Annotated in this window: 47 protein-coding genes (1 of these 47 cut by a window edge); 25 read left to right on the top strand and 22 right to left on the bottom strand. The window is 71.8% G+C overall.

Annotation, left to right across the window (positions count from 1 at the left end; translation table 11 throughout):
• Positions 1–1,743 carry the 5' portion of an ABC transporter permease gene (locus AB0I88_RS11780; RefSeq protein ID WP_361021497.1) on the bottom strand. The gene continues 792 nt to the left of window position 1, outside the view, so the window shows 1,743 of its 2,535 coding nt (coding positions 1–1,743); its start codon is at positions 1,741–1,743; its stop codon lies beyond the left edge, outside the window.
• Entirely contained in the window at positions 1,743–2,510 is a 768-nt protein-coding gene (locus tag AB0I88_RS11785) for an ABC transporter ATP-binding protein (protein WP_361021499.1), read from the bottom strand. The genes AB0I88_RS11780 and AB0I88_RS11785 overlap by 1 nt, the downstream gene beginning before the upstream one ends.
• A gap of 199 nt (positions 2,511–2,709) precedes the next feature.
• On the opposite strand from AB0I88_RS11785, the gene AB0I88_RS11790 reads away from it, so the two are divergent.
• Both AB0I88_RS11790 and AB0I88_RS11795 read left to right on the top strand, forming a co-directional pair.
• The gene (locus AB0I88_RS11790; protein ID WP_361021502.1) at positions 2,710–3,429 is read left to right on the top strand and encodes a neutral zinc metallopeptidase; all 720 of its coding nucleotides are present in this window, start codon (positions 2,710–2,712) and stop codon (positions 3,427–3,429) included.
• A gap of 73 nt (positions 3,430–3,502) precedes the next feature.
• Complete coding sequence (locus AB0I88_RS11795) at positions 3,503–4,138, top strand: HAD family phosphatase (protein WP_361021631.1); 636 nt, start codon at positions 3,503–3,505, stop codon at positions 4,136–4,138.
• Positions 4,139–4,577: 439 nt separating this feature from the next.
• Here the strand turns inward: AB0I88_RS11795 and AB0I88_RS11800 are convergent, their stop codons facing one another.
• Both AB0I88_RS11800 and AB0I88_RS11805 read right to left on the bottom strand, forming a co-directional pair.
• Positions 4,578–5,294: a response regulator transcription factor gene (locus AB0I88_RS11800; RefSeq protein WP_361021505.1), complete on the bottom strand. Its 717-nt coding sequence runs from the start codon at positions 5,292–5,294 to the stop codon at positions 4,578–4,580.
• Positions 5,295–5,870: 576 nt separating this feature from the next.
• A complete protein-coding gene (locus tag AB0I88_RS11805; RefSeq protein WP_361021634.1) occupies positions 5,871–6,956 on the bottom strand; it encodes a PD-(D/E)XK nuclease family protein in 1,086 nt (361 codons plus the stop codon).
• A 381-nt stretch (positions 6,957–7,337) separates the two neighbouring features.
• Here AB0I88_RS11805 and AB0I88_RS11810 point away from each other — a divergent pair, with 381 nt between their 5' ends.
• The 3 genes from AB0I88_RS11810 to AB0I88_RS11820 all read left to right on the top strand — a co-directional run bounded on the left by AB0I88_RS11810 (position 7,338) and on the right by AB0I88_RS11820 (position 10,009).
• Positions 7,338–8,396 carry a site-2 protease family protein gene (locus tag AB0I88_RS11810; protein WP_361021637.1) on the top strand — a complete coding sequence of 353 codons (1,059 nt, stop codon included), beginning with the start codon at positions 7,338–7,340 and terminating at the stop codon, positions 8,394–8,396.
• Between the two features lie 22 nt (positions 8,397–8,418).
• Complete coding sequence (locus AB0I88_RS11815) at positions 8,419–9,357, top strand: tRNA (adenine-N1)-methyltransferase (RefSeq protein WP_361021508.1); 939 nt, start codon at positions 8,419–8,421, stop codon at positions 9,355–9,357.
• A gap of 61 nt (positions 9,358–9,418) precedes the next feature.
• The gene (locus AB0I88_RS11820; RefSeq protein ID WP_361021511.1) at positions 9,419–10,009 is read left to right on the top strand and encodes a hypothetical protein; all 591 of its coding nucleotides are present in this window, start codon (positions 9,419–9,421) and stop codon (positions 10,007–10,009) included.
• A 17-nt stretch (positions 10,010–10,026) separates the two neighbouring features.
• Here AB0I88_RS11820 and AB0I88_RS11825 read toward each other — a convergent pair whose 3' ends face one another.
• Entirely contained in the window at positions 10,027–10,317 is a 291-nt protein-coding gene (locus AB0I88_RS11825; protein WP_361021640.1) for a ferredoxin, read from the bottom strand.
• A 171-nt stretch (positions 10,318–10,488) separates the two neighbouring features.
• On the opposite strand from AB0I88_RS11825, the gene arc reads away from it, so the two are divergent.
• The 8 genes from arc (at position 10,489) to AB0I88_RS11865 (ending at position 19,034) form a co-directional block, all read left to right on the top strand.
• Entirely contained in the window at positions 10,489–12,270 is a 1,782-nt protein-coding gene (arc, locus tag AB0I88_RS11830) for a proteasome ATPase (protein ID WP_361021514.1), read from the top strand.
• A gap of 159 nt (positions 12,271–12,429) precedes the next feature.
• The gene (locus AB0I88_RS11835) at positions 12,430–13,626 is read left to right on the top strand and encodes an acyltransferase (protein WP_361021517.1); all 1,197 of its coding nucleotides are present in this window, start codon (positions 12,430–12,432) and stop codon (positions 13,624–13,626) included.
• 65 nt (positions 13,627–13,691) lie between these two features.
• The gene (gene dop, locus AB0I88_RS11840) at positions 13,692–15,209 is read left to right on the top strand and encodes a depupylase/deamidase Dop (protein ID WP_361021520.1); all 1,518 of its coding nucleotides are present in this window, start codon (positions 13,692–13,694) and stop codon (positions 15,207–15,209) included.
• Positions 15,210–15,311: 102 nt separating this feature from the next.
• On the top strand, positions 15,312–15,527 hold the full coding sequence (locus AB0I88_RS11845) for a ubiquitin-like protein Pup (protein ID WP_106320381.1): 216 nt from the start codon (positions 15,312–15,314) through the stop codon (positions 15,525–15,527).
• A gap of 142 nt (positions 15,528–15,669) precedes the next feature.
• A complete protein-coding gene (gene prcB / locus AB0I88_RS11850) occupies positions 15,670–16,509 on the top strand; it encodes a proteasome subunit beta (protein WP_361021523.1) in 840 nt (279 codons plus the stop codon).
• Positions 16,510–16,543: 34 nt separating this feature from the next.
• Positions 16,544–17,341 carry a proteasome subunit alpha gene (gene prcA, locus AB0I88_RS11855; RefSeq protein ID WP_361021526.1) on the top strand — a complete coding sequence of 266 codons (798 nt, stop codon included), beginning with the start codon at positions 16,544–16,546 and terminating at the stop codon, positions 17,339–17,341.
• 107 nt (positions 17,342–17,448) lie between these two features.
• Entirely contained in the window at positions 17,449–18,807 is a 1,359-nt protein-coding gene (pafA, locus tag AB0I88_RS11860; RefSeq protein WP_361021529.1) for a Pup--protein ligase, read from the top strand.
• Positions 18,808–18,833: 26 nt separating this feature from the next.
• Positions 18,834–19,034, top strand: coding sequence for a hypothetical protein (locus AB0I88_RS11865; RefSeq protein ID WP_361021532.1), 201 nt, complete (start codon positions 18,834–18,836; stop codon positions 19,032–19,034).
• A gap of 160 nt (positions 19,035–19,194) precedes the next feature.
• On the opposite strand, the gene AB0I88_RS11870 is transcribed toward AB0I88_RS11865, so the two are convergent.
• Entirely contained in the window at positions 19,195–20,199 is a 1,005-nt protein-coding gene (locus AB0I88_RS11870) for a tetratricopeptide repeat protein (RefSeq protein WP_361021535.1), read from the bottom strand.
• Positions 20,200–20,471: 272 nt separating this feature from the next.
• Positions 20,472–21,554 carry a DUF3866 family protein gene (locus tag AB0I88_RS11875; RefSeq protein ID WP_361021538.1) on the bottom strand — a complete coding sequence of 361 codons (1,083 nt, stop codon included), beginning with the start codon at positions 21,552–21,554 and terminating at the stop codon, positions 20,472–20,474.
• 77 nt (positions 21,555–21,631) lie between these two features.
• Between AB0I88_RS11875 and AB0I88_RS11880 the strand changes: the two genes are divergently transcribed.
• The 7 genes from AB0I88_RS11880 to AB0I88_RS11910 all read left to right on the top strand — a co-directional run bounded on the left by AB0I88_RS11880 (position 21,632) and on the right by AB0I88_RS11910 (position 26,696).
• The gene (locus AB0I88_RS11880; protein ID WP_361021541.1) at positions 21,632–22,621 is read left to right on the top strand and encodes a WYL domain-containing protein; all 990 of its coding nucleotides are present in this window, start codon (positions 21,632–21,634) and stop codon (positions 22,619–22,621) included.
• A 227-nt stretch (positions 22,622–22,848) separates the two neighbouring features.
• Entirely contained in the window at positions 22,849–23,835 is a 987-nt protein-coding gene (locus AB0I88_RS11885; RefSeq protein WP_361021544.1) for a YafY family protein, read from the top strand.
• A gap of 15 nt (positions 23,836–23,850) precedes the next feature.
• Positions 23,851–24,096, top strand: a complete 246-nt coding sequence (locus AB0I88_RS11890) for a hypothetical protein (RefSeq protein ID WP_361021643.1) — start codon at positions 23,851–23,853, stop codon at positions 24,094–24,096.
• A gap of 130 nt (positions 24,097–24,226) precedes the next feature.
• Positions 24,227–24,547 carry a Sec-independent protein translocase subunit TatA gene (gene tatA, locus AB0I88_RS11895; RefSeq protein WP_361021547.1) on the top strand — a complete coding sequence of 107 codons (321 nt, stop codon included), beginning with the start codon at positions 24,227–24,229 and terminating at the stop codon, positions 24,545–24,547.
• Between the two features lie 9 nt (positions 24,548–24,556).
• Positions 24,557–25,522, top strand: a complete 966-nt coding sequence (gene tatC, locus AB0I88_RS11900) for a twin-arginine translocase subunit TatC (protein WP_361021550.1) — start codon at positions 24,557–24,559, stop codon at positions 25,520–25,522.
• Positions 25,523–25,562: 40 nt separating this feature from the next.
• The gene (locus AB0I88_RS11905) at positions 25,563–26,462 is read left to right on the top strand and encodes a diacylglycerol kinase family protein (RefSeq protein WP_361021553.1); all 900 of its coding nucleotides are present in this window, start codon (positions 25,563–25,565) and stop codon (positions 26,460–26,462) included.
• Between the two features lie 42 nt (positions 26,463–26,504).
• Entirely contained in the window at positions 26,505–26,696 is a 192-nt protein-coding gene (locus AB0I88_RS11910; RefSeq protein ID WP_361021556.1) for a hypothetical protein, read from the top strand.
• Here AB0I88_RS11910 and AB0I88_RS11915 read toward each other — a convergent pair.
• Positions 26,687–27,433, bottom strand: a complete 747-nt coding sequence (locus tag AB0I88_RS11915) for an HAD-IA family hydrolase (RefSeq protein ID WP_361021559.1) — start codon at positions 27,431–27,433, stop codon at positions 26,687–26,689. The genes AB0I88_RS11910 and AB0I88_RS11915 overlap by 10 nt on opposite strands.
• 108 nt (positions 27,434–27,541) lie before the next feature.
• On the opposite strand from AB0I88_RS11915, the gene AB0I88_RS11920 reads away from it, so the two are divergent.
• The 3 genes from AB0I88_RS11920 (at position 27,542) to AB0I88_RS11930 (ending at position 31,554) form a co-directional block, all read left to right on the top strand.
• On the top strand, positions 27,542–30,292 hold the full coding sequence (locus AB0I88_RS11920; RefSeq protein ID WP_361021562.1) for a DEAD/DEAH box helicase: 2,751 nt from the start codon (positions 27,542–27,544) through the stop codon (positions 30,290–30,292).
• A 102-nt stretch (positions 30,293–30,394) separates the two neighbouring features.
• A complete protein-coding gene (locus tag AB0I88_RS11925; protein ID WP_361021565.1) occupies positions 30,395–31,225 on the top strand; it encodes an ATP-binding protein in 831 nt (276 codons plus the stop codon).
• Positions 31,222–31,554 (top strand): STAS domain-containing protein, encoded by a 333-nt coding sequence (locus tag AB0I88_RS11930; RefSeq protein WP_361021568.1) that lies wholly within the window; start codon positions 31,222–31,224, stop codon positions 31,552–31,554. The genes AB0I88_RS11925 and AB0I88_RS11930 overlap by 4 nt, the downstream gene beginning before the upstream one ends.
• Before the next feature lie 6 nt (positions 31,555–31,560).
• Here the strand turns inward: AB0I88_RS11930 and AB0I88_RS11935 are convergent, their stop codons facing one another.
• The gene (locus tag AB0I88_RS11935; protein ID WP_361021571.1) at positions 31,561–32,346 is read right to left on the bottom strand and encodes a hypothetical protein; all 786 of its coding nucleotides are present in this window, start codon (positions 32,344–32,346) and stop codon (positions 31,561–31,563) included.
• Between the two features lie 87 nt (positions 32,347–32,433).
• Entirely contained in the window at positions 32,434–32,814 is a 381-nt protein-coding gene (locus tag AB0I88_RS11940) for a VOC family protein (protein ID WP_361021574.1), read from the bottom strand.
• 222 nt (positions 32,815–33,036) lie between these two features.
• On the opposite strand from AB0I88_RS11940, the gene AB0I88_RS11945 reads away from it, so the two are divergent.
• Entirely contained in the window at positions 33,037–33,816 is a 780-nt protein-coding gene (locus AB0I88_RS11945) for an inositol monophosphatase family protein (protein WP_361021577.1), read from the top strand.
• Between the two features lie 199 nt (positions 33,817–34,015).
• Here AB0I88_RS11945 and AB0I88_RS11950 read toward each other — a convergent pair whose 3' ends face one another.
• The 8 genes from AB0I88_RS11950 to AB0I88_RS11985 form a co-directional block, all read right to left on the bottom strand.
• Entirely contained in the window at positions 34,016–34,663 is a 648-nt protein-coding gene (locus AB0I88_RS11950; RefSeq protein ID WP_361021580.1) for an FHA domain-containing protein, read from the bottom strand.
• Positions 34,660–35,922, bottom strand: coding sequence for a VWA domain-containing protein (locus AB0I88_RS11955; RefSeq protein WP_361021583.1), 1,263 nt, complete (start codon positions 35,920–35,922; stop codon positions 34,660–34,662). Before AB0I88_RS11955 ends, AB0I88_RS11950 begins: the two co-directional genes overlap by 4 nt.
• Before the next feature lie 10 nt (positions 35,923–35,932).
• The gene (locus tag AB0I88_RS11960) at positions 35,933–37,036 is read right to left on the bottom strand and encodes a PP2C family serine/threonine-protein phosphatase (RefSeq protein WP_361021586.1); all 1,104 of its coding nucleotides are present in this window, start codon (positions 37,034–37,036) and stop codon (positions 35,933–35,935) included.
• A 10-nt stretch (positions 37,037–37,046) separates the two neighbouring features.
• Entirely contained in the window at positions 37,047–39,344 is a 2,298-nt protein-coding gene (locus AB0I88_RS11965) for a tetratricopeptide repeat protein (protein ID WP_361021589.1), read from the bottom strand.
• Positions 39,341–40,567 carry a hypothetical protein gene (locus AB0I88_RS11970; RefSeq protein WP_361021592.1) on the bottom strand — a complete coding sequence of 409 codons (1,227 nt, stop codon included), beginning with the start codon at positions 40,565–40,567 and terminating at the stop codon, positions 39,341–39,343. Before AB0I88_RS11970 ends, AB0I88_RS11965 begins: the two co-directional genes overlap by 4 nt.
• Complete coding sequence (locus AB0I88_RS11975; protein WP_361021595.1) at positions 40,564–41,490, bottom strand: glutamate ABC transporter substrate-binding protein; 927 nt, start codon at positions 41,488–41,490, stop codon at positions 40,564–40,566. Before AB0I88_RS11975 ends, AB0I88_RS11970 begins: the two co-directional genes overlap by 4 nt.
• Positions 41,490–42,761, bottom strand: coding sequence for a hypothetical protein (locus AB0I88_RS11980; protein WP_361021646.1), 1,272 nt, complete (start codon positions 42,759–42,761; stop codon positions 41,490–41,492). Before AB0I88_RS11980 ends, AB0I88_RS11975 begins: the two co-directional genes overlap by 1 nt.
• Before the next feature lie 142 nt (positions 42,762–42,903).
• Positions 42,904–44,457 carry a long-chain fatty acid--CoA ligase gene (locus AB0I88_RS11985; protein ID WP_361021598.1) on the bottom strand — a complete coding sequence of 518 codons (1,554 nt, stop codon included), beginning with the start codon at positions 44,455–44,457 and terminating at the stop codon, positions 42,904–42,906.
• A gap of 153 nt (positions 44,458–44,610) precedes the next feature.
• Here AB0I88_RS11985 and AB0I88_RS11990 point away from each other — a divergent pair, with 153 nt between their 5' ends.
• Positions 44,611–45,831 (top strand): HDOD domain-containing protein, encoded by a 1,221-nt coding sequence (locus tag AB0I88_RS11990; RefSeq protein ID WP_361021601.1) that lies wholly within the window; start codon positions 44,611–44,613, stop codon positions 45,829–45,831.
• An 18-nt stretch (positions 45,832–45,849) separates the two neighbouring features.
• On the opposite strand, the gene AB0I88_RS11995 is transcribed toward AB0I88_RS11990, so the two are convergent.
• The 4 genes from AB0I88_RS11995 to AB0I88_RS12010 all read right to left on the bottom strand — a co-directional run bounded on the left by AB0I88_RS11995 (position 45,850) and on the right by AB0I88_RS12010 (position 49,017).
• Positions 45,850–46,281 (bottom strand): hypothetical protein, encoded by a 432-nt coding sequence (locus tag AB0I88_RS11995; protein WP_361021604.1) that lies wholly within the window; start codon positions 46,279–46,281, stop codon positions 45,850–45,852.
• A gap of 140 nt (positions 46,282–46,421) precedes the next feature.
• Positions 46,422–47,084 carry a hypothetical protein gene (locus tag AB0I88_RS12000; RefSeq protein ID WP_361021607.1) on the bottom strand — a complete coding sequence of 221 codons (663 nt, stop codon included), beginning with the start codon at positions 47,082–47,084 and terminating at the stop codon, positions 46,422–46,424.
• A 128-nt stretch (positions 47,085–47,212) separates the two neighbouring features.
• Positions 47,213–48,061 (bottom strand): ABC transporter permease, encoded by an 849-nt coding sequence (locus tag AB0I88_RS12005; RefSeq protein WP_361021610.1) that lies wholly within the window; start codon positions 48,059–48,061, stop codon positions 47,213–47,215.
• A complete protein-coding gene (locus AB0I88_RS12010; RefSeq protein ID WP_361021613.1) occupies positions 48,058–49,017 on the bottom strand; it encodes an ATP-binding cassette domain-containing protein in 960 nt (319 codons plus the stop codon). The genes AB0I88_RS12005 and AB0I88_RS12010 overlap by 4 nt, the downstream gene beginning before the upstream one ends.
• Positions 49,018–49,489 lie beyond the last annotated feature (472 nt).

Raw genomic sequence — 49,489 nt, forward strand, 5'->3', positions numbered from 1 at the left:
GGCCACATAAGTCCGGTCGTCGCCGATCGCCACCAGGTCGTTGTAGAGGCCCGCGGCCGCGCGCACCCCGGGGATCTGCGCGGCCCGGTCCAGGACGGCCGGATCGTACGTCGGTGGCCGCGGCCCGCCCTGATCGCCGCTGATCATGATCTGAGCCTTGAGGATCCGGGCCGCCTCCGACTTGAGGCTGCTCTTCGCCGAGTCCATCACCACGGTCACGCCGGTGACCAGGGCGATGCCGACCATGAGGGCGGCCGCGGTGATCGCGGTGCGGCGCGGGTTGCGGCCCGAGTTGAGCCGGCCCAGCCGTCCCGGCACCGACCAGGAGAACAACCGGCCCAGCACGGACACCACCGGGCGGGCGATCAGCGGGGTGAGCAGGGCGACACCGATGAAGGTGACCAGCACACCGCCGAGGATCAGATACAGCGTGGCGTCGCCGGCGTCGGCGAACAGCCCGATGCCGAGGGCTGCCGCCCCGGCCGCGGTCACCACGGTGCCGGCCACGGTGAGCTTGGTGAGCGGCCGGTCCGGGGTGGCGACGTCCTGCATCGCCGCGACCGGTGAGATCCGGGAGGCACGCAGTGCGGGCAGCACCGCGGCCACCACGGTGACCAGGATGCCGACCGTGAACGAGCTGATCACCGCGGACAGCGGCACCCCGATCGGCGCCAGATCCATGCCACCGCTCATGCCGCTGAACAGCGCGCCCAGCCCGGCGCCCGCACCGACCCCGGCAGCCAGACCGAGGACCGAGGCGATCACACCGACCACCACTGCCTCCACCAGCACCGAGTTGATCACCTGGCGGCGGCTGGCGCCGATCGCCCGCAGCAGGGCCAGCTCGCGGGTGCGCTGGGCGACCACGATCGAGAACGTGTTCAAGATCAGGAAGATGCCGACGAACAGCGCGATCCCGGCGAAACCAAGCAGGATCTGGTTGAAGAAGCCCATGCCCTCCTTGAGACTCGACGAGTTCTCCTCGGCGAGCTGGTCACCGGTCTTCACCTGGTAGTCGGCGCCGAGCACCGGGGCGATCCGGTCCCGCAGCTGCTCCGGGGTGACACCGTCGGCGGCCTGCACGGTCACCGAGGTGAACACGCCCTTCTCACCGAGCATCAGCTCCTGTGCCACCGGCGTGGTGAACGCGACCTCCTGCACACCACTGATGCTGTCCCGGCCGCCGGTGTAACCCCAGACACCGACCAGGGTGAACTCCCGTTTCGGCTGCTGGGTGAGCACCGAGACGCGGTCGCCGACGGTGAAGCCGGAGAGCTCGGCGGTGGTCGCGTTCATGGCGATCTCACCAGGGGCCTCCGGGCCACGGCCGGCGCGCATCTCCATGCTCTCGTCGGTGCCGGTCCAGTTCGAGCCGATCCGCGGTGGGCCGAACGAGGTGAGCACCTTGCCGTCCGAGGCGATCACCCGGGCGCCGTCCGCGTCGACGCGGCCGGTCGCCGATCGTACCCCCGCCTGGGTTTTGATGGTCTCCACGACGGAGGCCGGAAGCGGCGCGGCGACCTCCTCGCCCTCCATCTCGGAGACCTCGACCTTGGGTTTGGCGGCGACCGAGACGTCGGTCGAGGCGTAGGCGTCCGCGAAGATCGAGTCGAAGGTGCGGTTGAGGGTGTCGGTGAGCACCAGGGCGCCCGACACGAACATCACACCGAGCAGCACGGCCAGGCCGGACAGGACCAGCCGCAGCTTGCGGGCGAGCAGGCTCTTCAGCGTGGCGCGCAGCATCAGAGCATCACCGGGTCGTTCTTGCCGTCCAGCTTCTTCATGGTGTCCAGCACCGACTCGGCGGTCGGGCCGTGCAACTCGTCGACGATCGAGCCGTCGGCGAGGAACACCACCCGGTCGGCGTAACTCGCCGCCACCGGGTCGTGGGTGACCATCACGATGGTCTGGCCGTGCTCGCGCACGCTGGAGCGCAGGAACGACAGCACCTCGGCGCCGGACCGGGAGTCCAGGTTTCCGGTCGGCTCGTCCGCGAAGATCACGTCGGGGCGGCCCATCAGGGCCCGCGCGCACGCCACCCGCTGCTGCTGGCCGCCGGAGAGCTGGCTGGGCCGGTGCCCGAGCCGGTCGCTCAGGCCGACCGTGTTGATCACCGTGTCCCACCACTGCGGATCGGCCTTGCGGCCGGCGATGTCGAGCGGCAACCGGATGTTCTCCGCGGCGCTCAGCGTCGGCAGCAGGTTGAACTGCTGGAAGATGAAACCGATCCGGTCCCGGCGCAGCCGGGTCAGGGACTTGTCGTTGAGGCTGCTGATCTCGGTGCCGCCGACGTGCACGGTGCCCTCGTCCACCGTGTCCAGGCCGGCGAGGCAGTGCATGAGCGTCGACTTGCCGCTGCCGGACGGGCCCATGATCGCGGTGAAGCGGCCCTTGCCGAACTCCACGCTGACCCCCCGCAGCGCCGCCACCCGGGCCTCGCCCGAGCCGTACACCTTCCAGATACCGTCCGAGCGCGCCGCCACCGGCCCGCCGGCATTCGCCGCTGCCACCACCGTGTCTCCCCCTGTGTTTCCGTCGTGTCCGGCCCAGTGTTGCGGCGGAAACCTCCCCTGGCGTCCCCCTGCGGGGGTAGAGCAGGGGGGAGATTCTCCTCGGGGAGACACCCAGGAACCTGTCAGGGAAGCCCCTGAGCGAAGCCGTGACGGCGAAACCGGTCTACCGTGGAAACACCCCGCTATGGAGGACCGCATGCGTGTTCGACCGGCACCGCTCGTGTCCCTTCTCGCCGCCGTCCTCGCGGCCATGCTGCTGGTGGCCTGCCTGCCGACGGCCTCGTCCGAGCCCGGCCCGGACCCGGTGGAGCCCACGGCGACGGCTCAGGTCACCGGATCGGTCGACCCGGACGGCACGGACACCCCGGAGGAGTTCGCCAAGGACATGCGCGCCTCCCAGGTCGTCGCCGAGCAGTACTGGGGGCAGAAGCTGGGCGGATCGTTCCAGCCGGTGAGCCAGGTGCTGCCCTACCGGGAAGAGGGCGAGGTGGCATGCGCCGGGCAGCCGCTGCCGCTCAACAACGCCGTCTACTGCTCGGCCGGCGACTTCATCGCGTACGACGTGAACTGGGCGTTCGCGGCGTTCCAGCAGATCGGTGACGCGTTCGTGTTCTACCTGCTCGGCCATGAGTACGCGCACGGCGTCCAGGCCCGGCTCGGCATCCGCAAACAGTTCACCATCGAGCAGGAGCTGCAGGCCGACTGCATGTCCGGCGCGTTCATCGGCGACATGGTCCGGCAGAAGGCGCTGAGCATGCAGGACGACGACGCCACGGAGCTGGCCGACGGGCTCGAAGCGGTCGGCGACGACCCCGACCAGCCGTGGTTCGCACCGGGGTCGCACGGATCCCCGGCCCAGCGCTTCCAATCGTTCGCCAACGGCTACAACGACTCCCTCCAAGCCTGCGGGCTGTAGCCGTCAGCTCCGTCACATCGGGTCGGCGCGACGTGGAGGGCCCACCCAGAATGGTCCGGTGATACCTGCCGCGGTGCTTTTCGACATGGACGGAACCCTGGTCGACAGTGAGCAGATCTGGGGCATCGCCCTGGCCGAGCTCGCCGTGCACGCCGGAGGGGTGCTGTCCGACTCCGCCCGGCTCGCCATGGTCGGCACGAGCATGGAGCACAGCATGCGGCTGTTCCGTGCCGATCTCGGCCAGCCGCAGCGGCCCGAGGCACCGGACGTGGCATGGCTGACCGCGCGGGTGCGGGAGCTGTTCGCCGACGGGCTGGTGTGGCGGCCCGGTGCGATGGAACTGCTGCACGCGGTCCGGGCGGCCGGCATCCCGACGGCGCTGGTGACGTCGACCGGGCGGCAGCTCGTCGAGGTCGCCCTCAAGACGCTCGGCGCGGAGAACTTCGACGTGGTCGTCTGCGGCGACGAGGTGGAGCGGCCGAAACCCGATCCGGAGCCGTACCGGACCGCTGCCGCGTCGCTCGGCGTGCCGATCGGATCGTGCGTCGCCATCGAGGACTCGCCCAGCGGTGTGGCCAGCGCGGCGGCGGCCGGGGCGGCGGTGCTGGCGGTGCCGGCCGAGCTGGAGTTGGCGCCGGTCGACGGGGTGCATCTGCGATCCACACTGACCGGGGTGGATCCGGTCTTCCTCGCGGGACTGGTGTCATGACCCTCTGCGTGTGATGCCGGAGGTGACGCCGCCGCGGGCACGGCGAGCGGCGGCACCCCACCTCCAGCGAGCGGCCTGATCCCGCCGTGCTGCTCCGTGCCGTGCCGTCCTGTGCCGTGCCGTGCCGTGCCGTGCCGTGCCGTGCCGTGCCGTCCTGTGCCGTCTCGTGCCGTGCCGTGCCGTCCTGTGCCGTCCCGTGCCGAGCCTTGCCGTCCTGTGCCGTCTCGTGCCGTGCCGTTTCGCCCCGTGCTGCGCCGTGCCGTTCCGTGCTGTCCCGTGCCATGCCGTGCTGCCCCGTGCCGTTTCGATCGTGCTGTACTGATCCGTCCGGGTTGACCCGCCGTGCGGATCCGTGCCGTGCTGCCCCGTGCCGTCGCGGGGCGGTGATCCCGCGACCGCCGGCGGCGCTGGGTGGGCCGTGCCCGAATCGCCGGCCGGGTCAGGCGCCCGGGCGGACCAGACCCGTCTCGTAGGCGAGCACCACCGCCTGCGTACGGTCGCGGAGGCGAAGTTTGGTGAGCACGTGGCCGACGTGGGTCTTCACCGTCGTCTCGCTCACGCCCAGGATCGCGGCGATCTCACCGTTGGACCGGCCGCGGGCCACATGGATCAGCACTTCCCGTTCCCGGCCGGTCAGCGGGCCGAGCCGGGCGGCGGCCGCGGCGTCCGGCTCCGTCGGGAGCGCCCCGGCCAGCCGGGCCAGCACACGGGCAAGGACCTGTGGAGCGATCACCGCGCCGCCGGAGGCCACCGCCCGCACGGCGGCGATCAGCTCCTGATGCGGGGCGTCCTTGCAGAGGTAGCCACTCGCCCCGGCGGTGACGGCCGCCACCACCTCGTCGTCGGTGTCGCGCTCGGTCAGCACCAGAACCCGGACCGCCAGCCGCGCCTCAGTGATCGCCCTGGTCACGGCCAGACCGTCCAACCGGGGCAGCCCCACGTCGGCGATCAGCACATCGGGCAGCAGCCGCCGCGCCAAGTCCAGCGCCTCGGCACCGTCACCCGCCTCTCCGGCGACGACGATCTCCGCCGGGCCGGGCCGATCCTCGCTGATCGTGCGGTCCGGCACGGCGCCGTGCGCCGTGGTGAGAACGGTTCGCAGACCCGCCCGCTGCAACGGTGCGGCGTCCGCAAGAAGCACTCGAAGTGGTCTCATCCCTCTGCGACATCCCGACGGCGATGGGCGCCGGCGCGTGGCACCGGCTCGCGGCTGTGGCGTGGGGCCGGGTCGTGGGTGGTGACGCCGGTGTGGGATGCCGGCTCGCGGCTGTGGCGTGGGGCCGGGTTGTGGGTGGTGACGCCGGTGTGGGATGCCGGCTCGCGGCTGTGGTGTGGGGCCGGGTTGTGGGTGGTGACGCCGGTGTGGGATGCCGGCTCGCGGCTGTGGTGTGGGGCCGGGTTGTGGGTGGTGACGCCGGTGTGGGATGCCGGCTCGCGGCTGTGGCGTGGGGCCGGGTTGTGGGTGGTGACGCCGGCGCGCGATGTCGGGTTTGGGGTACGGTGCGCGACCTGGACCTGGAATGTGACGTCAGCGCGGAATATCGGTTCTGGACCGGGGTGCGGGGCCCGGTCGTGGATGGTGACGCGTGGCGCCGGCCCCGGGCTGTGGTGCGCGCCCCGATCGTGCGATACCGGTCCTGGGCTGTGGCGCGGGGCTGGGCCGTGGGAGGTGATGCGGGCCCGTGATGCCGCTTCTGGGTGGCGGGGCGCGGCCGGGGGAATGCCGGCGGAGTCAGCCAAGAGGGCCGTCCCGGAGGAGGGTGGCGACCCGGTCGGGCTCGGAGCCGGGGGTGAGGTCGCCGGTGGGGGCGGCCACCGGATACGGCGGCGGGGTGCCGCCGAACTCGGGGCACAGGCTCTGGTGACTGCACCAACCGCAGAGGCGGCTCGGCTTGGGGCGGAAGTCACGCTCCCGCTTGGCACGCTCGATCGCCTGCGAGAGGGCGATCAGGGTGCGCTCGAAACGCTCCAGCTCGCCGGCCTCGGGGCTGTAGTCGAGCGCTTCGGCGTCTTTCAGATAGAGCAGCCGCAGCGCGCGGGGGACGACGCCGCGGGTGCGCCACAGAACCAGGGCGTAGAACTTCAGCTGGAACAGCGCCCGGCCCTCGAACGCCTGGCGGGGCGCCCCGCCCGTCTTGTAGTCGACGACCCGCAGGTCGCCGGCGGGGGAGACGTCGAGACGGTCGATGTAGCCGCGCAGCAGAAGCTCGTCACCGATCGTCGTGGAGATCAGGGTCTCCCGCTCGGCGGGCTCCAGGCGGCGTGGGTCCTCCACGGCGAAGTAGCCGGCCAGCAGGTCGCGGGCGCCGGAGAGGAACGCGGCGATCCGGGCCGCCTCGGCGGCCCCGGCCGGCACGTCGACGAGCGCGGCCTGGCCGACCGCGTCGGCCTCGGCCGCGACCGCCGCCGGGTCACGCATCAGCGAACCCTCCCCGGCCGGGGTCACGCGCCCGGCTGGCTCAGAACGGCGATCGGGCGACACGGACCGGCCGGAGGCGCCCGCCGTGGCCGGAGTGGAAGGAGCGGAGGCCTCGGCCGCGGGTGGCTCGACGGCGAACAGGGTCGCCAGCTCGGGCTCCTGCGAGATCAGCCGATCCCACTCGGGAGCGACCAGGGCGGCCGCGGCCTCGGGGGTGCGGTCGGCGGCGGGCAGGTCGAAGAGGCGCTCCAGGACGGCGTGGATCAGCGTGCCGCGGACCTGATCGGCGGATGGCGTCTCGGGCAGCTTGTCCACGGTCCGGAACCGGAACAGCAGCGGGCACGTCTTGAAGTCGGCCGCCCGCGACGGCGACAGCGACGGCCCGGACGGCGTCTCGATTCCGCGCCCGCGACCCGCGGGCGCGGGCGCGGCCACGGCGGAGGAGGCCGGTCCGGGGACGGCGGGAGAGACCGGTCCGCCGATCGCGGTGGAAGCCGGGCCGGGAGAACTCGCCGGTCCGGAAGCGGCGGGGGAGGCCGCTGCGGAGGCCGGGTCGCCGGGCTGCGGGGGCGGGGAGACCGGCTGGGCAGCCATGGGAGAGAGCGCCGTCATGTCTCAAGAGGCTAGGGCAGGGGTACGACGAAATTTGCGGGGTGGGTCCCGCGCGGGCGTGTCCGTAGCATCGATCGCGTGGAGCAGAGCCGGACACCGCAGGGGCCGACGGCCGGTGGGCGGCCGGTGGGCCATGTCGCCGGCATACCGGTGCATGCGAACGCGTCGATGCTTCTGCTCGCGGTGCTGGTCACCGTGGTGTACGGCAACTATGCGCTGGCCGAGCTGGGAATCGCGCAGCCGTGGGCGTACCTCGTGGGGCTGGGTTTCGTGGTCTGTCTGCTGGGCTCGGTGCTGTTGCACGAGCTGGGGCACGCGCTGACCGCCCGCCGCTTCGGGATCGGCGTGCGCCGGATCACTCTGGAACTGCTCAGCGGCTGGACCGAGATGGACCGGGACGCCCCGAGCCCCCGGGTGGACGCGCTGGTGTCGCTGGCCGGCCCGGCCGTGTCGCTGCTGCTCGGCGGCGTGGCGACGGCGGCCGCGCTGGCGCTGCCGGAGCGCACCGTGCCGGGGCAGATCGCCTTCCAGCTGGCGGTGAGCAACGTGCTGGTGGCGGTCTTCAACGTGTTGCCGGGGCTGCCGCTGGACGGTGGCCGGGCGCTGCGGGCGGCCCTGTGGGCGATCCTGAAGGACCGGAACCGGGCGACCGTGGCGGCCGGCTGGGCGGGCCGGGTGCTGGCGCTGGGCACCGCGGCGGCCGTGGTGACGCTGTACCTGCTGGGCGTGCTGACCCTGCTGGGCCTGGTCTTCGTGCTGCTGGTGGTGCTGACGCTGTGGCAGGGGGCGGGACAGTCGATCCGGCTGGGCCGGATGACCGGCCGGTTCCCGCTGGTGGATCTGGGTGCGCTGGTCCGGCCGGTGCTGGCGGTGCCGGCCGGCACGCCGCTCGGTGAGGCGCAGCGGCGCCGGGCCGAGGATCCGCGGCCGGACGTGGTGCTGGCGGTGGCCGACTCGGCGGGCAGCCTGACCGCGGTGGTGGATCCGGTGCAGGCCGAGCGGGTGCCGGTGGACCGGCGGCCGTGGGTGAGCGTGGAGAGCGTCTCCCGGTCCCGGGACGCGCTGACCGCGCTGCCGCTCGGATTGACCGGCGAGCAGGTGGTCCGGGCGCTCCAGGCCCACCCGGGTGCGCAGTACCTGGTGACCGCAGGCGAGGATGTCGTGGGCGTCCTGCGGGTCGCCGACGTGGCCGCCGTGCTGGAACCGAGGCGCGCGAGCCGTACCTGACGGACTTTCGGAAAGAAGAGCAGTGACCACAACCCCGACCACCGCCGTCGACGACTCGGTGCCCGCGCACCGCGGACCGTTCCGGGCGGGCGACCGCGTTCAGCTGACCGACCCGAAGGGCCGGATGCACACGATCGTGCTGGAGCCCGGCAAGGCGTTCCACACCCACCGCGGCGCCCTGGAGCACGACGAGCTGATCGGCCTGCCCGACGGCAGTGTGATCACCGCGTCGAGCGGCACCGCCTACCTGGCGCTGCGGCCGCTGCTCTCCGACTACGTGCTGTCGATGCCGCGCGGGGCGCAGGTGATCTACCCGAAGGACGCGGCGCAGATCGTCGCGATGGGCGACGTCTTCCCGGGCGCGAAGGTGCTGGAGGCCGGCGCCGGCTCGGGCGCGCTGACCTGCTCGCTGCTGCGGGCGGTGGGCAGTTCCGGCGAGGTGCACAGCTACGAGCTGCGCGACGACTTCGCGGCGATCGCGCGGAAGAACGTGGAGGCGTTCTTCGGCGGACCGCACCCGGCGTGGCACCTGCACAACGGGGACGTGGCCGGCAACGACATCACCGGTTTCGACCGGATCATCCTGGACATGCTCACCCCCTGGGAGGCCCTCGACATGGTCGAGAAGGCGCTGATCCCGGGCGGTGTGTTCATCGGCTACGTGGCCACCACGCCGCAGTTGTCCGAGCTGGTCGAGGCGCTGCGGGAGCGGGGCGGCTGGACCGAGCCGCGGGCCTGGGAGTCGCTGGTCCGTGACTGGCACGCCGACGGGCTCGCGGTGCGGCCCGATCACCGGATGATCGCGCACACCGCCTTCCTGGTGTCGGCGCGCAAACTCGCGCCCGGCGTCACGGCGCCGCCGCGGCGGCGCAAGCCGAGCAAGGGCGCCGAGGCGTACGCGATCCGAAAGGCCACCCAGGCCGCGCTCGCCGCGCAGCGTGCGGAGTCGACGGGGGAGTGACCATCTCCACTGCGGTCCGGTAGGTTCCTAGCGATCGGGACGACACGGAGGAGCGCCAGCCATGAGTTCTCCGCCCTTCGGCGGCAGCAACGAGATGCCCGCGGTCTTCCCGGACTGGTCGCCCTACCCGGACCTGGATTCGGCTGCCCGCGCCTACCTGCGTGATCCCGAGGTGGCGCTGGAGGCCCTGTTCGGCGTGCTGCGCGGCGCGCAGGTGCTCTGTTTCACCCTGGAGCGTTTCGTCAACGAGGTGAACGGGGTGTGGCAGGAGGTCGTCGTCTGCGACGGCAGCCGCCTGGTCCTGTGGCACGGCGAGGACGTGGCGCCCGGGGACGGCCCGGTCGGCGCGATGACCTCGTCGCTGCGGGTGGTTCCGCTGTCGACGGTCACCGAGGTGGGCTGCCGGCGGCGGCTCACCCGGACGCCGAACGGGCAGGCCCGGGTCGACAGCATCGACGTCTACCTGCTGCTCAGCTCGGTCGACGACGCGGTGCCTCCGCCCGGGGTGGGTGAGGAGGAGGGCCGGGCCCCGCTGCGTCACGACGCGCTGCGGTTCGGCAAGACGCTGGACGACGGCGGTCCCGGTCAGATCGCCCGGCTCGAGGAGTTCTCCCGGGTGGTGGCGTCCCTGGTCGGGCGCCCCACCCTCTGAGGGTCACTCACGTTCACTCACGTGGCGTCGGGACCGGCCACGGCCACGCCGTCGGACGCCCGCACCACGTGGATGCAGTCGCCGGGGCACTCCTTCGCCGAGTCGATGACCTCCAGCGACAGGCCCCTGGGCACCCCGACCCGGGCACCCTGCTCCTGACGCAACTCGCCCGAGTGGTCTTTCACATAGGCCAGGCCGTCGATGTCCAGTTCGAAGACCTCCGGGGCGTACTGCGCGCAGAGCCCGTCACCGGTGCACAAGTCCTGATCGATCCAGACTCGCAGCTCATCAGTGTCAGCGGACACCACTACCTCCCACAACCGGTGGGGCCTGACGGTACCCGAAGTCTGTCCGACCGGCTCAGGCGCGGTCGCACCAATCGATCAAGAGTCGGTGACGAGGGTGTTGCATGGGTCGAAAACCGCTTCGCAACGGTTAGTGTTAACCCAAGACGTTCGAGCCCCCCGGGGAGGTGGGACGTGGCACGTAGCGACGAAGCGGACTCCCGCGCCGCGCGAGCGGAGAAGGAAGTCAACGATCTCTCCAGTCAGGTCGCGTTTCTGCAAGAGGAACTCGCTCTGGTCCGGCGGAAGTTGACGGAGAGCCCCCGACACGTCCGGCAGCTCGAGGAACGGCTCGCGGCAACGCAGGCGCAGCTGGCCCGAGTGACCGAGAACAACGAGCGGCTCGTGGCGACCCTCAAGGAAGCCAGGGCCCAGATCGTCACTCTCAAGGAAGAGATTGACCGGCTCGCCCAGCCGCCCAGCGGCTACGGCGTTTTCCTGTCGGCCCACGAGGACGGCACGGTGGACGTGTTCACCGGCGGGCGCAAGCTCCGGGTGGCGGTTTCGCCGTCATTGGCCGTCGAGGAGCTCCAGCGGGGTCAGGAAGTCCTGCTGAACGACGCTCTCAACGTCGTTGACGCGTTCGGGTTCGAGCGCACCGGCGAGGTGGTCCTGCTCAAGGAGGTGCTGGACAACCCGTCCGGCGGTCTCTCCGACCGGGCGCTGGTGGTCTCGCACGCCGACGAGGAGCGCATCGTCTTCCTCGCCGACTCGCTCGAGATCGCCAAGCTGCGCGCGGGCGACTCGCTCATGATCGAGCCGCGCTCGGCGTATGCCTACGAGCGGATCCCGAAGAGCGAGGTCGAGGAGCTCGTCCTGGAGGAGGTCCCGGACGTCGACTACGGCGACATCGGCGGCCTGCACTCGCAGATCGAGCAGATTCGCGACGCGGTGGAGCTTCCGTTCCTGCACGCCGACCTGTTCCGGGAGCACCAGCTGCGCCCGCCCAAGGGGATCCTGCTCTACGGCCCGCCCGGCTGCGGCAAGACCCTGATCGCCAAGGCGGTGGCCAACTCGCTGGCCAAGAAGATCGCCGAGCGGCGTGGCGAGGAGAAGCACACCAGCTACTTCCTCAACATCAAGGGCCCGGAGCTGCTCAACAAGTACGTGGGTGAGACCGAGCGGCACATCCGCCTGGTCTTCCAGCGGGCTCGTGAGAAGGCCGGCGAGGGCACCCCGGTGATCGTGTTCTTCGACGAGATGGACTCGATCTTCCGGACCCGTGGCTCGGGTGTCTCCAGCGACGTGGAGAACACGATCGTTCCCCAGCTGCTCAGCGAGATCGACGGTGTCGAGGGCCTGGAGAACGTGATCGTCATCGGCGCCTCCAACCGGGAAGACATGATCGACCCGGCGATCCTGCGCCCCGGCCGTCTCGACGTGAAGATCAAGATCGAGCGCCCGGACGCGGAGGCGGCGAAGGACATCTTCGCCAAGTACATCCTGGCCGACCTGCCGCTCAGCTCCGACGACCTCGCCGAGCACGGCGGCAACCGGGACGCCACGGTGGCCGCGATGATCGAGGCGGTCGTCCTGCGGATGTACACGGAGACGGAGGAGAACCGCTTCCTGGAGGTCACCTACGCCAACGGTGACAAGGAGGTCCTGTACTTCAAGGACTTCAACTCCGGCGCGATGATCCAGAACATCGTCGACCGCGGCAAGAAGATGGCGATCAAGGAGTTCCTCACCTCCGGCAAGAAGGGTCTCCGGCTGCAGCACCTGCTCGACAGCTGCGTCGACGAGTTCCGGGAGAACGAGGACCTGCCGAACACCACGAACCCGGACGACTGGGCCCGTATCTCCGGCAAGAAGGGCGAGCGGATCGTCTACATCCGTACGCTCGTCTCCGGTGGCAAGGGCGCCGAGGCCGGCCGGTCCATCGAGACCGCGAGCAACACCGGCCAGTACCTGTAGCCGTAGCGCAACAGACGGGCGCGGGAGCGAGCCTCCCGCGCCCGTCTGCTTTCTGTTCCACAGGTTCCCGACGGCTCCGGCACGGCAGATTCACCGGCCCGCCTTGCGCGGTTTCGCCGTGTTCGCGATCCTCGCCGGACCCGGGCTCGTTCAACCGGTGTGACCGTAACCCGCCTCGCGTGGCTCGACGCCCTTCGTGGCTGGGCCGCGGCTGTCGTCGCCCTGTTCCACCTCAGCCCCGTCGTCCTGGGCCGGGATCTGCATCTGAAGATCTTCGACGTCATCGATCTGGGTAAGTACGGTGTGCTGCTGTTCTTCCTGGTCAGCGGCTATGTGATCCCGATGTCGCTGGAGCGGCACGGTGATCTGCGCCGGTACTGGGCCGGACGGCTGCTGCGAATCTACCCGGCCTACCTGTTCGCCGTGCTGATCACGCTGGGACTCGGCGCGGCCGGGATCATGCGCATGCCCGGCCAGTTGGCCGCGGAGACGACGGCGAGCGTCCTCGGGCACGTGACCATGCTGCAGGACCTGATCGGCACCCGTGGCGTGCTCCGCCCGTTCTGGACGCTCTCCTTCGAGATGGTCTTCTATCTGGTGGTGGCCGGGCTCTTCGCCTGGCGACGGCACCGGGACAGCGCCTGGTGGGCGGCGGGGCTCACCGTCGTGGCGGTGGCCGGCCTGCCGGACGCCCTGTTCGGTGCGACGGCCGCGCACCGCCGGATCACCGCGGTCGCGGTCCTGGTGCTCCTGGTGGGCGGGCTCTGCGCGTACCGGGCCGGCCGGCGGGCGGGAACGGTGGCCGCCGGGGTGGCCGGCATCGGCGCCGTCGCCCTGCCGCTGTTCAACGGTCATGCCACCGACCAGGTGACCAGCGCGTCGTCCGGGCAGGCCACGCAGATGCTGGCGGTCATGTTCGCCGGCACGGTGGTCCACCGCGCCCAGCACGGTCAGCTGGGCAGGTTTCCGGCGGCCGCGGTGCTCGCCCTGGTCGCCGCGGGGGTGGCGGGGCAGGTGTCGCCGGTGGTCGCGGTCGCTGTCGCCGCCACATTCGCGGGCGCGTTCCTGCTGCGGCGCCGCCGGGTTCCGGGTGCCCTGGTGTGGCTGGGTGGGGTCAGCTATTCGCTCTATCTGCTCCATGTGCCGGTGCTCGCGGTGGCTCTGCGCCTGTCCGAACGGCCGCCGGTCATCGCGGCGGTGTTCACGGTGGGCGCTCTCGGCGCGGCCTGGGCAGGTCATCGCTTTGTCGAGCGGCCCGCCCGGGCGCTCGCCCGGCGGGTCCCGGTGATCAACATCGCCACGCAAGGTACGGACGCGCGCACGGGCAGCTTCGGAAAGCGCCGTGAGAGCGTCTAGGCTCGATGCATGAGCAGGCTTGGCTTCGTGGCGGACAGCGCGGTCCTAAAGAACAGGGTGGTCGCATGAGCGTTCGACGGATTATGGGCACCGAGGTCGAGTACGGCATCTCGGTGCCCGGCCAGCCCGGCGCCAATCCGATGGTCACGTCCTCCCAGGTGGTCAACGCCTACGGCGCCCGGCCGGAGCTCAACCGCAACGGCCGTGCCCGCTGGGACTACGAGGAGGAGTCGCCACTGCGCGACGCCCGCGGGTTCACCTATTCGGGAGCGGCCTACGACGCCGCCGAGGCGCTCGCCGACGAGGACCTCGGCCTGGCCAACGTGATACTGACCAACGGCGCCCGACTCTACGTCGACCATGCCCACCCGGAGTACAGCACGCCCGAGGTGACCAACCCCCTCGACGTGGTGAAGTGGGACAAAGCGGGTGAGCGGGTGATGGCCGAGGCGTCGCGGCGGGCCGCCACCATTCCGGGTACCCACCGGATCCAGCTCTACAAGAACAACACCGACAACAAAGGCGCCTCGTACGGCGCCCACGAGAACTATCTGATGCGGCGGCAGACCGCGTTCGCCGACATCGTCGCCCACCTGACGCCGTTCTTCGTGACCCGGCAGATCTTCTGCGGCGCCGGCCGGGTCGGCATCGGCCAGGACGGCAGCGGCGCCGGCTTCCAGATCTCTTCCCGCGCCGACTTCTTCGAGGTCGAGGTGGGTCTGGAGACGACCCTGAAGCGGCCGATCATCAACACGCGGGACGAGCCGCACGCCGACGCCGACAAGTACCGGCGGCTGCACGTGATCATCGGCGACGCCAACCTCTCGGAGATCTCCACCTACCTCAAGGTGGGCACCACCGCCCTGGTGCTCAACATGATCGAGGAGAAGGTGTTCACCGGCGAGCTGGGCATCGCGGACCCGGTCTCCGAGCTCAAGGCGGTCAGCCACGACCCGGCGCTCAAGCACCTGATGCGGCTGCGCGACGGCCGCCGGCTCACCGCGCTGGACCTGCAGTGGGCCTACTACGAGCGGGCCCGCCAGTTCGTCGACGAGCGGTACGGCACGGACGCCGACGAGCAGACCTCCGACGTCCTGGACCGCTGGGAGGACGTGCTGGACAAGCTGGGCCGGGACCCGATGCTGTGCTCGGACAGCCTGGACTGGGTGGCGAAGCTGCGGCTGCTGGAGGGTTACCGGGAGCGGGAGAGCCTCGGCTGGTCCTCGCACAAGCTCCAGCTCGTCGACCTGCAGTACTCCGACGTGCGCCCGGAGAAGGGGCTCTACCACCGGCTGGTGGCCCGGGGGTCGATGAAGACCCTGCTCGACCCGGACGACACGCAGCGCGCGATGTACGAGCCGCCGGAGGACACCCGGGCCTACTTCCGGGGCCGCTGCCTCGCGCAGTACGCCTCCGAGGTGGTCGCCGCCAGCTGGGACTCGGTCATCTTCGACGTCGGCCGGGAATCGCTGGTGCGGGTGCCGATGATGGAGCCGGAGCGGGGCACCAAGAAGCATGTCGGTCAGCTCTTCGACACGTGCGAGAGCGCCAAGGATCTGCTCGAGGTGATCACGAGCCGGTGATAAAACACCCGTTCCGGCGGGCCCTTTTCGTCATAGGCGCGAGGTAGGTTTTTTCCAACCCGATGGTGCAGGACTTCGGGTGGCTTCAGAAGGGGGACATCCATGGCAACCCGAGACACAGGTGGTCAGTCGCAGAGCGGGAAGGGCCGCAGCGACCAGGAGATCGAGGACGTCACCGTCGAGGCCAATCCCGAGGTCGCCGAGCGGCACGCCGAGATCACCGAGGACGTCGACGATCTCCTGGACGAGATCGACTCCGTCCTGGAGGAGAACGCCGAAGAGTTCGTGCGGGGATACGTCCAAAAAGGCGGTCAGTGACCGCTTTGCCCGTTTGTAGGTGATCGGACGCCGCCGTTTCGGCGGCGTCCGGCATTTCCCAAGACTTGTCGATGGCGTTGATCGCACTCGCACGCTTCGGCGGGATATTGTGCCTCAACTGCACGTACTTGAAAGGAACCACGTGGCGACGGGCTTTGATCCATCCGGACGTCTACCGGATTTCTTCACCAGCACTTCGACGTCCTCCTTCACGCAGTTCCTGAGCCACGCCGCCCCGGAACTGCTACCGGGCCGACGGCCGCTGCCGCCGGGTCTGTCCGCGGACATCGCGCCGCACGGCACCACGATCGTCGCCATCGCGACGGCCGACGGCGTGGTGATGGCCGGCGACCGCCGGGCGACCATGGGCAACCTCATCGCCAGCCGGGACATCAGGAAGGTCCACCCCGCTGACGCGTATTCGCTGATCGGCATCGCCGGGACGGCCGGCATCGGCATCGAGCTGATCCGCCTGTTCCAGGTGGAGCTCGAGCACTACGAGAAGATCGAGGGCGCCATGCTCTCGCTGGACGGCAAGGCGAACCGTCTGGCGTCCATGGTGCGCGGCAACCTCGGCGCGGCGATGCAGGGCCTGGCCGTGGTCCCGCTGTTCGCGGGCTTCGACCTGTCCCCGTCGGACCCGTCCCGGGCCGGGCGGATCTTCAGCTTCGACGTGGCCGGCGGCCTCTACGAGGAGACCGGCTACGAGGCGATCGGCTCCGGCTCGCTGTTCGCGAAGTCGGCGCTCAAGAAGCGCTACCGGGCGGGCCTGAGCACCGGCGACGCGATCAACCTGGCGGTCGAGGCGCTCTACGACGCGGCGGACGACGACACCGCGACCGGCGGTCCGGACGTGACCCGGAAGATCTACCCGGTGGTGATGACCGCGACGGCGTCCGGCACCCACCGTCTCAGCGACGAGGAGATCACCACGGTGGCCGAGCGGGTCGTCGCGGGCCGCATGGAGAACCCGGGCGGCTGACCCGCACTTTTCGCAGAAAGAGAGGTAGCCACCCGTGGCAATGCAGTTCTACGCGTCACCCGAGCAGGTTCAGCGGGACCGCTCGGAGTACGCCCGCAAGGGCATCGCCCGCGGCCGGTCGGCCGTGGTGCTCACGTACGAGGGCGGCATCCTGCTGGTCGCCGAGAACATCACCACCCTGCGCAAGATCAGCGAGATCTACGACAAGATCGCGTTCGCCGCCGTGGGCCGGTACAACGAGTTCGAGGCGCTGCGGCGGGGTGGCGTCCGGATGGCCGACATGGTCGGGCTGAGCTACGACCGGCGTGACGTGACGGCCCGGGCGCTCGCCAACACGTACACGCAGACCCTCGGCGCCATCTTCTCCGAGACGCAGAAGCCGTACGAGGTGGAGATCTGCGTGGCGCAGGTCGGCGCGACGCCCGCGGCCGACGAGCTTTACCGGATCACCTACGACGGCTCGGTGATGGACGAGCCCGGGTTCATGGCGATGGGTGGCCAGGCCGAGGCCATCGGCAACGTGCTGCGCGAGCGGCACGACCCGGCGGCCGAGCTGACCGTGGCCCTGTCCCTGGCCGCCGAGGCGCTGGGCAGCGTCGGCGGGGAGAACGGCCAGGCCCGCACCCTGACGCCGAAACAGCTCGAGGTGGCCGTTCTGGACCGGCGGCGGCCGGGCCGGGCGTTCCGGCGCATGGCCGGGCCGGCGCTGACGACCCTGCTCGGGCACGAGTCGGTGCCGGAGGCGGAGCTCGGCGACGTCGACGCGGCCCCGCCCGCGCCGGCCGAGGGCAAGCCGACCGAGTCGGCCGCCTCGGAGGACACCGAGAAGTAGGTTCAGTCGATGGTCGCGGGGCGTGGTCGTGTGGGTCACGCCCCGCAATCATGGAAAGGGTCGGTTGTGGGTGCCGCTGACCCGGTTCAGGCCGGTAGTGTTCTGACATGGAACGGCGAATTTTCGGCCTCGAGACCGAGTACGGAGTCACGTGCACCTATCGGGGGCAGCGGCGGCTGTCTCCGGACGAGGTGGCCCGCTACCTGTTCCGCCGAGTGGTGTCCTGGGGACGCAGCAGCAACGTGTTCCTCCGCAACGGTGCACGCCTCTACCTCGATGTCGGTTCCCACCCTGAGTACGCGACCCCCGAGTGCGACTCCGTCACCGACCTGGTCGCCCACGACCGGGCCGGCGAGCGGATCCTGGAAGGCCTGCTCGTCGACGCGGAGAAGCGCCTGCACGACGAGGGCATCGCGGGGGAGATCTACCTCTTCAAGAACAACACCGACTCCGCCGGCAACTCGTACGGCTGCCACGAGAACTACCTGGTCAGCCGGCACGGAGAGTTCGGCAGGCTCGCCGACGTGCTCATCCCGTTCCTGGTGACACGCCAGCTCATCTGCGGCGCCGGAAAGGTCCTGCAGACCCCGCGCGGCGCGGTGTTCTGCCTGTCCCAGCGGGCCGAGCACATCTGGGAGGGCGTCTCCAGCGCCACCACCCGATCCCGCCCGATCATCAACACCCGCGACGAGCCGCACGCGGACGCCGAGCGTTACCGCCGCCTCCACGTGATCGTCGGCGACTCCAACATGAACGAGGTCACCACGCTGCTCAAGGTGGGCAGCGCCGACATCGTGCTCCGCATGATCGAGGCCGGTGTGGTGATGCGCGACCTCACCCTGGAGAACCCGATCCGGGCCATCCGCGAGGTCAGCCACGACATCACCGGCCGCCGCAAGATCCGCCTGGCCAACAACAAGGAGGTCTCCGCGCTGGAGATCCAGCAGGAGTACCTGGCGAAGGCCACCGAGTTCGTCGAGCGCCGCGGCGGCGACCCGGTCGCCAAACGCGTCGTCGAGCTGTGGGGCCGCGTCCTCAACGCGATCGAGAGCGGCGACCTCGACCCGGTCTCCCGCGAGATCGACTGGGTCTCGAAGTACAAGCTGATCGAGCGCTACCAGGCCAAACACGAGATCCCGATGTCGCACCCGCGGATCGCGCAACTCGACCTGGCCTACCACGACGTGCGCCGGGGCCGTGGCCTCTACGCGCTCATGGAGAAGCGCAAGCAGGTCGACCGGATCGCCAACGACCTGCAGATCTTCGAGGCCAAGGAGACGCCGCCGCAGACCACCCGGGCACGCCTGCGCGGCGAGTTCATCAGGCACGCCCAGGAGAAGCGGCGCGACTTCACCGTCGACTGGGTGCACCTCAAGCTCAACGACCAGGCGCAGCGCACGGTCCTCTGCAAGGACCCGTTCCGCGCCTACGACGAGCGGGTGGAGCGCCTGATCGCCAGCATGTGACGACCGCGGGCTAGGCTGGCCGGGCCATGACATCGCCCGGCCAGTCTGAACCGTCCGAGCGCTCGGAGAGCGAGGTCCGCTTCCGGCGCGCCGAACGCCGCCGCGAGAGGATCTACCGCGACATCCAGCGGGACCGCGCCGGCAACCACCGCATCCCCACCTGGTGGCTCGCCGCGATTCTCGCCCTGCTGCTGGCCGGCTGGGCGTACCTGATCGTCACCTCCTGAGATCAAAATCAAGATCAGGAGATCGTAGCGGGGTGGTGGGTACAGACCGTCGCTCCCGCCGAGGGCACGGCGGGTCTCACTGGCCGCTGGCGCGTCCAAACCGCGAGCCCCACCGTGCGACGTGCGTGAGTGGTTGCGCCCATCCCCGGGCGGGGTGGCGTCAGCAGCGGTCGTCTTCGCCGCCCGGCGGTGGGTAGCGGGCGATCAGAGCGGTCACCTCGTCGCGGCGGTCAGTGGCGCCCAGGCTCAGGATCAGGGCGTTTCGCACCGTGCTGAGGACGTCTTCGTCGCCGGCGGCCGCCACCTCGTGGATGATCCGGACAGCCAGGTCGCCCGCCTCGGGCAGCGTGTGATGGGTCCGGGCGAATTCGGCCAGCGCACGCAGGGTGCGTGGATGCGAGGGCCCCAGGATGCGCTCGTGGTCGGCGACCAGCTCGCGGTTCAGCCGGAGCTCGTCATCGGGGTAACCGGTCCAACCATGGGCCAGCGCGTGCTCGATGCGGGCCTCGACGGTGCCGGGATGGACCGGGCCCAGCCGCGCCGTGCGGTCGGCGACGATCCGGCCGAGAGCGGCACGCACCTCTAGCCGCAGGGCGAGAGACTCGTCGCGGCGGCCACGGCAGTCGAGCTCCCAGGCCAGACGGCGGCGCCGAAACTGGGTCTCCAAGTGGTCGGGACCGAGGGCCCGCTCGTGGTCGGCGACCACCCGCTCCCAGCCCGGCAGTATCCGCGACTCCAGGGCCTCGGCCTCGGCGTGCCGGCCGGCCGCCCCGTAGGCGGCGCCGAGATTCATGGCGCCGTCCAGCGTGTCGGGGTGCGCCCAGCCGAGCACCCGCTCCCGGTCGGCGGTCACCGCCTCCATCTGCCGGATCGCCTCGGGCAGCGCCTCCGGCTCCGGCTCCTCCTGAAGCAGATGCAGGTGGTAGCGGGACAGGGCGGCCTCGTGCCGGGCCGTGAAGGTGTCCGGATGATCGGGGCCGAGGACCCGTGCCCGCGCCTGAGCCACCGCGGTCAGCTCAGCGTAGGCGTCGTGATCCCGCTCGCGCTCGCGGAAGCCCAGGCCGAGCGCCAGGCGGGCGTCGAGCGTGCGTGGATCCTCCGCCCCGAACGCCCGGGTGGCGTCACTGACCGCGGCGTGCAGCCGGTCGACGGCCGGGGAGGACATGGGTGGCGACTCCTTCCGTGTCAGCGCTCCGGGCGGCGCCGGGCGAGGGCGAGACATCCGCTCGACATGACGGGAGGCTATCGGCCGCATATGACAGTTTCGGCCCCCGTACCGGGGAAGGAGCGAGCCGGGCCGGAAAGGGTGACCCCCTCGGGCGGCCGAGCCCTGGAAAGCACCGAGGCCGCGCACGGCGCGTGGGGCAGCGGCGAGAGACTCACGGGAAACGCGAGAGGCGTGCCGGAAACGTGGGTGGAGACCTCAAAGACCGCCGGTCAGGTCAGCAACGTCGCCGCGTGCCGGCCGGCGGCGGCCGCGGCCAGGAAGTAGCCGTAATCCTGATCCAGCTTGCGGCCCATCGTGGAGAGCGGAACCGGGCAGGCCCGCAGCGCCGCGTCCAGCCCGGCGGTGGCGACGCGGACCAGGCGGTGCCGCCCGCTCAGCGGGGCGAGCGCGGCATCGACCTCGGCGGCCAGCGCGGGGTCCAGGCCGTCCGGCACCGGCAGGTCGGCGGGCGCCAGGGCGACTCTCCCGTACGCCGTGAGGCTGTGATGCGACACCCCGCGGTGCCGCTCGCGGCCGTCGCCGTCGGAGATCCGTAGCGAGCCGACCGGCCGCCCGCCCAGCACCGCGACCGCGTTGACCGCCTCGCCCAGCGCCACCCCGGAGAATCCCCACGTGGTGCCGGTGCCGAGGTTGCCGGGTCCCTGGGCGACGATCGTCACGTCGGCGCGCAGCACGTGCCGGGCGGCGAGCAGACCGGTGTGCACGGTGCTCGCCTCCAGGTCGCCGCCGAACGCCTGGCCGGTGGTGACCGTCCCGGCGAGATGCCCGCGCAGCCCGTCGAGGGTGCGGGAGAACCAGGCCGGCAGGGCCCCGCCGTCGGTCATCAGATAGGCCACCCGGGCTTGCGGACGGTCGGCGTGGACGCCGGCCAGGATCGCGGGCAGCGCGGAGTGCAGGTCGGCGAGGACCACCGGCATCGCGTCGATCGACTCGGCGGCGGCCATCACCTCCCGGTACGGCGAGGCCTCCTCGTCGACGCCGAGCAGGATCGGCTGCAACGGGGTGTAGCGGGCCTTGACGAGGTGCCCGTGGTCGCGGGTGGCGCCGTCGCCGGCCGGATCCGCGGGCAGCCGGTCGGGCAGGGCGACGACCAGTGCGTACCCCCCGGTGCCGAGGCCCATCACCAGGGCGCCGACGTTGAGCAGCACCCGGTCGCCGGGCTGTGGGACGCCGACCAGATCGGGGTAGGCGAGGGCGCGGACCGGGCCGTCGCCGGTCGTCACGTCCAGCTCGACGGCCCCGTGCCAGCTCCGTCGCACCGTCCGGACCGTCCCGGACCGCCATCGCACCATGCGGCGAACCCTACAAGGTTCCCCCGTGGCAGTGACGGCTGAGAGTCTTCCCGGGCGGGCTGCTAGCGTTGCCATTCGTGTCGCGCACTCGTACCGAGCGCCTGGTGAACCTGGTCATCTGCCTCCTGTCGACGCGTCGGTTCCTGACCGCCGCGCAGATCGCCCTGACCGTGCCCGGTTACGAGCACGATCCGTCCGACCCACGTGACCACGAGGCGTTCCAGCGCAAGTTCGAGCGGGACAAGGCCGAGCTGCGTGAGCTGGGTGTGCCCCTGGAGACCGGCACGGCGAGCATCTTCGACCAGGAGCCCGGCTACCGGATCGCCCAGCGGGAGTACGCCCTGCCCGACATCCTGCTCGAACCGGACGAGGCGGCCGCTGTCGGCATCGCGGCCCGGCTGTGGCAGCACGCCGGGCTGGCCGCCGCCGCATCGTCCGGGCTGGCCAAGCTACGGGCCGCCGGGGTCGAGGTGGATCCGCAGGCCACCCTCGGGGTGGAGCCGGTGGTGACCGTCGACCCGTCGTTCGGGCCACTCACCTCGGCCGCCCGGGAGCGCCGCGCGGTCACCTTCAAGTACCGGGTGCCCGAGGTCGACGAGCCCAGCACCCGTCGCCTGGAGCCGTGGGGCGTGGTCTGCTGGCGTGGCCGGTGGTATGTGGTGGGCCACGACCGCGACCGGGCCGCCACCCGCTGCTTCCGGCTCTCCCGCATCGTCGGCGAGGTGAAGGCCACCGGCCGTCCGGGCGTGTTCGAGCCGCCCGCCGGCGCCGACCTGATCAGCCACGTGGCACGCTCGTCCGGCCCGATCGCGCGCACCGGGCGGGCCACCGTGACGGTCCGCCCCGGCCGGGCCACCGGTCTGCGCCGGCTGGCCGCCGAGGTTACGCCCGGACCGGACGGCGACCGGCTGACCATCAGCTACGGGGACGTGGAGTGGCTGGCCTCCCGGATCGCGGGGTACGGGCCGGATGTCCGCGCCGACGGCCCGCCCGAGTTGCGCGACGCCGTCATCCAGCACCTCAAGGAAATGATCACCCGGCACGAGACCCCGGCGGTGACGGCATGAGCGAGCTTGCGAGCGAATCGGTCGGCTCAGGGTTGTACTCATGGCGGCGCCGGAGCGAAGCGGAGGTGACGGCGTGAGCGAGCTTGCGAGCGAATCGGTTGGCTCAGGGTTGTACTCATGGCGGCGCCGCAGCGAAGCGGAGGTGACGGCATGAGCGAGCTTGCGAGCGAATCGGTCGGCTCAGGGTTGTACTCATGGCGGCGCCGCAGCGAAGCGGAGGTGACGGCGTGAGCGCGCGGACGCCCAGCGCCGACCGGCTGGGGCGGCTGCTCAACCTGGTGCCGTACCTGCTGGCCCGGCCCGGCATCCTGATCTCCGAGGCGGCCGCCGATCTGGGCGTCACCGACAAGCAGTTGCGCGAGGACCTGGAGCTGCTCTGGGTGTGCGGGCTGCCCGGTTACGGTCCCGGCGACCTGATCGACATGGCGATCGACGGCGACCACGTGACGATCAGCCACGACGCCGGCATGGACAAGCCGCTGCGGCTCAACCCGGACGAGGCCCTCGCCCTGGTGGTGGCGCTGCGGATGCTCGCCGAGACACCGGGCATCAGCACCCGGGACGCGATCGAGCGGGCCCTCGCCAAGATCGAGAACGCGGCGGGTGACCTGGCCGACGCCCCGGTGGCGGTCCGGTTGCCGGCCAACCAGGAGAGGCTCGCAAAGGTCCGGGCCGCGGTGGAGTCCGGGAACGCGCTGCGGCTCACCTACTACACGCCGTCGCGGGACGAGACCACCGATCGGGTGGTCGACCCGATGCGGATGCTGATGGTCGGCGGCTTCAACTACCTGGAGGCGTGGTGCCGCCGGGCCGAGGCGACCCGGCTCTTCCGGATCGACCGGATCGACGCGTTCGCCGAGCTGGACGAGCCGTCCGCGCCGCCGGTCGGGGCGGTGCCGCACGACGTCACCGGCGGTGTCTTCCATCCCGGCCCGGAGTTGCCGCTGGTCACCCTGCGGGTCGGCCGCGCCGGCCGGTGGATCACCGAGTACTACCCGGTCGAGCAGGTTGTCCGGGAGGGCCCGGAGTGGCTGGTCACGATGCGGGTCACCGATCTCGGCTGGGCCCAGCGGTTCCTGGCCGGCCAGGGCCGCGACGTCACCGTGCTGGGCCCGCCCGAGTTGCTGGACCGGATCCGCGCGCAGGCCGCGACCGCCCTCGACCAGTACGCCGCGCCGCACGGCCTCGCTGCGGACCCGGTGCCGGGCCGATAGGGTGGCGGCGTGCTGATGTGGGTCTGGATCGCCGTGGTGGCGGTCGCGCTGCTCGTCATGATCGCCGTCGCGATGAGGCTGCGGGGGCGGCTGTTCGACCTCCAGCGGGCCGCCCGGCGGCTCCAGCACCGCCAGGAGCAGGCGCTGGCTCTCCAGGCCGGAGCGGAGCGCCTGGAGGCGACGATGGCGGCCCTGCAGGAGCGGGCGGAGCAGGCTCAGGGCCAGGTGGCGCAGATTCAGGCCGGGCTGGGCCGCAGGTAGATTGGGTTGTCCCGCTGTTGCCCCGGGCTTCCAAAGATCATAAGAAACCGGCAGGATCCGGAGGGCAACATCTCGAGGATCCACACGTACGATGGACCCCGCAAGCTGATCCGACCGACTGGAGTCTCCCATGGGCGCCCTCAAGCCATGGCACATCATTGTTCTCGTTGTTGTGCTGGTCCTGCTCTTCGGCGCGAAGCGACTGCCTGATGCCGCGCGGTCGCTGGGCCGTTCGCTGCGGATCATCAAGGCGGAGACCAAGGGCCTCGTCGACGACGACAACAACGTCGCGGAGAAGGCGGAGCCACAGCACAGCCGCACCCCCTTGCAGGGTGAGGTGCAGCAGCCGTACCAGCCGCAGGGCTACCAGCAGGCGCCTCCGCCGGCCGGCTACCAGCAGCCGCCCGCTCAGCCTTATGTGGACCCGGTGCAGCGCACCAACGACCGCTGACCCGGGCCGATGGCACTGAGCCTGCGGAAGAAAAAGGGACCCAGCAAGTTCCAGCAGGCCGCTGACGGCTCCATGACGCTCATCGAGCACGTCCGGGAGCTGCGGAACCGGCTGTTCTACGCGTCCCTCGGCATCGTGGCCGGCCTGATCGTCGGTTTCATCCTCTCCGACAGGGCCTTCGACCTGCTGGCAGCGCCCTACTGCGGTCTCGACACGTCGTGGACGCTGGGGCAGGTCGGCCAGGGCAAGTGCAACTTCCTCACGCTGGGCGCGACCGACCAGCTGGTCCTGAAGCTGAAGATCGCGCTCTGGCTGGGCCTGATCATCGGGGCGCCGGTCTGGCTCTACCAGCTGTGGGCGTTCATCGCGCCCGGCCTGCACCGGCACGAGCGCAAATGGGCGTATGTGTTCGTCGCGATCGCCGCACCCCTGTTCATCGGCGGCGCGACGCTGGCCTACTTCGTGGTGCAGCACAGCCTCGAATTCATCATGACGGCCGGCGTCATCGGTGAGACGACGCAGCTCGAGATCACGATGTACACCGGCTTCATCACCAGCATGATCATGATCTTCGGTGCGGCTTTCGAGTTCCCGCTGGTCCTGCTCATGCTGAACTTCACCGGCGTGGTCAGTGCCCGGCGGCTGCTCAGTTGGTGGCGGACCGTGGTCTTCCTGTCGTTCGCGTTCGCCGCGATCGCCACCCCCGACCCCGGCCCGTTCGGCATGACGCTGCTGGCCGCCTGCCTGTCGCTGCTCTACTTCATCGCCGTCGGCGTGGCGTTCCTCAACGACAAGCGCACGGGCCGTGGCAAGGAGATCTACGCCGGGCTCGACGACGACGCGATCTCCCCGCTGGCCGAGGACCGCGTGCCGGTCGGCGCCTCCGACCCGATCGAGGCGCCCACCGCCATCGACGGACCGACGCCGGTGGAGAAACCGATGCCGATCGAGCGGCGTTTCGACGACATGACCTGATCCTCGCCGGATCGCCGCCGCGGGTATAACGTTCGCGGCTGTGACGAGCGACTTCATCGCGGTGCTGGCCAATCCCTCGGCGGGGCGCGGCCGGTACCGCGGTCTGCTTCCGGGGGTGTTGCAGGCTCTCGGGACGGCCGGGCACCCCGTGCGGTTGCTGGAGGCGGGCGGCAGCGCCGAGGCCGAGCTGGCCTGCCAGCGTGCGGTCGATGACGGGGCCGTGGCCGTGGTGGCGGTCGGCGGCGACGGCACGGTGCACCGGGCCCTGCAGGCGGTGGCCGGGCGGCCGGTCGGCTTCGGGGTGGTGCCGGCCGGGACGGGCAACGATTTCGCGAGCGCGGTGGGCGTACCCCATGAGCCTCTGAAGGCCGCGGAGGCGATCGGCGCGGCCCTGCGTGATCGGCGGGACCACCGGTTCGATCTGGCCCGGGCCTGTGACGCCCGCGGGGAGCGGCGATGGTTCTGTGCGGTCCTGGCCGCCGGGTTCGACGCGCTGGTGAACGAGCGGGCGAACCGGATGCGCCGGCCGTCCGGGCCGCGCCGCTACGACCTGGCGATCGTCCTGGAGCTGGCACGGCTGCGGGCCCGCGACTACACGCTGTACGCGGACGGCGAGGTGCACCACTTCCGGGGTGAGATCGTCGCGGTCGGCAACTGCCCGAGCTACGGCGGCGGTCTGCGGATCGTGCCGGACGCGGATCCGGCGGACGGGCAGCTCGACGTCATCTTCGCGACCACGCTCGGCCGGGCCACGATCACGCGGCTGAAGCCGCGGCTGCGCAACGGCACCCACGTCACCGATCCACGGGTCACCGTCTTGCGGGCCCGCGAGGTGCGGATCGAGGCGGAGGGCATCATCGGGTACGCCGACGGCGAGCGTCTCGGCCCCCTGCCGGTCGAGGTGAGCTGTGTGCCGGGTGCGGTCCGGTTGCTCCGGTGACCACCGGGTCAGATTCTCGTGGCCGGGGGCGAACGGTAGGGCATGACGAACTCGATCGGCAGCAACGTCACCTCGATGACCGCCCGCGCGACCTCGCTGTTCGGTGGCGCCAAGGACGCGTTCAAGGCGATCGCCGACGCGGCGGTGAACCCGCAGGCCGAGTCGCCGGCCGCGGTCGCCGAGGCTTCGGCGCGCAAGGGCCGCCGCGGGACGATCCTGGACCGTTACGCCTGACCGGGCCCGAGGGCCAGCGACAGCACCGCGGACAGCCCGTTCGGTTTGCCCGGGTCGGCGGCGGGCAGCACCAGCGCGGCGAGGCCCGCGTTGACGGCGCCCGCGTCGGCCGGGGTGTCGCCGACCATGAGGGCCCGCTCCGGGTCGACGCCGAGCAGGCCGCACGCCCGGTAGAAGATCATCGGGTCGGGTTTGATCCGCCCGACCTCGTAACTGAGCGCGTAACCGTCGACGAGGCAGTCCAGGCCCCACGCCGCGAACAGCGGCCGGATGTCGAACGCGATGTTGCTGACCACCGCCACCTTCACTCCGGCCTCGTGGAGTTTGCGGAGCGTGGGTTCGGTGTCCGGGTACGGCAGCCAGCCGTCCGGGATCAGCAGTCGTTCGTAGAGGGCGTCGGCCAGGCCCTCCACATCGGTGTTCACGGTCGCGGCGAGCCCGGTGTACGCGGCCCGGTGGCTGTGCGGGTACAGATCCCGGTCGGCCCAGTGCTCGGCCAGGTGCGGCGGAACCCGGTGGGGGAGCGGGCCACCGGCCCGGCCGGCGGTCGTCAGGCGGTCGGCGAGGATCGTCGCCTTGCCCCGGTCCAGTTCCGCCCCGCACGCGGCGGCCGCGGCGACCACCCAGCTCAGCGGGTCTTCGACTTGGGCGAGTGTGCCGTGGAAGTCGAAGAGGACGGCCTCGACGGGCCGCACCGGACGGGAGGGGGGATCGGAGGCAACCGGCACGCCGTGCACCTTACCGACCGGCCGCGGCGGCCTTCGCGGCCCTATGCCGTGCTGCCGTGAGCGTCGCTTCGCGACCGGTGATGCGTTTTGTCATACGCACGAACTAGCCTTGTGGTCATGACTAGTCCCGCCGAGAGATATGCGGCTTCACGACGGCGGGCGGCGCGGGTCGCCACCTACCCGGCCCTCGAGGAATTCATGCTCGACGTGGGCTTCGACCTCGACGATTTCCAGCGCGAGGCCTGCGAGGTGCTGGAGCGCGGCAGTGGGGTCCTGGTCTGTGCGCCGACCGGCGCCGGCAAGACCGTGGTCGGAGAGTTCGCGGTGCACCTGGCGCTGCGCTCGGGCGAGCGCAAGTGCTTCTACACCACCCCGATCAAGGCGCTCTCCAACCAGAAATACCACGATCTCGTGGCGCGTCACGGTGCCGACAAGGTCGGCCTGCTGACCGGCGACAACGCGATCAACGGCGACGCCCCGGTGGTGGTGATGACCACCGAGGTGCTGCGCAACATGCTCTACTCCGGTTCCGACCAGCTGCGCAATCTGGCCTATGTGGTGATGGACGAGGTGCACTACCTCGCCGACCGGTTCCGGGGCGCGGTCTGGGAAGAGGTGATCATCCACCTTCCGGCCTCGGTCACCCTCGTCTCGCTGTCCGCGACGGTCAGCAACTACGAGGAGTTCGCCGACTGGCTGGTGACCGTCCGCGGCGAGACCGAGGTGGTGGTCAGCGAGCACCGGCCGGTGCCGCTCTGGCAGCACATGCTGGTCGGCCGCCGGATGTTCGACCTGTTCCACGACGCCGACGCGGCGCGTAAACACGACGTCCACCCCGAGCTGCTGCGCTACACACGGGAGATGGACCGGCGGCTGGAGTTCACCGACCGGGCGAACAGCGGCTGGCGCGGCGGGCGCGGCAGACGCTGGACGCCGCCGCCCCGGCCCGAGGTCGTCGACCGGCTGGAGCGGGCCGGGCTGCTGCCGGCGATCCTGTTCATCTTCAGCCGGGCCGGCTGCGACGCGGCGGTCAAGCAGTGCCTCGACGGCGGGCTGCGGCTCACCGACCCGGAGGAGCGGGCCGAGATCCGCCGGATCGTGACGGCCAAGGTGGCCAGCATCCCGGCCGAGGACCTGTCGGTGCTCGGCTACTGGGAGTGGCTCGACGGCCTGGAGCGCGGCGTCGCCGCCCACCACGCCGGCATGCTTCCCGCCTTCAAGGAGGCGGTCGAGGAGTGCTTCGTCAAAGGCCTGGTCAAGGCGGTTTTCGCGACCGAGACGCTGGCGCTGGGCATCAACATGCCGGCCCGCTGCGTGGTGCTGGAGCGGCTGGTCAAGTTCAACGGTGAGGCGCACGTCGACCTCACCCCGGGGGAGTACACGCAGTTGACCGGCCGGGCCGGGCGCCGCGGCATCGACGTCGAGGGCCACGCCGTGGTGCTGTGGAGCCCCGACGTCGACCCGCGGCACGTGGCCGGGCTCGCCTCCACCCGGACGTTCCCGTTGCGGTCCTCGTTCCGGCCGTCCTACAACATGGCGGTCAACCTGGTCGGCTCGGTCGGCGCGGAGAAGTCCCGGGAGCTGCTGGAGTCGTCGTTCGCGCAGTTCCAGGCGGACCGGTCGGTGGTGGGCCTGGCACGGCAGGTGCAGCGCAACGTCGAGACCATGGACACCTACTCGGAGGACGCCGCCTGCCACCACGGCGACTTCGACGAGTATTTCGGGCTGCGGGTGGCCATCGCCGACCGGGAGAAGTCGCTGGCCCGCCAGGGCGTTCAGCAGCGCCGGTCGGCGGCCGTCGATTCGCTGGAGCGGCTGCGTACCGGTGATGTGATCCGGGTGCCGCAGGGCCGCCGGGCCGGGCTCGCCGTGGTCCTCGAGCCGGCGACCGGCGGGTTCGGGGAGCCGCGGCCGTTGGTGCTGACACAGGATCGGTGGGCTGGCCGGGTCAGCCCCGGCGATTTCGGCGGGCAGGTCGAGGTGCTGGCCCGGGTCCGCGTGCCGAAGAACTTCAATCACCGCTCGCCGGGCGACCGCCGCGATCTGGCCGCCCAGGTCAGCGCCACCGGGCTGGACCGGCACCCGGACCGCCGCCGGAGCCGCAACCGGGGCACCCCGGGGGAGGACGCCGAGATCGCCCTGCTCAAGGTGCAGATGCGGCAGCACCCCTGTCACGCCTGCCCGGAGCGGGAGGATCACGCCCGCTGGGCCGAGCGGCGGCACCGGCTGCACCGGGACACCGAGGCGCTGCGGGCCAAGGTGGCCGGGCGGACCGGCTCGCTCGCCAGGACCTTCGACGAGGTGTGCGCCGTTCTGACCGCCCGCGGATACCTCTCGGCCGACGGTGAGGTGACCGAGGCGGGCAGGATGCTCGGCCGGATCTGGTCGGAGGCCGACCTGCTCGTCGCCGAGTGCCTGCGCCAGGGAGTGTGGGACGGGCTGGCCCCCGACGAGCTGGCCGCCGCCGTGTCGATGGTGCTGTACGAGTCACGTCGCGAGGGCGAGGACCGTGCCTCGGTGCCGAAGGGCGCGGTCAGCGCGGCCGTCGACGCCTGCGCCAAGCTGTGGGGCGAGATCGCGGCCGACGAGGCGGAGCACGGACTGTCGCTGACCCGCGAGCCCGACCCCGGCTTCGTCTGGCCGATGTACCGCTGGGCTCGCGGTGAGCCGCTGGCCCGGGTGCTGGCCAGCGGCCATTACGACGCCGACATGCCGGCCGGTGACTTCGTCCGCTGGGCCCGCCAGGTGCTCGACCTGCTCGGCCAGGTGAAGGAGGCGGCTGCCGCCTCGCCGAGCGTGAAGGAGACGGCACGCAAGGCGATCACCGCGGTCAACCGGGGGGTGCTGGCTCTGCACACCGGCCTGTAGATCGTGGCGGATGGTGAATCTCCGTTGACGGTTTCTTCCGGATAATCCAAGAATGGCGGCGGCGGCATCGACGTTGCTGATTTCCGGAGATGAGAAGAGAACATGAGCGCGGGCTCACCGCATCTGATCGGGTGGTCCGGTGACGCGGTGGCGGATTCGGTGCTGGCCGTCATCGACGCCGACACGGCTGTCATCGAGCTGTCCGTGTGGGGCGGCTGGGACCGGCGGCGGTCGGTGCAGGCGCGTACGGTGCTGGGCAAGTGCCTGGCCGAGCATCCCACCGGGGTGATCATCGACCTGCACCGGTTGCGCGACCCGCACGCGGTGAGCGCGCCACTGTGGCTCACCGCGTGTGCGCAGGGCGCGGCCATGGAGCCGCCGGTCGCGGTCGCCCTGTGCGTCGCGGCGAACGATCCGGTGGCGCGCCGGCTGCGGCGTCTCGGCGCCCGTGACTGGCTGGTGCTGTATGCGTCGGTGTCGCAGGCCCGGGCCGCGCTGGCCGGCCGGCACGCCCTGCCGGACCGGCTGCACCTGGCTCTGCCCCCGGACCCGGCGGCCGCTCTCCAGGCCAGGTCCCTGGTGTCGGACGCCTGCGCCGGCTGGGATCTGGACCACCTGCACGAGCGGGCCCGCCTGGTCATCTCCGAGCTGGTGGTGAACGCTGCGGAGCACGCCGGCACCGACATCGAGGTGGTGGTGTCGGCGCGCGGCTCCGGGCCGGCCGCCGCGCTGCATCTGGCCGTCTACGACGGTGACCTGGCGCTGCCCCGGGTCCGGGACCCGGTGAGGGGCCCGCTCGGCCCGTCGCTGACCGACCGCGGATTGGGGTTGCGGATCGTCGGTGCGGCGGCGTCGGCGTGGGGTGCCCTGCCGTCGCGTGGCGGCAAGCTGGTGTGGGCCATCATCCGTTCCCGCCCGGAGGCGCAGTCGTGAGTGAGACCCGGATCGCCGGCTGCCGGGAGGGTGACCGGCTGCTGATCACTCTCCAGGGCAGCCTGGACGCCGTGTCGGTGGAGGCGTTGCAGACCCAGCTCTACGACCTGACCCGGGTGTACGACCTGATCGGGTTGGGTTTGCCGGTCCGGCACATCCACATCGACGTGGCCGGGGTGGACTTCTGCGACGCGGCCGGGCTGCGGATGCTGGTGGCGGCCCGGCGGGTGGCGGAGGCCCGGCAGGCGACCTGCCACCTGCACGATCCGCAGCCGCACCTGCGCTGGCTGCTGCGGGCCACCCGGGCCGCAGACCTCTTCGACCTGTGACACGGCCTACTTGTCGTAGTAGAAGTCCCAGGCCTCGCCGTAGCTGGACGGTTTCTTGACGCCGGAGGCCTTGCCGTGGCCGCTGAGCCGGGTGGACATCTTCAGCGTGCTGTCGCCGTCGCGCAGCGTCACGCCGATGGAGGTGACCCATCCGGCCGCGTCGGTGGTCGCGGTGAACTGGGCGTTGCCGCCGAACAACACCGAGACGGCCGGGGCGCCGACCGGCAGGAAGCCCTCGTTGAACCTGTCGCCCTTGATGTTCAGGGTTCCGGCGTACGCGTTGGGCCCGGTGCTGCGGACCTGGCCGACCGACGAGGTGAAACGGGACAGGCCGGTCGGGTCGGTCATGTCGAACGAGTACAGCGAGTCCTTCTTGATCCGCTTCAGGTCGAGGTGCACCCAGGACTCGCCGCTGCTCTCCCGCGAGTACAGGTCGGTGCCGACCACGATCCGCTGGGTCTGCTCGGTCTCCTTGCCGCCGGTGATCTTGTATTTGACGCTGAGCCGCTTGGCCTTCGGGTCGAAAGCGCCGGACCCGGTGACCTTCTGCTTGTCCGGAACGTCGCCGCTCACGGAGAACCGGTAGGCGGCGTTGCGCGATTTCTCCAGCGCGGTGAGCAGTTGGTCCCGGGGCGGGAATTCGCTCGGGCCCGGCGAGGCGGCGGACGTGGACTCGGTTCCCGGCGTGGACGCCGGCGCGGAGGCCCGCTTGACGGCCGGGGTAGTGCAGCCGGCGGCCAGCGTGACGGTGGCGAGCACGAGCACGAGCAGGGCAGGGCGGGATGACGACATGTGGCTTCCCCCATGGATCGACGCATCGACGACCCTAATTGATCGTGCCGGCGGTGGACCCGCGGGCCGATCCGGGTGCGGCCTGACTCACGCCCAGGTGCGGGCCTCCGCGTCGAAGAGGCCCGGCTCACTCTGGACCGGGACCACGCAGAGCAGGTGACCGCCGGGCGCGCGCAACGTCTTGTGGCCGCCGTGATCGACGGCCATCTCGGCGCCCAGCCCGAGCAGCCGGGCCGTCTCGGCCGGCACGTCGTCGGTCTCGATGTCGACGTGGTAACGGGACGTGCCGTCGATCGCCTGCACGTCCACGGCCAGCCCCGGGAAGGCGCCGCGGAGCGCGATGAACTCCTCCTCGCCGGGGACCGGCTGGGCGGGGACGCCGAACACGCCGCCCCAGAACGCGGCGGCGGCGGGCGCCTCCCCGGCAGGGGTGTCGATGAAGATCCCGAAGAGACGGCTCCGATGCATGATCGGACTCTACTGTGGAGATCGTTTCATCGCGACCGGTGACGAGATCCACCGGTACACACCGGCGTCGATCCGGGCGGGCCGGCGCCGCACGTGCCGGATCAGCGCTGCGGGCGCCGTGCGAGGACCTCCTCGACCGTTCGGCCGCGCGACTCGAATGTTTTCAGGACGTTCTCGTGGCGTGGGTCAACGACTGCGGCGCTCCGCGGGCAGGATGGGAGCGTGGCTGATGATCTGAGACTCGCCCAGGAGGCCGCCCTCGCCGGCGCGGCCGTCGCCCTTCGGCACTTCGCGGCCCTCGCCGAGCTGCCTCGCGAGGTCAAGGCGGACGGGTCGATGGTGACCGGCGCCGACCGGGCCGTCGAGACCCGGATCCGTGATGTTCTGGCCGCCGCCCGGCCGGAGGACGCCGTCCTCGGCGAGGAGCACGGCGAGACCACCGGCGCCGACAGCCGCCGCTGGATCCTCGACCCGATCGACGGCACCCACCTCTTCGTCGAGGGTGACGACCGGTGGCTGGTGCTGATCGCCCTCGAGGAGCAGGGCGAGATCAGCGTCGGCGTCGCGGCGGTCCCGGCCCAGGGCCGGATCTGGTGGGCCGAACGCGGCGGCGGCGCCTGGGAGGGCGAGATGCGGGACGGCCGGATCCTCGGCGAGCGGCGGATCCGGGTGGCCGGCGCCGCGCCCGCCGACCTCGCCTGCTCCCGGCTCGGCGTGGTGCCGGAGTGGGGCCGGGACCGGGTGGCGGCCCTCATCGAGGCGGCCGACGAGCGGGCGTGGCCGGTGCAGCCCGCCCTGCTGGTGGCCCGCGGCGACCTGGACCTGGCGGCGCAGACCGGTGGCCAGATCTGGGACTTCGCGGCCACCTCGCTGATCGTGGCCGAGGCCGGCGGCGACTACCGGGGGCTGGACGGGCGGACCCGGCCGGGGCCGGGCGCGTCGCTGTTCTCGCGGAGCGCGGAGCTGGGTGACACCGCGATGGAGGTTCTGAACGCTCACTGACGTCGTGGTGACCACCCGCGACCGGGGCCGGCCTCGGCAGCCGCTGACCGTCGGCGTGCCCGAGCCTCCGCCACGGGCACTCCCGGCCGTCACCGCCCTGGCCACCACCCTGGTGGCGGCCAGGGCGGTGACCAGGGCGGGGCGTGCGGCGTTTATCGTCGTCCAGGCGCCGCCCTGGTGGCGGCCAGGGCGGCGATCGTCATGGGGCGTGCAGCGTTATCGTCGTCCAGGCGCCGACGTGCATCTGGTCGCCGTCCTTCAGCGCCCGGGTCTGTCCCGGGCCCAGCGGCTGGATCTCCTCGTTGAGGTAGGTGCCGTTGGTCGAGCCCAGGTCGGAGACCAGCCACGTGCCGTCCACCGTGAAGGTGAGCAGCGCGTGGTTGTGCGAGGCACCCGGATCGGCGGGCGCCTCGGCCAGGTCGATCTCCGGGGCGGTGCCCTTCGACGAGCTGTGCCGGCCGATGCGCACCTGCGGCGGGGCCAGCCGGATCGTGCGCCGGGGTGCGTCGGCCGGGAACTCGACACCCTCGATGTCGTTGTCGGCGAAATAGTCCGGGTCGGCGAAGACCGTCGCCGTCCACTCGCCCGCCGGCGTGGCCGCGCCGAGCTGCGGGACCCGCCCGGTCGTGTAGTCGTAGCCGCAGTCCTCGCAGAACCGGCCCGGCCCCCGGGGCGCCTGGCACTGCGGGCAGTTCCCGGCCGTGCCGGCCGGCTCGGCGGCGGCCGCCGCCGGGGGAGCGCCGGTCACCACTGGGGCGGGAGCGGCGCCCTCGATCGGGGCGCCGCACATGTCGCAGAAGTCGTTCTCCGCCGACGCGTGGCCGTTGGGGCAGGTGTAGGCGCTCACTGGCCGCGGCCCACCCGGACCGTCTTGGTGGAGCGGGTGTCCAGGGCCATCTCGTCCTCGGCAGCGACCCGGCGCTTGAGCCGGACCGTGCCGGTGACCGCGTCCTCGATCTCCACCACCTTGCTGAGCAGCTCCTCGGTGGCGGTGTTGCCGCTGGCCCGGGCGAGCTGGGCGGCCCGGCCGAACTTGATGGTGGCGGTCCGGTCGTCGCCGGCCTTGTGGGCGGTCAGCCCCTCCTGGATCACCTCGGCCAGCTCGGCCTGCCCGGTGTAGTGGGCGACCTGCCGGTTGATCTTCGTGGAGAGCGCGGTGTCCTCGGTCCACGTCGCCTTCACCAGCACGGTGGCGAGCACCGTGTCGCCCTCCAGGACCTGCACCCGGCCGGCCATCATGTTGTCGCCCACGTTGCCGGCCGTCACGTCGAAGCAGATGTGGTAGTCCCGGCTCTCCTGCCCCCACGAGCCGAGCGGGTAGCGGCCCGCCCGGCCGTCCTCCACCCGCTTGCCGGTGAGGTCGGTGACCTGCGGCTCGACCTGCTTGACGAAGCGCACCCTGCTGGTCACCGGGGTGATCACCTTGAGCTGTACGTCGGCGCTGGTCTTGCCCATCGCCGCGGTGATCATCTGCTGGAACGAGGCGGTCAGCTCGGTGGGCCGGGCCACGATGTCGACGGTGCCGAGCATCTTATCGGCGATCTTGCGGAGTTCGGCGACCTTCCAGCTCGCCCCGACGCCCCGGCAGTCGCAGACGAACTGCTCCTTGATCTGCTCCAGCACGGTCTCCAGGTAGCCGGCTCGCTCGCCGTTGTCGCCGTCGGTCAGCAGGATGGCGTGCTTGATGTCGCCCGGCCGCTGGGCGAACAACTGGGCGGCCAACAGCAGCCAGGCGCCCATCGCCGTGCCGCCGTTGGCCTGCAGCCGGTCGATCGCGCGGGCCGCGTCGGCCCGGGTCTGCGGCGAGGCGACCGCCAGCTGCCCGGGGTCCGGGAACAGCTGCTGGGCGGTGCTGACGCCGGCGATGATGGCGAACCGGACGCCGTCGTCGATGCACTCGACGGCGGCCTTCGCGGCCTGGCGGGCCGCGCCGATGCGACCCTCCGCCTGCATCGATCCGGACGCGTCCACGATGATGATCTCTGTGGCGCCGGACGTGCGGCGGCCGCCCTCGCTCCCGGTCGACGTGACCGTCACGATCGCGTTGACCTCGGTGGCGCCCATGGCGAGGTACTCGTTCTGGAACGCCTCGGCGGTGTACGACACGCGTGACTCCTCAATCCTCGCTGATGGTGGACAGTTCCGTGGTCTTCGGCTCGGTCTCGGCCACCGGGCGCACCGGGACCAGCGCGACCGTGATGTTGTCCGCGCCGCCGGCCGCGTTCGCGTACGCGACCAGGGCCCGGGCCGCGCCCAGCAGCCCGGGGCCGGTGGCCAGGGCCTCCCGCACCAGGGCCCCGAACTCGGCCGGATCGGGCAGGTAGTTCCACAGCCCGTCGCTGCACAGAACCAGATGGCCGGCCTCGGTCGCGGTGAACGAGCGCACCCGCGGGGCGACCGGCCCGGCGTCCGCACCGAGCCAGGCGGTGATGGCGTGCGCCTTCGGATCGTTCATGGCGGTCACCGGGTCCGCCCCCAGGGCGATCACGTGGGCGGCCCACGAGTCGTCCTCGGTGAGCTGCTCGGCCGGGCCGTCCGGGCCCAGCCAGTAGACCCGGCTGTCGCCGACCCAGCCGTACCCGACGTGCGGCCCGCGGACCGCTGCCGCCACGATGGTGCAGGCCGGGTTCGCGGCGGCCCGGCGCGGGTCTCCGGTGTGCGCCAGCGACGCCACCGCGGCGGCCGCGCCGGCGATCGCGTGCGCCACCGCACCGGCCAGCCCGACCGCACCCTGCGGGCGGTCCAGCCCGGCCGGGCCGAGATCCACCGTCTCGTCCGGGTGGGCCGGGGCGGCCTGCTCGTCCGGATGGCGGGCGGCGGCCAGCAGTTCGCCGGCCGTGCGGACCGCGATGTCCGAGGCGGCGTCCGGGTCGAACGACGCCGAGACGCCGTCGGACACCACCACGTCGGCGGCGTCCGTGCCGACGGCCAGCCACATGGCGTCCTCGTTGCGGTGATGGCGGCGGCCACGATCGCTCACCGCGGCGCCGGTCGCGCCGCCGTCGGCTTCGAGATGGTCGCGGGATCGGCCGGCCTGCATGCCGCACTCCTCGCAGTACCCGTCGTCGTCCACGGAGGCCGCCGCCCCGCAGTGCGCGCAGTCCTCCCTGGCGGAGGGCGGCTCCGCCGCCTCGGTGAGCCGGCGCCCGCACTCCTCACAGAAGCTCGCGCCGGCGGTGCGCTCGTCGGCGCACGAGGTGCAGTCGGTGGTCAGCGTCATGCCGGCCCTCTCAGGTACGCGTACGCGGCCGGACCGCGTTCGCCAGATCGACCAGGCGGATCTTCTCCGTGCCGTGCGAGGCCCGGGCCATCTCCCGGTACGCCGATTCCAGCGCGAACCGCACGTCCCGTTCCGGGGATTTCTCCGCCGGCGTGCCCCCGATGACGGTGGCCAGCACCGTGCCGGTGAGCGGGGCGCCGCCGTCCATGGTGCGCAGCGCCTGCTCCAGCAGCTCGGCCCGCAGCGACGCCAGCTGGGCCGCCTCCACCTCCAGCTGGGAGATCAGCGCGGCCGCGGTGGCCAGCGAGTCGACGTCGACGGCCGACGTCCGGTGCGAGCGGACCAGCGCCCTGATCGCCCCGATCTGCGAGCTCGGGTACGCCGACGAGGTGCCCGGCACCCGCCCGTACGCCTCCACGGCCCCCGCCCGGTCACCGTTCTCCAGGCGGCAGCGGGCCAGCCCGGCGGCGGCCGTGGTGTAGGCCGGGTCGGTGCGGCTCACCACGTCGTAGTACTCGCAGGCGGTGGCCGGGTCGCCGGCCAGTTCGGCGGTCACCCCGAGGGCGAGCTGCGGCGCCAGCTCCCCGGGCAGTGCCGACCAGACCGCGTCGAACCGCTGCCGGGCCCGTGCCGTGTCGCCGGTGGACAGCGCCAGGATCCCGTCGTACCAGTCGGCCCGCCAGTCCGGCTCCAGCGAGTCGCGCACCATCTCGGCGGCCGCGGCGTCGCCCTGCACGATCAGCTCCCGCATGGTCCGCAGCCGCACCTCGACGGTGTCCTCGGGGGCGGTGCGCAGCTGGGCGAGCACGGTCTTCGGGTCGGCCGCGGTGATCGAGGCCAGGAACCCGGCGGCCGGGTCGCTCAGGTCGATCAGCGGGGTGGGCAGGTCCTGCCAGCGCGCTTTCTCGTCGCGCAGGTCGGTGCGCAGTTCCCCGGTGAAGTACCGGGACACCGCCGGGCGCGGGGTCCCGTCGGCGGCCAGGACCTGCCGCAGCACCCCGAGCATCTGCTCGGACATCTCGGCCGCGTCGGCGAACCGCTCGTCCCGGTCGGTCCGGGTGGCCCGCACCAGCAGCCGGTAGAACGACTCGTGCCGCTGGTACACCTCGAACTCGGAGCGGTCCGGCAGGCTGGTCGCGAAGGTGCTCTGGTAACCGCGGAAGTCGGTGGTCAGCACCGCCAGGGTCCGCCCGATGGTGTAGAGGTCGGACTGCGGCGACGGCCCCTCGGCCGCCATCTCCGGCGCCTGATAGCCGGCGGTGCCGTAGATCGCCGCCTCCTGGTCGTCGACGTGCACCACGCCGCCGAGGTCGATCAGCCGCATCTGGTCGCCGGACTGGATCACGTTGTCCGGCTTGAAGTCGCAGAAGATCAGCCCACGGTCGTGCAGGTAGCCGAACGCCGGCATGATCTCCAGCACGTACGCCAGCGCCTGCGCCACCGGCAGCGGGTTCGCCGCCCCGTTGAGCCGGCGCTCCTTGAGCAGGTCCTTGAGCGACTTGCCGCCGACGAACTCCATCACGATGTAGCCGGAGCCGTCGACCTCGACGAAGTTGTAGATCTTCACGATGTTCGGGTGCTCGACCTCGGCCAGGAACCGCCGCTCCGCCACGGCGGCGGCCAGCGCGTCCTCGTCACCGGAGTTGAGCAGGCCCTTGAGCACCACCCAGCGGTCCGACACGTTCTTGTCGACGGCCAGATAGACCCAGCCGAGTCCGCCGTGCGCGAGCGCGCCGACCACCTCGTACTGCCCGGCGACCAGGTCGCCCTTGCTCAGTTTGGGCGTGAAGTCGAACGGTTCGCCGTCGGTGGGGCAGAAGCCTGCGGTGCGCCCCGGCCGGTCGCCCCGGGACCGGCCGACCGGGTTGCCGCACTTCGCGCAGTACCGCTTGGACTCCGGGACCTCGGCCACCGCCATCACGGCGGTCGACGGGTCGGCGGTGCGGATCGGCTCGATGTCGACCAGCCCGCCGCCGAAACGGCGGGCCGAGCCGGTCCGGGAGCTGCCGGTGGTGCGGCCGCTTCCCCGGGTACGCGAGGACAGCGCGCCGCCGGCCCGCACCGACGCCGCGGTCGCCGGCCGGGACGGGGGCGCCGCGAGCGGGGCCAGCCCGCATTCCTCGCAGTACCCGTCGGAGACGGTGCCGCCGCATCCGTCCCGGTTGCAGCGGCCGTCGGGCGCCGCGGGCGCCGCGGCGGCCACGGGAGCGGGTGCGGCGGCGGGCACCGTGGCGGGCGCGAGCCCACAGGTGTCGCAGTAGCCGTCCTCGATCGTGCCGGGACAGTTGTCCCGCCGGCAGCTGTTCATCGAGCCTCCCTGGCGGCGATGGTGGCGGAGAGCGCGTCCTGGTACGCGTCGACGGCGGCCCGTGCCGCCGTCAGGTCACACGGCGCGGCGTAGAGCGCCTCGCGGGCGGCGTCGGCGAGCGGGCCGAGACCGGGATCCTCGCCGAGCCCGCGGCTCAGCGCCTTCGCCCGGTACGCGTCGAACCGCCCGCGCAGCTCGTTGCGCTCGGCCAGCAGCCCGGCGTTGCGGGCCCGCGCGTCCCGCAGGTCGGTGAGCCGCTGCCGGGCCTGCCGGTTCCACGCCGACAGCCGGGGGCTGATCAGCGCCCAGTGCCCGGCCGCGGCGAGCGCCTCGACGGCGGCCAGGTCGGCCAGCAGGCTGTCGCCGCGGACCGTGACCACCCGATGCTCGGCGAACCGGCCGGCCACCGCGTCGCGCGCCGTGGCGGCGGCCCGGGCCTCGGTGTCCACCTCGGTGGCCAGCGTCCGCGCGTCGCGCAGCCGCTGGGCCAGCGACTCGCGCAGCTCGGTGGCCGAGGTCCGCTCCGCGTCGGCGCGGGCGATCAGGGCGCGCACCCGGTCCAGGCCGGCGGTGTCCGCGCCGAGCGGGTCGGTGGCCAGCGTCCCGGTGAGGTCGCCGAGCAGCCGGTCGGCCTCGTCGAGCAGCCGCTCCGCCTCGGCCGCCAGCCCGCCGGTCCCGGCCTGCCGGGTCAGCGAGCGGGCCTGGGCGAGGGCGGCCGCGGCGTCGGCGGCGGCCGGCACCGTACGCCGCCACGCGTCCCCGGTCGCGGTGACCACGGCGACCGCGGTGGTGAACGCCGCCTCCATCCCGGCGAGCAGCTCGGCCGGGGTGCAGGTGGTGCTGACCTGCCCGGAGCCGAGCAGTCCGCGCTGGGCCAGCGGCACCGTGGCGGTGGCCAGGGTGATCGAGTGGCCGAGCACCTCGCGCTGGTAGGACTGCCGGTCGGCGTCGCTCATCCGCTTCAGCGCCCGGTCGCCGTGCCCGCGCATCGCCCGGGCCCGTGCGATCACCTCGCCGAGCAGCCGGTGACCCTGCCACAGCTGGGCCAGGGCCTCGCCGGCGTCGGCCCACGCGGCCGCGGTCCGGCCGGTCAGCCGGGTCCGGCCGAGTTCCTGACGGTCCGGGTTCTGGTCCAGCTCGACCAGGTTGGCGGAGATCGCGGCCACCGCCTTCTCCAGCCGCTCCAGCTCGGTGTCGGCGGCGAGCATGTTCCCCGGGCTCATCGGTAGTCCGCCGCGGGTGGTTTCGGGGCCGGGCCGGAGTCGTGCAGCCACCGGTCGTACACCCTCTTCCAGGTGCCGTCGGCGCGCATCCGCTCCAGCACGGCGTTGACGAACTCGGTCAGGTCGCGGTGCTCCTTGCTGACCGCGATCGCGTACGGCTCCCGGGTGAAGGGCGGGCCGACGACCTTCGCGTACGGGTCCTGGGCGGCCAGCCCGGCCAGGATGGTGTCATCGGTGGAGATCGCCTCGACCTCGTTCTGCTGGAACGCCACCAGGCACTCGCCGAAGTCGCGGCGGGCCACCGGGATCGGCTTCGGGTCGACCTTCGCGAGGTTCTCCAGGGAGGTGGAGCCGTCGGCCGCGCACACCGGGCGGTCGTGCAGGTCCTCGATCCGGGTCACCGTGGAGTCCTTGCCGACCAGCACCTTCTGCCCGGCCTCGTAGTAGACGGTGGAGAAGTCGACCTGCTGCCACCGGGCGCAGTTGGTGGTCATCGTGTTGATCGCCAGGTCGACCTCACCCTTGGCGACCGCCTCCACCCGGCGGGAACGGGGGATCACCAGGATCCGCACCTTGTCCGGGCTGCCGAACACGGCCCGGGAGATCTCCCGCGCCATGTCGACGTCGAAGCCCTCGATCGCCCCGGTGAACGGGTTGCGTGAGCTGAACAGCAGGGTGTCCTGGCTGGTCCCGAGGATCAGGTGGCCGCGCTCGCGGATCTCCGCCATCCGGCTGCCGGCCGCGATCCGCAGGCCCTGGGTGGGGCGCCAGCTCTTGCGCGGGTCGCACTCGGGCGCCGCCGGGGCCGAACCGGCGGCGGACGCGGCCGGTGACGGGCGGGGCGCGTCCACCGGTGGCGGGGGAGCGGGAGTGCAGCCCGCGGCGAGCAGGGCGACGGTGGCGACGACGGCGAGAACGCGCATCAGCGGTACTCCTCCAGCCGGGCCCGCAGGCCGATCGTGGCGAGCACGCCGATCACCAGGGCGAGCAGCGGTCCGAGCACGGTGAGCGCGCCCAGGCCGTACCCCACGGAATCGATCTCGGAGTCGAAGGCCGCGCGCCGGTCGTCCATGGCCCGGTCCAGAGTGGCGGTGAGCTGGTCGAAGACCAGCGCCATGCGGTCCGAGACGGCGAGCTCCACGGCGCCGTCGTAGTCGCCGCCGTCGTCCAGCTCGCGGACCCGCTGGTGCAGGGTCAGGAACTCGCGGTGCCGGTCGGACGCCTCGCGCATCAGCGACGGCATGTCGTCCAGCTCCGGGTCGTCGAAGGTGACCCGCTCGCTGAGCTGCTGGAACTCCTCCTCCAGCGGGCCGTGCCCGGCCCGCGCGGCCAGCGTGAGCGCCTCGTCGGCACGCTCCCGCAGCACCAGGATCCGTTTCTCGGCGAGGACCTCCACCGGCGCCGACCCGTCCCGGTCGGCGGCGACCAGCTGGCCGCGCTGGTGGCCGAAGACCACGACGCAGCCGATCATCAGCAGCACGGCCACCCCGGAGGCGGCCAGCAGCGGCACGTTGAAGAGGCGGTTCGTGCTGCGGCTCAGGTAGATCTGCGTCCACACGAGGGCCACCGCCAGTGCGACGAACAGCACCAGCAGCAGCATCAGCCACCAGGAGGCGTTCGCCGCCGTGTAGCCGTCGTCGGCCTCGCGGCTCGCCTCCTGGAGGAGCAGATGCGCGTGCGGCTGGAGAGTGTCACGGTTCAGCTGGGAGGCGGTCGACAGATAGGCGGCGCCGACCGGCTTTCCCTGCCTGTTCAGCGCGCGGGCCGAGGCGACCAGCGCGGTGTAGCGGGTGAGCCCGGTGGAGATCCGCTGGATCGAATCGGCGGCCCGGCCGTCGGCGGGCACCCGGCGGGCGGCCGCGGTGAGAGCGGCGGCGGCCCGCTCCACGTCGGCCTCGTAGCGGCGGGTCAGCGCGGCCGGCTCCAGACCGCCGGTGATGAAGGCCCGCGCCGCGGTGGTGTCGGCGTCGGCCAGCGCGGAGTAGACGGTCTCCGCCTCCAGCATCAGCGGCTGGGCCCGGTCACGCAGGTCGGCGGTGCCGGCGTCGGCGGCGCGGGCGGTCACGCCGGCCACCAGACCGGTCAGCGCGGTGAGCACGAGCAGGGTGACGAGCAGCAGTTGGAGGCGTCCGGGCGAGGTGTGCCGCAAGCCGGTGAGGCGCTGCAGCGCGGCCCGTGGCGGCGCCTGAACCATCGTCACGCTATGAGCCTCTCCCCCTGTTGGAACCGCAGGTCCACTGTGCGTCATGGGCGCAACAGCGAGCCGGGTGTGGGCGCAGTCTAGGAAAGCAGGACGCCCGGCGGGAACCGCCGGGCGCCGTGCTTCGTTTCAGCCTTCAGCTGAGTTCACGTTTGAGCAGCTTGCCGGTCGCCGTCATGGGCAGCGACTCGACGATCTTGATGATGCGCGGGTACTTGTAGGAGGCCATCTGCTCCTTGCCCCAGGCGACCAGCTCCTCCTCGGTGGCGACGGCGCCCGGCTTGAGGATCACGAACGCCTTGACCTCCTCACCGTGGCTCTCGTGCGGCACCCCGATGACCGCGGCCAGCGAGACCGCCTCGTGGGTGAGCAGCACCTCCTCGATCTCGCGCGGGTAGACGTTGAAGCCACCCCGGATGATCATGTCCTTGGCCCGGTCCACGATGTAGTAGTAGCCGTCCTTGTCGCGGCGGGCCAGGTCACCGGTGCGGAACCAGCCGTCGCGCATCACCTCGGCGGTCGCCTTCGGCCGGCCGATGTAGCCGCGGAAGATGTTGTGCCCCCGGATGGCGATCTCGCCGATCTCGTCCGGGTTCTCGATGGTGTTCCACTCGGCGTCGATCAGCTTCACCTCGACGCCCCAGATCGGGATGCCGATCGAACCGGGGCGCGGCTCACTGTCCGGGTCGCTGAAGGTGGCTACCGGGGAGGTCTCGGACAGCCCGTACCCCTCGAGGATGGTGACCCCGAAGCGTTCCTTGACCGCCTTGATGATCTCGACGGGCAGGCTGGAGCCGCCGCAGACGGCGACCCGCATGTTGCGGGCGATCCGGTCCACGTCGACGCCCTCGGTCTCGCCCAGCGCGTTGAGCAGGCCCCAGTACATGGTCGGGACGCCGGCGAAGAAGGTCACGTTCTCCGACTGGAGCAACTGCACGGCGGCCGTCGCCTCGAAGCGGGGCAGCAGCACCAGGGTCGCCGCCATGGCGAAGCCGGCGTTCATGTTGACCGTCGAGCCGAACGAGTGGAACAGCGGCAGCACCAGCAGGTGCGTGTCGGTGGCCGGCCGGGTGCCGAAGAGGCGGTTGCAGGTCAGCGCGTTGAGGATCAGGTTCGAGTGGGACAGTTCGGCGCCCTTGGCCTGGCCGGTGGTGCCGCTCGTGTAGAGGATGACCGCGGCGTCGGTCTCGTCGCGCAGCACCGTCTCGAAGACCGGGGGCCGCCCGGCGAGCGCGGCGCCCATCGTCTCGGCGCCCTCGATCGGGGAGGCCGCCGCCGGGTCCGCGGTGATCAGGAAGAACTGCTCGCAGCCCTCGACCTCGTTGAAGCCGGCGAAGCCCTCGGCGCCCATCGGCAGCTCCGGGGTGCCCTGGAAGCAGAAGTACGCCCGGGCGCCCGAGTCGCGCAGGTGGTAGGCGATCTCCCGGCCCTTGAGCAGCACGTTCAGCGGCACCACGACCGCGCCGGCCTTGAGGATGCCGTAGTAGACGATCGGGAAGTACGGCAGGTTGGGGCAGGTCAGCGCCACCTTGTCGCCGGGCCGCACACCCCGGGCGGCGAGCATGCCGGCCACCTGGTCGGCCGCGGCGTTCACCTGGGCGTAGGTCAGCCGCTGCGGGCCGAGCACCACAGCCGCGCGCTCGGGGTAGTGGCGAGCGCTGTCCTCCAGCAACACGGAGAGGTTGAGCATGCGGTGAAACCCCTTCTTACCGGTGAGTTGTGACGGCCATCTCATCCCAGCACGCGTACCGGTCGCGTGGAAGTCTCCGTTTCGGCTTTGTTCCGGAGCGCGATTCATCAAGTCGGCCCGTATCGTGCCGATGGCTCCGGCGTGGGAATCCCGGTGTTGGACGCGGTACATGTGGGCCGTCAGCCGATCTTCGACGCGAACGGTGTCGTGGTGGCTTACGAGCTGCTCTTCCGTGGCCGGATGGACGCGGTGGCGTCGGGCCGGCAGGACACGTACGCCACCAGCACCGTGATGGTGAACGCGTTCACCGAGTTCGGAATCGCCGAGGTGGCGGGGAACCGGCCGTGCTTCATCAACCTCACCCGTGAGTTCGTGACCGGGCGGCTGCCGTTGCCGTTCGGCCCCGAACAGGTGGTGCTCGAGGTGCTGGAGACCGTCGACGTCGACGACGAGGTGATCGCCGGGCTGACCGCCCTCGCCGGGGCCGGCTACCGGATAGCCCTGGACGACTTCGTCTGGGGCTCCGGGCACGAGCAGCTGCTCGGGCTGGCGTCGTTCGTCAAACTCGACCTCCTCGACGGCGACCTGAGCCGTCTCGACGAGATCGTCGCGGCCTGCCGCGAGTACCCGCGGATCGCGATCGTGGGCGAGCGGCTGGAGACCGAGGCGCAGATGGCGATCGCCGATCGCTACGGCATGGAGCTTCGCCAGGGGTACGCGCTGAGCCGTCCCCAGGTGCTCAGCACGCCCAGCCTCTCCCCGTCCCGGCTGCGCCGGCTGGAGCTGGTCGCCGCCCTGATGTCGCCGGACGTGCCGCTCGAGAAGATCACCTCGATCATCGTGAGCGACCCGGCCCTGGCGCTGCGGGTGCTGCGGGTCAGCAACTCGGTGGCCGCCGGGGTGGTCAGCCGGATCTCCTCGGTACGGCAGGCGGTCATGCTGGTCGGCCTCAACCGGATCCGCCGCTGGGCCACCCTCATGGTGGTCGACGACGTGGCCGAGGCGCCCGAGGCGCAACTGCTCACCGCCCTCACCCAGGCCCGCCTCTGCGAGAACCTGGCCGCCCGGTTCGGCGCCGACCCGGGTGCCGCCTTCGTGGCCGGGCTGGTCACCGGCATGGCCGGGCTGATGTCGGTGACACCGGCCGCGATGGCCGAACAGTTGCCGCTCACCGCCGAGGTGGCCGACGCGGTCACTCTCGGCACCGGGCGGCTGGGCCGGGTGGTGCGCGCGGTCCAGGCGTACGAGGAGGGCGAGTGGGGCACCGGCGAACTGGCCGGGCTCTCTCTCGACGCGATGCGCTGGTCCACCCGTACGCTCACGGCGGCGCACCGCTTCGCGCCCGGCAAACCCCGCCGCCGGCCCGCCCCGTGACGGCCCGGCCGAGGACGGTCAGAACCGTCGCTCGGTCAGCGCCTCCTCGGCTTCCTCCGCCTCCTCGGCGTCGTCCACCTCGATGATCTCCCACTCGTGCTCGACCGCCGGGTGCCGGCCGGTCCACCAGACGCCGAAGGCGGTCAGGCCCACGTTGAGCACGGCCGGGCCGAGGACGAACAGGTCGCGCAGCGGGCTGTCGAAGAGGTTGTAGCGGTTGTCCAGCAGGCAGACGAAGACCGACCACGGCAGGCCGAAGACGGTCAGCACCAGCCCGACCAGCCCGGCGGCCAGATCCGGCCCGGGGTTGGCGGCGGCGGCCTCGCTGGCCGGGCCGAGCCAGAGGTAGCTCAGCGGGATCAGGGTGGCGCCCTGAATGGCGACCAGGGTCCAGCGGCGCTTGAGAGTCGCCGAGCGGGAGACGGTCTCGTTCCGCGCACTGCCCTGCATCGTCGCAACCCCCTGGCCGAGTGTGATCGCGACAGCCTAGAACGTTTGGGGCCGCATAGGAGCCCCCCGGACGCAGGTCGGGCGCAATGCCCCGCTGTCAAGATCGCGAAGGGTCCTGCCGGACCACCCGGCGCCCGCTGTCAGTCGCCGACCGTGACGGTGATGGTGCCGAGCAGCCCGGCCTTCAGGTCGAAGCGGTCCCGGGGCACCACGTGCAGCACCCAGCCGGTGTCCGGTCGGGGGTCCTCGGCGACCTTCCCGTCGATCTGCCCCGCGATCTGCTCCGGTACGAACAGCGTGCCGGAGTAGGTCACCGACCGTCCGCCCGCCAGGTAGCCGCCCACGTGCACCTCGGCCCGGATGCTCACCGGCCGGCCCGGATCCCGGCCCGGAAGCACGGTACGGAACTCCGCGTACCCCTCGGCGTCGGTGACCTGGGCGCCGCGTACCTCGCCCGGGCCGGCCGCCTCGGGGTGCCGGAGGTCGAGGACCGCCGCGCCGACCGGCATCCCGGTGAGCGCGTCGAGAACGCGGATCCGCAGCATGAGCGGCACCCCGGGCCGGTCGCCGGCGATGTCGCGGCGTACCAGTTCGAGCGGCAGCTGCTCGGCGTTTCCCGGTTCGGCGGCGGTCAGCCGGGCGTGCTGGGGGCCGCGATGCGCCGGCCGGGGGACGGCCCGGTCGGGGCCCGTCCTGTCGGAGGCGGCCCGGTCGTCGGCCGCTCTGCCGCCCACCGGCCGGTTGATGACCGGTGTGCCCCCCATCTCCTCGTTCCGCAACTGCCCACCCCCGCTGTCGTTCACGTCAGAGATGATCTTCGCAAGGTCGTTACGATTTCGGGGGCTTTTGAGTTATTTGTCCGCTGTGGAAAAGTTCGTCGTTCCCGCGTAACACCGTCGCGGGTGGGCGCTCGCCCACCCGCGACGGCCCGTCAGCGGCCCAGCCGCCGGTAGAGACGCACCGACAGCGGCCCGAAGATCGCCATCAGCGCGACCGGCCAGGCCACCGCCAGCAGCAGCGAATGATCGGCGGCCCAGGTCTCCCCGCCCAGGCCCGGGTTGCCGTTCAGCTCGCGGATCGCGGCCGTGGTCGCCGAGATCGGGTTCCACTCCGACACCGTGCCCAGCCAGCCCGGCATCAACGCCGGCGAGGTGAACACGTTCGACACCGCGCTCACCGGGAACGCCAGCGGGAACACGATCACCGACACCGTGTCCGGGTTCGGCGTGACCAGCCCGAGCGCCACCCCGGCGCAGCTCAGCGCCAGCCGCAGCAGCAGGAGCAGCCCGAGCGACGCCAGCAACGGTCCGGCCCCGTTGTGCCAGCGCCAGCCGACCAGCAGCCCGCACGCCAGCAGGACCGCCGTCTCCAGCAGCGCCCGGGCCAGGTCGGCCAGCACCCGGCCGGTGATCAGCGCGGACCGGGCCATCGGCATCGACCGGAACCGGTCCAGCACACCCCGGCCGGTGTCCACGGCGATCGCGGTGGCCGTCGCGCCGATCCCGTACAGCATCGTCATCACGAAGACCCCCGGGATCAGGAACTCCCGGTACGATCCGCCGCCCGGCACCGACATCCCGCTGCCGAACACGTAGCCGAACACCAGCACGAACATGATCGGCAGACTGAAGTAGATGACGATCTCCTCCGGCGCCCGCACCACGTGCCGCAGGTAGCGCCCGGTCATCACCCAGCCGTCCGCCAGCGCCCGGCCCCGCCGCCGCCCGGCTCGCGGCGCCGACTCCGGCGCACCGGTCTCCACCATCAGGGCCACACTCATCGCCGCGCCTCCGTCCTGGTCAGATTCAGGAACACCTCGTCCAGCGTCGGGCGGTGGACGCCCAGGTCCGCGATCACGATCCCGGCGTCCTGCAGCGCCCGGGCCACCGCGGTCAACCCGGCGATCCGGTCCGCCACCGGCACCCGCAGCAGCCGGCGGTCGGCGTCGGTGTCCGGATCCGCGCCCACCACCCGGGCCACCACGGCGGCCGCCTCGGCGAGCCGGGCCGCGTCCCGCAGCACCACCTCGAGCCGGTCGGCGCCGATCGCCGCCTTCAGCTCGTCCGGGGTCCCCTCGGCCACCACCCGGCCGGAGTCCACCACCGCGATCCGGGTGGCCAGCTGGTCCGCCTCCTCCAGATACTGCGTGGTCAGCAGCACCGTGGTCCCGTCCGTGACCAGGCCGCGCACCGCCTCCCACACCTGATTGCGGCTGCGCGGGTCCAGCCCGGTCGTCGGCTCGTCCAGGAACAGCACCCGGGGACGCCGGATCATGCTGGCCGCCAGATCGAGCCGGCGCCGCATCCCACCCGAGTAGTCCTTCGCCGACCGGGCCGCCGCGCCGGTCAGCCCGAACCCCTCCAGCAACTCGTCCGCCCGGCGGCGGGCCGCCCGCACGCCCAGCCGGTGCAGCCGCCCGAAGAGCACCAGGTTCTGCCGTCCGCTGAGCAACTCGTCGACGGCCGCGTACTGGCCGGTCACCGCGATCCGCTCGCGCACCAGCTCCGGATCCCGGGCGACGTCGGCCCCGGCCACCTCGGCGTGCCCGGCGTCGAAACGCAGCAGCGTCGCCAGGCTGCGCACCGCGGTGGTCTTGCCCGCCCCGTTCGGGCCGAGCAGGCCGTACACCGTTCCGGTGGGCACCCGGAGATCGAATCCGTCGAGAGCGGTCGTCCCCTGCCCGCCCCGATACCGTTTCCGCAGCCCCTCGGCCACGACCGCGTATGTCGTCTGCATGCCCCGAGGCTGCCGGGCCGCGCTGACCGGCCGCGCACCGTCCGCTGACGGTGGTCCGGCTCCGCGTGTCCCTCCCGCTCCTTCTCCGGTACGCGTGACAGCCGCCGTATCGGGAAGGCCGCACGCCCCGGCCGTCGCGCCGTCGAACGAGTCGCGGCGGCCGGCCGACCCGGACGGGCGGGCCGGCCGTCGATGTGTGCGGGAAACCCGTGGAAGACGCCGAGAAAATCTAGTTTCCGAAGTCTAGATTTTCTCGGCCGGGCTGGGTAATGTTGCCCCCGTTGACGACGGAGATCGGTAAAAGACGCCGACGTGACAGGCCGAGCGTCAAAGCAGGGTCCGGAAGTTCGTGGCTCGCTCGGTAACTGCGGTGGAAACACGTCACCGCATGCAAGGTAAGTGCAGGTCAAGACCTTGACGTAATTCCAGGTCAGGGCAATCGCAGGCAGGGCCGGCGCAGTTTCGGGGCTCC

Origin of the sequence: Actinoplanes sp. NPDC049802 (assembly GCF_040656595.1) — a bacterium.
Lineage (GTDB): Bacteria > Actinomycetota > Actinomycetes > Mycobacteriales > Micromonosporaceae > Actinoplanes.

Coding starts and splice junctions, on each gene's coding strand:
- pafA (WP_361021529.1), top strand. CDS start 17,449: ATGGAACGGCGAATTTTCGGCCTCGAGACCGAGTACGGAGTCACGTGC.
- AB0I88_RS11975 (WP_361021595.1), bottom strand. CDS start 41,490: ATGCGCGTTCTCGCCGTCGTCGCCACCGTCGCCCTGCTCGCCGCGGGC.
- AB0I88_RS11940 (WP_361021574.1), bottom strand. CDS start 32,814: ATGCATCGGAGCCGTCTCTTCGGGATCTTCATCGACACCCCTGCCGGG.
- AB0I88_RS11920 (WP_361021562.1), top strand. CDS start 27,542: ATGACTAGTCCCGCCGAGAGATATGCGGCTTCACGACGGCGGGCGGCG.
- AB0I88_RS12010 (WP_361021613.1), bottom strand. CDS start 49,017: ATGCAGACGACATACGCGGTCGTGGCCGAGGGGCTGCGGAAACGGTAT.
- AB0I88_RS11810 (WP_361021637.1), top strand. CDS start 7,338: ATGCTTCTGCTCGCGGTGCTGGTCACCGTGGTGTACGGCAACTATGCG.
- AB0I88_RS11985 (WP_361021598.1), bottom strand. CDS start 44,457: ATGCTCAACCTCTCCGTGTTGCTGGAGGACAGCGCTCGCCACTACCCC.
- AB0I88_RS11980 (WP_361021646.1), bottom strand. CDS start 42,761: ATGGTTCAGGCGCCGCCACGGGCCGCGCTGCAGCGCCTCACCGGCTTG.
- tatC (WP_361021550.1), top strand. CDS start 24,557: ATGGCACTGAGCCTGCGGAAGAAAAAGGGACCCAGCAAGTTCCAGCAG.
- AB0I88_RS11960 (WP_361021586.1), bottom strand. CDS start 37,036: ATGACGCTGACCACCGACTGCACCTCGTGCGCCGACGAGCGCACCGCC.
- AB0I88_RS11910 (WP_361021556.1), top strand. CDS start 26,505: ATGACGAACTCGATCGGCAGCAACGTCACCTCGATGACCGCCCGCGCG.
- AB0I88_RS11965 (WP_361021589.1), bottom strand. CDS start 39,344: ATGAACAGCTGCCGGCGGGACAACTGTCCCGGCACGATCGAGGACGGC.
- AB0I88_RS12005 (WP_361021610.1), bottom strand. CDS start 48,061: ATGAGTGTGGCCCTGATGGTGGAGACCGGTGCGCCGGAGTCGGCGCCG.
- AB0I88_RS11790 (WP_361021502.1), top strand. CDS start 2,710: ATGCGTGTTCGACCGGCACCGCTCGTGTCCCTTCTCGCCGCCGTCCTC.
- AB0I88_RS11800 (WP_361021505.1), bottom strand. CDS start 5,294: ATGAGACCACTTCGAGTGCTTCTTGCGGACGCCGCACCGTTGCAGCGG.
- AB0I88_RS11865 (WP_361021532.1), top strand. CDS start 18,834: ATGACATCGCCCGGCCAGTCTGAACCGTCCGAGCGCTCGGAGAGCGAG.
- AB0I88_RS11995 (WP_361021604.1), bottom strand. CDS start 46,281: ATGCAGGGCAGTGCGCGGAACGAGACCGTCTCCCGCTCGGCGACTCTC.
- AB0I88_RS11845 (WP_106320381.1), top strand. CDS start 15,312: ATGGCAACCCGAGACACAGGTGGTCAGTCGCAGAGCGGGAAGGGCCGC.
- AB0I88_RS11890 (WP_361021643.1), top strand. CDS start 23,851: ATGTGGGTCTGGATCGCCGTGGTGGCGGTCGCGCTGCTCGTCATGATC.
- AB0I88_RS11925 (WP_361021565.1), top strand. CDS start 30,395: ATGAGCGCGGGCTCACCGCATCTGATCGGGTGGTCCGGTGACGCGGTG.
- AB0I88_RS11935 (WP_361021571.1), bottom strand. CDS start 32,346: ATGTCGTCATCCCGCCCTGCCCTGCTCGTGCTCGTGCTCGCCACCGTC.
- tatA (WP_361021547.1), top strand. CDS start 24,227: ATGGGCGCCCTCAAGCCATGGCACATCATTGTTCTCGTTGTTGTGCTG.
- AB0I88_RS11820 (WP_361021511.1), top strand. CDS start 9,419: ATGAGTTCTCCGCCCTTCGGCGGCAGCAACGAGATGCCCGCGGTCTTC.
- AB0I88_RS11875 (WP_361021538.1), bottom strand. CDS start 21,554: ATGGTGCGATGGCGGTCCGGGACGGTCCGGACGGTGCGACGGAGCTGG.
- dop (WP_361021520.1), top strand. CDS start 13,692: ATGAGCGTTCGACGGATTATGGGCACCGAGGTCGAGTACGGCATCTCG.
- AB0I88_RS11970 (WP_361021592.1), bottom strand. CDS start 40,567: ATGAGCCCGGGGAACATGCTCGCCGCCGACACCGAGCTGGAGCGGCTG.
- AB0I88_RS11870 (WP_361021535.1), bottom strand. CDS start 20,199: ATGTCCTCCCCGGCCGTCGACCGGCTGCACGCCGCGGTCAGTGACGCC.